Raw genomic sequence first — 57671 nt, 5'->3', positions numbered from 1 at the left:
ATTTATATGTATCTACAATTGTATTTAGGTAGTTAACTAACCCATTACTAGCTATAAAAATTTTATATTTCTTTTTCTTTAGATACACTAAAGTCTCAATTGTATTAGGGTAAAGCATGCCTTTTCCAGCCCTAATGTTTATGATTAAACTCTCCAAGAATACGGAATCCATTTCATTTCGAACTTCACTAGAGAAATCTGGTAGCAAAGTTTCCCATACTTTAGGCAAAGGAACACCCATAATTTTACGGTATTCTTTTATGGGTGTTTCGCTAAACCACATTTTTTTATTTCGTAAGTGGTCAAAAGCATCATTAAGTGAAAGCTCTAGTATCATATTGGTTTGAAATAAAGTACCGTCCATGTCAAATATTATTGCTCTTTTCATATTAAAACCTCCGTATTGTTTTACCTTAAGATAATAGTAGGGTTATCAAAAATTTGGTAATTGAACTTCGCTTTAGTTTGCGTGGCCCATTCATTACCCGTACCCCTTTCTAGAATCTCAAGTAGGAGAATTATAGTTTTGTATGAGGTGTTGAAAAAACTCTTTGACTTAGTCGTTTCTAAATGTAATCGAATGACTCGTCGTGCAATGAAACTCCCAAACGGACTTCTCATCGTGGACTCCACAACGATTACGGTTGGGAAAACACGCCTTCCTTGGGCTGTCTATCATGGGGAGCGTTCAGGCATCAAACTACATGTTAGTTATACTCCAAAAACGGACATGCCACTTCAAGTCGTTGAAACGATCGGTCGCTTACATGACGGTCCTGTCGGTGAACAACTTGTTGATTCTCGGTTTGTTATGGTAGAAGACCGTGCTTATTTTAAAATCACACGAATCGACCAATTTGTTTCTGAACACCAAGAGTTTGTCATTCGAATGAAGGAGAATATTGAGATTGTTTGCCCTCATGCTTTAAAACGATTAGAACAGCTAGAATCGCCTGTGACTCGTGACATCACGTGCCAACTTGGAACATCACAATCTCGTTCTGAGAAGCGTCATCGTGTGGTGTTTTTTAAGGATGATGATGGACATGAGATGCGAGTCGTGACCAATTTAATGAATGTGGCACCCGAAGTCATTGCCGACATGTATAAAGCACGATGGAAGATTGAAACGTTCTTCCGTTGGATCAAACAGAACTTGAATGTCCCTGTCCTGTTTGGCACAACTGAAAATGCCGTATTTAATCAACTTTTCGCCGCTCTTATTACCTATGTTTTACTCGGCTTTATACTAAAACATCAGAAAGACAAGTATTTAAAACCGTATCGTTTGTCACGTTCCAACGGCAACTGGTCGGAAACAATTTACCCATTGATTGGCAATCTGAAATGAGCACTTTTTTGAAAAACTACGTCACATTCCAAGGGATAAGTCTGTCTAATTTTGGATAATCAACACTCTTGAAGTGTCCCAAATTTTGAGACACTCTTTACGAATTAATCATATTGTTTTTTAAATAAATTTTCTTCTTAGTTTTCTTACTAAAGTAGAAGATTTTCTCGATAACCTATTTCTTTACGGTCATTTTCATCTATAACTTCTGCTATATTCTCTATAAGAGTAGAATAGTTAGGTTTCTTAGAAAAGCGGTTATAATCACCAATTACATATAACTCTTCTTTAGCCCGTGTAACAGCTACATTTATCAAGTTGGGCTTTGAACAAGACCAGTTAGCTGCACCATCACTATTTTCATCTGTGCCAGTTACTAAATAAACAATATCAGCTTCTTTTCCTTGAAATGTATGAACAGTACCTACTGAATTTTTCAGCCAATCATTTAAAATTTCTTTAGATATATTCATGTTTGTTAATCTCTCTTTTAGAATTTTTTTAATCCCGTCTTTTACTGCAGTAAAAGGAGAGATTATATACGCATTAGGTGGACCTGAAGTTTTTTTCCATAATTCAATAATATGATCTGCCACCAAATCTCCTTGCTCTTTAACAAATTGGCGGTTTATAGCCGAACCTTTACAGTCCAACCATGCGCCCTTTCCTTGTCCCTTTTTGCCTAATACCATTTTATTATCATAGGCTATTTTGTTCGAAATGGAAAACATTGGATTTAAGCACCTTCTATGAACCCATAATGGTGTTCCAACCCTTTGACCATAGCTGTTATACATTCCATACGGATTTGCAGCATCTGCCAAAGTTTGAACTGAAGTACCTATTCCAATATATTTGTCATTTAGATTGAAGTACTTCTTAATATCCCCTAAAATTGTTTTATCAATTGTTACAACAGGCTCAATTTGAATCGGGTCACCTACTACTATCACTTTTTTAGATCTCCAAATGGCTCCTGCTGATTGTTGAGGATTAGCTTGTCCTGCCTCATCTATAAACAAATAATTAATAAAGTCTTCCTCTATACCCTTATACATAGAACTAAAGCTTGCAAAGGTTGTGCTTATCAAAGGGGTAATTAAATGGATAGTTTGCCACATGTTCCTTAGATATTCTCTATGATCCTTATCATTAAGATCTAAATTTGTACGGTTAATTAATAAGCGCAAAGTAGACTTAATTGCTTCAAAATTAAAGGCCAAAATTAACTTATGGATTTTCATGGCCTTTAAAAATAATAATCCTCTATTGAAGTTTAATTCATCTGAAAGCCAAAGGGTATTTAACTGGCGAAACTCGTATGCCTGTTTCGTATTAGACCAATAGTTTTCCTTCGGTAAGATGAGCCCTTGCTTACTATAATAGTTTAACTGTTTTGTAAAAATAGATATTTTCTCTTTTAATTCCTCTACAATTTTGATATCCTCGTGTATTTTTTTACTTATTAAATGTAGTTTATTTCCTTCTTCTTTTAAACGCGTGATAATATCATTAAGTTCATTTTTTAGCTCGTTTTTATTGTCATTTTTGCAAAAGATTCTCTTAAAAAGGGATGGTTTAGGTTGGGAATTAATCTGTTGTTCTGTCAGTTGCTTTTGGCGTTCTAAATGTTTCTTCTCATTCTCTAAATTTATTTGTTCTTGCTCAAGAATAATTAACTGATCCTCTAATGATTTTAGTTGATCAGTATAGGCTTGTATACTCTTAAATTCATCATGAAATTTTTGAAGATTTTCCTTTTTTTGTTGTACATTTTTAAAGATATCTATAAAATCCTTTTTGGCATCTTCCCAATCCTTTATGTTTACTTGTTTACTGTCATGTTCCAATTGTTTAAGAAACGCATTTTCATCGTTATTACTACCATATAATTTCCAACCAAAGGTAGCTATATTATCAGATTTTCCAAGAGCTCCTGAAAAAAGTCCCCATGTATTATCATTGCTACCTAGAAGATCTTTTGCGGAAGATGGATACATTGATAATTCCTTTGCCTCTTTAGCATACAACTCTTCATATTCTTTAAACTTACTTTTAACAGATTGCCGAATAACTTCATCTAGTTTAGGAAGATCCTTTGAAATATTTTCTACTGCACCATTATTACTCGAAGCAACAACCATTGAATACTGACTTAATTTTAAATCCAATAAATAGATCGGATAATGAAAACCTTCTAAATTGATAGTTTTTGTTCTTGTAAATGCTTTGGAGGGGTTATCTAGTTGTATCATTTCTTTTGCTCTTTGAACTACAATGTTTGCAAAGATATCTTTTAATAACGTAGTTTTCCCTGTTCCTGGTGGTCCATTCACAGAACTAACTTTTTTATTCTTATTCAAAATTTGATTTACTGCTACTTGCTGCATTAATGACAATCTGTAATTTACAGGTGACGGCCATCGGCCATCTGGTAGGTTTATGGGCTGTAAAGTTTCTTCAATATATTCTCGGTTCTCATCTATATCCAAGCATTCATCTGTTGGTGTTCCTTCGATAAACCGACGGAGTGTTTCATTTTCTCCTTTTGATAAAATAAGTTCCAAGTCATTTATATAAAAGCTATTAAAATTCTTTGATAATGATTGTTGGTCTGCCTTCATAACTTCAATCTCTAGATAATTTAATGAACTTTTATCTAATTGATGAAAATACTTCTTGTAAACTTGTTGAATCAAAAGTAATGATTCCTCTGTTACTCCATTAGTAAAAACGGTTTGTGCTTGTTCTTCAAATAATTGCATTTGATTCCAAAAAGGGGTCTTTAATTCCCCATAAGGTACATTAGAGGTTTCTTTCATGATTTTCATAACATACATTAAAAAAGGAACAAACATTGAATCTTTTATATAATTCCCATTGCTATCCACCAAAAAAGAAAGACTAAATAATGTTTTATGATCCTTATTAATAATCTCATCGTCATTTTTAAAAATATCACGCATAAAACTGACAAGTTTGTGGTGCTCGAAACACGCTAAGTAATAACGGAATTGGACTTGATGTTTTTTACTATCTTTTACTTTATCGATCTTCCAAGGATTTTCATTTAGTTTTACCAACCGCGTTCGGCTTCGATTTTTATTATCTTTAAAGTAACGCTTTTCCAAAACTTCTCCCTTACCTGTAACTTCACTTGGTGCTAAAGCTTCAACTAAGTGCCAAGCTTTCAACACCGACTCTAATTTCGTTTTGTCCATCTTTTCACTCCCACAATATTACAAAATCTTAAGTTTAATGATATCATAATCAGAATTTGTAAGGTTGCTGAATGGCTATAAAAAAGAACAAGCTTTACAATAAAGCTTGCCTCAAATGTATATCAATTAGAATCCTCTAAGTTTCTTTATTATATCAATCTCTATCTTTAGTTCCTTTTTTGTATTTACCATCACTTATGGTACGGTTCTCCCCTCATAATCCGAAACGCTCGGTATACCTGCTCCACGAGAATTAACCGCATCAGCTGGTGCGGGAAGGTCATTTTTGAAAAGGAAAGCTGTTCATCCGCTCGCTTTAGCACGTCTTCACTTAAGCCTAGTGAACCTCCGATAACAAAGGTGATTTTGCTTTTTCCATAGGTGGCAAGATTATCGAGGTTGGCTGCTAGTTGCTCAGAGGTGAGCATGCGCCCTTGGATAGCGAGAGCGATAACGTGGCTGTCGGGGTGGATTTTGGTAAGAATGCGTTCTCCTTCCTTTTGTTTGACCTGCTCCATTTCGGTGTCGCTCAGTTGTTCTGGTGCTTTTTCGTCTGGCACTTCCACAACCTCGATTTTTGCATACGCACTGAGACGCTTTATGTATTCTTCGATCCCTTGTTTTAAGTATTTTTCTTTTAGTTTTCCGACCGTGACGATTGAGATATTCACAGGACTTTTCCACCTTTTCTTAAAAGTTATCCCCAACACTTATCCACATATCAACAATGTAGATAACAAATTATTTTGAAATGCGATAGTTAGCTGGCTTTTCACAGAATGAACAACTTGTGGATAACTGTTCCTTTGCTGGGATCATCTCTATGACAGGTGCGGCTTCATGTTCATCAATGATGATGTCCATTGCTAGATCAATATGCTCTTCACAGCTTACATACATTCTTATTCCCGTCCTTTCGTATTCGGCTTTTATTATAGCATAGTCCCTTATCCACTGTGGGTAATTCCTAAATAGCTTTGCTTTTGTTTCCTGTGAAAAAAGTTATGGCGCACAAGAAAACATTCTTGTTTTTCATCGTTTGAACTCCCCATTAGAGATTTTTTTAAAACGGACATGAAATTCTCTTTATTTACGAAAAAGCTCTCTTGATTTTAACGGATCCGGACTCAGGCTCCCTTATTCAGTCAATATTCCTGTCAAATATCCATATTTTCCGCAAATAGCGAATCAGTCCACTTCTACCATACAAACATATCTTTTTTCTTAAATAAAGGAACCTGTGTCCGCTTCAAAAGCGACAAGCTCTCAACTCTTGAAAGGGAAGCATAAATTGGCTTTTCATCAAGCCCTTTCTAGCGAAAATCTACCTTGCATTTATACTCAGCACTTCAAATTTTTAACGACGTTGTTAAAATCCGTTGTCTTAACGCACAAAAAAAGCAGAGGATTTCTCCTCTGCTTGGGGCTGGGACAAAAGAGTTTTTATTGATAAGAACTCCGAACGTCATGATCGTTAATGCATAGCATTCGCTTCGGAAATATACTTCCCGTTCCGCGGACGGATGGTGAGATCCAACCGTGCGCCAACTACGAGGAGGCTCACCAGCAGGAGTCTACGTATATTTTCTTCGCTAAGATTGTGCATTGTGCGCATTTTCAATCATACACGTTCGTTATGTCCCAGCCTCATCTCAATTATGAGCTTTGTTGTTCAGCTAGCTGTAAGGTAACAGTTGCTCGTTTGCCATCACGATAATAGACGACTTCGATTTCTTCACCGATGCTTTTTTCTGTATATAAGTACTTACGAAGCTCATGTCCATCCTCCATTGGTTCACCATCAATCTCAACGATAACGTCATACTCCTTAAGACCTGCTCGTTCTGCTGGAGACATTGGTGAAACACTTGTAATGACAACACCTGTCGTTACATTGTTCGGAAGCTTCAACGTCTCTTGCCAGTGGTAGCTTGGAATTTCACTTAATGAGCGGAATCCAATACCCATTTGTGGACGTTGTACTTCACCAAAGCGCTCTAAATCTTCAATTGCTGGAACCGCAATCGCTGTAGGGATCGCAAAGCCAATTCCTTCAACCGCACTTTCAGCAATTTTCATGGAATTAATACCAATGACCTGACCTTGAACATTTAGAAGGGCACCGCCGCTATTACCTGGATTAATGGCTGCATCTGTTTGAATAACTTCCGCATGCCAATCAATTTGACCATCTCCATTTAAATCCACCGGGATGCTTCGTTCGGTACCAGAGATGATTCCTTGTGTTACAGAGCTTGAAAAACGTAATCCTAATGGGTTACCAATCGCAATGGCCGGCTCTCCGACACGTAGTAAGCTTGAATCACCAAATTCAGCTACCGTGTCAACCTTCTCCCCATCAATTTCAAGAACCGCTAAATCTGTGAAAACATCGGCACCGAGAACTTCAGCCGGTACTCTTGTTCCATCGGCTAAGCTAACTTCAACTTCCGTCGCCCCTTGAATGACGTGGGCATTCGTTACCACAAAAGCCTTTCCTCCAGCCTTTTTATAGATAACGCCCGAACCTGTTCCTTCGCCACCTTGCTCAGACCAAAAGCTTGATTCTCGTAGGTTAATGACGCCAACAACCGCATCGGTTACTTTTTCAACCGCTTCTGAGACGTCAGAGTTGACCGAGTAGTTAACCGTTTGTTGAATCCCATTCTGAGGTGATGCATTGTTTAAAGATGGCTGCTGAGTCCCTATATCATAGGGGAGCCAGCCCAAGTTTGAAAGGAGCGGAGCGGAAAAAAGAACAATGAGACCGCCAAGAACAGCACCTGTAAAAGCCGATAGTCCGATTGTTCGCTTACTACCCTTTTGTTTTATTTTTTCACCAGTTTCTTCAACATGGTCATCATAATAGCCCATGACCTATTCACCATCCTTATAAAAAAAGAATGAATTACGAACTTCTATCTTTATTATATCGACACTAAAAAAGAAAGCTACCATCAGCTCTCTGTTTCGATAATTTTTTATACTTCTTATAGAATTGCCAACAATATTGACGCTTAGACATAAAAAATTTCATATCATTTTGCTACAATGATAAGAATAGTGTTGGTCAGCCGTGACAGGTGCTTGAAGCGCTGGCTCGATAACGTTTTCTGTTTTCGTATGCGACCTCTAAGCCACTGGCTCCTGAAGCTAGATACCATCGAATTTGTCCTTTTTTATCAATTGAAAAAAGACCCTTGAAAAAGGGCCTTTCCTATACGACTGCCAAAGGTGTTGGCTTATATGGATCCGTATCATAAAGCTCAAATTGTTCGCCAACGGCAAGGCCTTCCTGCTGTAAAATTTGTTCGACGGTCAGCCGCGCTAAGTCCTTCATGTTGTTATCTAGACTTAGGTGGGCGAGGTAGATCCGACTTGTTCGGTCTCCTATCACATCCGCTAGAGCAAGGGCCGCATCTTCGTTTGACACATGGCCCACATCACTTAAGATTCGCCGCTTCGTATTCCAAGGATAGCGCCCCATTCTCAGCATGTTCAAGTCATGATTTGCCTCAAAAATCAGCATGTCCGCATCCTTGATCGTTCCTTTGATGCGCTCGCTTACGTAGCCCATATCTGTCGCAAGGACAAGCTTTTTTCCCTGATGATGAAACACAAAGAACATTGGCTCTGCCGCATCATGAGATACACCAAAGGATTCCACCTCAAGGTCCGCAAATGTTTTAACCTCTCCCATTTTGAAGACAAATTTTTGGTCCGTTGAAAGGGTGCCAAGCGCTTGCTCCATGGCGTTCCAAGTCTTTTCATTTGCATAGATAGGCAGGTTATACTTTCGGGCCATAATGCCCACACCCTTAATATGGTCGCTATGCTCATGAGTCACGAGTATTCCATCCAATTGAGTGGGATCACAATTTGCTTTTTGAAAAAGCTCGTCCATTTTTTTCCCGCTCAAGCCAGCATCGACGAGCAGTCGCTGCTTCTCTGTTTCAACATAGACAGCGTTCCCCGTACTCCCGCTTGCTAAAACACTAAACCGTAAAGTCATCTCCGTTCACTCCAGTTCCACTCCGTTTACGTCAACTGCTGTATCGACCATTCGATTGCATTGACTAAGTAAATCTCGTCATCAACACCAATCCGCCACATCGGCGCAAACACTTGTACATCACCTTGAGGACTAAAAAAGCTATAATAGCCAAACTCAACGGTTGTAATCGTGTCATTCATCCCGATAATATGGTCATTCATAAGAACTTCAATTGCTTTTAAGCTCGAAAGCATTTCATGTTCTCGACCGTGCTGAGAAAATTCTAGCAATGATTGCTGATAGCCAACGATTTGCTGTTCATCATCTAACTGCAGAATTAGCTGATCATCTTCATACGTGTACGTCGTCTTTCCTTCGTAATTTTGATAGAGATGAAGCTGCTTCAGATTGCTGTCCCATTCCCCAATCCGGTACTCGCTCCCATTTTTTACGTATGTATTTAGAAACGTTTGAATCTCCATCGTTTGATTTTCTTCTGAAAGTGGATAGGGCTCATCAAGAACCGATACAAGCGTGCCATCCTCTTTAATTTCAACCTCTTGATTTCCTAAATTGGCGACCATTTCCTCGGTCCAAGGAATTGTCTTTCCAATAACATGAACCCCTGGCAAGGAAACCTCAGGTAAATCAATTGCAATCGTCACTTGATTCTCATCTAATCGCTCTTGAATGGTCGCCTCTGTGATCATGCTCACCTGATTGGCATTATCTTTTTCAATTAATTGCCACGTTAAAAAGACATTAAGAAAGAGGAAGGTAATAATAAAAATCGTTTTTGCTTTATTCCAATTCATTTGTCTCCCCCTCACCGTCAGGATCGACATCAAATGTGACCTTTTCCCACCGATTATCATAGAGAACAAACCAAAACGGCTCTGCTATCACATGACCTGGCTTTGACATCTCATAGCCGATCGTGATTTTCTCTAATCGTCGCGGATCAAAAAATTCCGATTCTTCTAGCCAGCTGATCACAGCTTCACCAGAAGGTAAGGTTTTTCTACCTACCCCCTCAATCGGTTGGTTATCAAGGTCAAACATTGGACGAACGTAGCCGGTCGTCTGATTTCCAGATCGAGTCACTTCTAACGTCATTCGATCAAAGCCTTGAAAGCTTAACACTGGATAGCCATTCAGCTTGAGACGAAACGAAGCAACATCTCGCAAGTCACTCGTATTCCAGTCATCAAGATAATAGTCATCGGTCCAGCCACCGTGATTATTAATGAATTCAAAGCTATTTTGCACAACATGCTTTCCGCTGCGTTCCTGTGTGTCGCTATAGACAGGATTGTTGTATTCCATGAAATTTCCGTTATCGTGCTGATTGATGATTCGGCTTCCATCCGTGTAGGATTCTTCTCCATTCGTTTGTCGATAGTGCTTTACCGCATGAGGGTCGCTGAAAAGAGCTTGCATAAAGTCTAAAGGCTCAAGCATTGTCGTCGTATACGATAAGGCACGAACATCGATTTCCTCTGTTGGTACGTAGAGTTTTTTTTGAAAGTGCGTTCCTGCTCGCAACATCGTCGCAGGTATAAAATCACCCATGCTATTTAAGTAATCTTCTTCAAATTCCAAAACAGACAAAGTCGTGTCTGCTTCAATGATACGGTCACCATGATCTCCATCATTATAGGAAAGAAGCTGCATTTGAACACGCTCTTCATCTTCACCGATATACAGGAAGAGACGATCAATTTTTGCGAGTGGCAGGTTAAACTCTTCTTCTTCCATCCCTAACAACGTTATAAACAGATCAGAAGGAATCGCCGTTGGATAAATAATTTCCACGCCACTCCCTACACCTTGTTTCGGAAACTGACCGGCTGCAAGACCTAGCTCAGAAAGCTCACTTTCATATAAGCGCTCCATCAGTGCATAGAACGCCTCATCATTCGGCGGCACGAGGGCGGTGCTACCCTCATGTCCGTGAACAACGATGGACTCTGGCTCAATGACTTCCTCAAGCCTCCGCTCCTCACTCATTGCTGCAACAGGGGCATACCGTTCATCACTATCAGGATCAAGCAGGGCATAGTCAGGCTGAAACGTCCAAAGCTGCCAGGTTAATACAGCGCTTAAGGCGACCAAGCCAATTAACGCGACGGTTTTGATCTGTTCAAAATTCATGACTCCTCCCCCTTGAATGTTGAGTACGGTAGAGTGAAATAGATCGTTGTCCCTTTCCCATACTCACTTTGGACCCAAATTTCCCCTCCGTGGGTGTGAACAAGCTCCTTTGCAATTGCTAAACCAAGGCCCGTGCCACCGACACTCCGCGCTCTTGCCTTATCCACACGGTAAAAGCGGTCAAAGATTTTTCCTTGGCTTTCTCTCGGAATCCCCATCCCTTCATCTGAAACACTCACGCGAACATTATGTCCTTGATGAAGCAGCGTCACCGTAATATTTCCACCTTCAGGCGAGTATTTCATTGCATTGGAGATGATATTATCAAGGACTTGCGTCAGCTTGTCTCGGTCAATTTCTACATATGTCTTGTGCTTCGTAATTTTTCGGATAAAGTGGATGTTCTTATCTTTTGCCACAATTTCAAATCGGTCGATAATCTCATGTAAATATTGAGCTAAATCAACCCAAGTAAAGGAGAGCTTGTAATCACGGCTATCAATTTTTGATAATTGCAGCAACGCATTCACAAGGCGAATCATCCGTTCTGTCTCATCCTGGGTGACCTTTAAAAAACGCGGACCAAGCTCAGGATCGGACATCACTCCGCCTTCAAGAGCCTCTAAATAGCTTTTCATTGTCGTTAAAGGTGTCCTTAATTCGTGCGATACGTTCGCTACAAACTCGCGGCGGTCTTGATCAATCTTTTCTTGCTCCGTCACATCATGAAGAACCGTAATTAACCCATTTACAGGGCCATCTTCCTCTTGAATGACAGAAAAGCTTGCTTGAAGCAAATAATCCTTATCATCATCACTAAAATCAAGAAGGACCGATTCGGAATAGTCATACAAGTCATAAATGGCATACGTTTCATCTAGCCGAAGAACATCCGGTAGCGATTGACCCATTGCTTTTTCACTCTCAATGCTAAGCAGCTCTTCTGCTCGCTTGTTCATGAGGATAATTTTCCCGTCCTGATCGGTCGCAATCACCCCATCGGTCATATGGGTTAAAACGGAACGTAGCTTTTTTTGTTCTCGATCTCGCGTCAACGTTGCTTCTTTGAGCTTCATCGTTAAATCATTAAAGGACATGGCTAGCTGACCAATTTCATCGGTGCTGTAGACATTGACCTTTCGAGAAAAGTCTCCATATCCCATACGTAACGCTTGCTTCCTCATATCTAAAATTGGAGCCGTGATCGTACGGGCAAGCAGGATCACCAACACTGCCGTAATTGCTAATGCAATAAAGGTTCCACTTGCTAGGATGTTGTTAATTTCTTGCATTTGGTCATAAATTTCTTCAATGGACGCCTCAATGTAAATCGCTCCAACGGTGACATCATCGACGGTTTTAATCGGAACGGCTAACACCCGCATCCGATTTCCGGTTTGCGGGTCTCGAAGTACCGCTTCATATGGCGTTCCAACCAAGGCTCGCTTCACACGAACTTCCGTGCTTTGCTGGCCAATAATATGACGGTTTTGAAAGCTTGATGTAGCCAAAACGACTCGGTTGCTATTTATGACTTGAACTTCTGAATTCTCAATGGAGAAAAAATCACGGAGCAAGGTGTTAATCTCCGCTGTTAATGCACTCTGATCCTCCTGAGGTGTCGCAAGCTCCTCTGCTAGATTATATGCCAACAAGTCAGCCCGATCCTCAAGCATTTCAAAATGGTTTTCCACAAGTTGGTCCTCAAGCTGTCTTGTAAAGTAGACGCTTATAATTTGCATGGCGATTAAGATCAACAAGACATAAATAATAATCAGCTTAAATTGAATCGATTTGAAAAAACCAACCTTTCGTTCCATTTACACGTTCTCCTGATCAGGGTGCCGCAAATAGTACCCTACGCCTCTCCGCGTAATAATCCATGTTGGATAGCTTGGATTGTCTTCTACCTTTTCACGGAGTCTGCGAACTGTTACATCAACCGTTCGCACATCCCCAAAATAATCATATCCCCATACCGCTTGCAGCAAATGTTCGCGGGTCATGACCTGTCCTAAATGCTTTGCGAGATAGTGAATCAATTCAAATTCACGATGAGTGAGTTCAATGGACTCGCCTCGCTTTTTGACAAGATAGGCCTCAGGATGAATCGTTAAATCACCGACAGCAATTTCCTTATAGGAAGGCTGCTCTTCACCTGTATTTTGTGTACGGCGTAGGTTTGCTTTCACACGTGCCAACAGCTCTCTTGTGCTGAATGGCTTCGTCACATAGTCATCTGCTCCTAACTCAAGCCCTAATACTTTATCAATTTCTGAATCCTTGGCTGTAAGCATAATAATCGGCATATCAAATTGTTTACGAACCTCCCGACAGACTTCCATCCCATCTTTATTCGGGAGCATAATATCAAGAAGAATTAAATCTGGCTTTTCCTTATGAACGAGCTCAATGGCCTCTGCCCCGTCATAGGCACAAACAACATCAAACCCTTCCTTTTCTAAGTTAAACTTTAAAATATCAGCAATCGGTTTTTCATCATCTACTACTAGAATCCGTTTATCCATGTAACATCCGCTCCGTTTCAACAGTGCTCTCTTCATTTTAACACAAGTATAAAAACTCTGTTGCTTGTTTCCAATAGGTTTTCATTTACATTCTCTCTTCCTTTGCCACTACAGAAACCTGTATGAACTCCTAGACAGCATGGAACGTATACTTTCTTTCCTTTTAAAAATACCTCCGGTTTCCCGGAGGTAATCTTTTAGTTTAAGTAATCCATTGGATTTTTAAGCTGTCCGTTTTGATAAACTTCAAAATGAAGGTGAATGCCTGTTGAGTTTCCAGTTGAACCCATGACACCTATCTTTTGCCCTTGTGTCACTGTTTGACCAACACGAACATCAATGGAACGTAAATGAGCATAGAGAGTTTCCATCCCATTATTATGATTAATGCGAACCATGTTTCCATACCCACCGCTAGTGCCAGCAAACGTCACCTTTCCATTATCCGCAGCAAGAATATTGTAATTGCTTGGTCTTGCAATATCAATCCCTTTGTGGAATCGTCCCCAGCGTTCTCCCTGATAGCTTGAAATGTATCCACCAACTGCTGGCCAACTAAGGCTCCCTGTTCCTCGTGATGGCATTTCCTTTGTCCCTTTTACGATAATTTTTTTCACAGGTTCTTTTACGATCTCAACGTTTGTTTTTTCACGATGGATGGTCTCACCACTCTTTTTGACAATCGTGTAATCAACAATCCGTGTACCCTTCGCTCCTTGCTGGGTAACCCTTTGTTCCCCTTTCCATAAGGAGTCATCCTCTTTGACTTCCGTTTCGTACAAAATCGCCTCTTCGACTTTCCGCAGCTCAGTGATTTTCACTTCCGTCACTGGCTCGTAAGCCATCACTGTTATCTCTTGCCCAATTTGGAGGATGCTATCCTCTTTCAATTCAGGATTTAAGCTAAGAAGGTCGTTCATCGTTAAATCATGTGCATGTGCAATCGAACCAAGAACATCCCCTTCCTTTACCTGATAGATCTGTTCCTTTCGAACACCTTTGTTTAGTGCCTCCACAGCCTTTTTTGGAGAAAGCACTGCCTGTGGCTCAATTAGCACCTCTTTAAGCTCGATTTCTTCAGTGAGTTCAATATTTTCCGTAAATCGCTCTCCCACCTCTAGTTGCGGTGTTGCCTCTTCAACTTGACGATTCAAGAATGCCTCAAATTGCTCATCACTTGTATATTGCACAATAAAGTCTTTCAAGACATCCTTTGCAGCTTCCTCACCATTTACATAAAGAATAGCATCTCCATTTACTTCAAGCGCTGTTGCTTTTGCTTTGACAGAGAGCAAAGCTTCTAGCTTCTCAAGCGTTTGTGCCTGATTTGAACTCACTCTGGTGTCAAATACCATTTCAGGGATGATTTGAATCCTTTCTTCTATTTGAAGTGAGAGATCAGGATACTCTTCCTTATATGTATCCACTAAGGCTTCGGTTAGGTTCGTAAAAGCTTTCTTTTCTTCCAAACTACCAATATGATTTCCATCTACATAGACATGATAGACGGTTTCTAATGTTGAGTCTGCTTGCACACTTCCTGCGTTTCCTGCAACAATTAAAATGGTTCCTGTCACTGCGGCAAGCATCCGCTTTCGAAAGAGGTGTGAAGGCAACTGGTGCATCACACGTTTCAGCAACCGCTTCATCCGTTTGTCCTCCTCAAGTGCTTTCCTGATCTTTTCTGTAAAAGGGACGGAGCTTCAATTCAAGTTGATAAAACAATGAAGTCCTTCCAATCACGGTGGTTTCTATCGTTCAACAATTTTTTTATAGCTAAAATACCATTTACAACCTTTCCTATTTTAGCATATGGGCCATTTAAACGGACAAAACGTCATTAATTGATAAGAGATTGTAATGTTCTTGTTACGATAATAGGGTATGAACTGGAAATGAAGTGACAAAACGTCCCTTTTCCTCGGAAAACACTAGAGCTCGACAATAGGATGAAAAAACGTTCATGGATGTTTTATCCATAAAAAAATGGACTGCTTCTTCCTTCAAGCAGTCCCAAAAAAATCTTAACAAATTAAAAAAACGTGCAAATCTGCACGATACGTTTTAAAGAGTGCCGGCCAGAGGACTTGAACCCCCAACCTACTGATTACAAGTCAGTTGCTCTACCAATTGAGCTAGACCGGCGTAGTATTGAAAGATGCAAACTCTGATTCGTTGTCTCTTCTTCTGTAAGAAGAGCTTTGGCGCTTAGGTGTCGAGACAAGTCGCAGTCCATTCAGCGATGTAACGCTTCTTACTCTACCAATAGAACCAAATCAAAAAGATCAATGGTGGCTCGGGACGGAATCGAACCGCCGACACATGGATTTTCAGTCCATTGCTCTACCAACTGAGCTACCGAGCCATAATAAAAATTATTTAAAGTATGTGATACTCACGTATTGAGATAAGCCCTGTTTCTCGGCTTTTCCTCTTACTATGTAAGTAAAATGGCGGTCCGGACGGGACTCGAACCCGCGACCTCCTGCGTGACAGGCAGGCATTCTAACCAACTGAACTACCGGACCAAAACAATGAAATAAAATGGTGACCCGTACGGGATTCGAACCCGTGTTACCGCCGTGAAAGGGCGGTGTCTTAACCGCTTGACCAACGGGCCATTCACAAACATCAATCACAAACAATGTGAAGTTCGTCTTGCTACCTCTTTACTTCCGTACTACACGGAGAATTTTAGGTGAGAGGCCTTGCTTCTTGAAAATGGTGAGCCATGAAGGACTCCGACGCGAAGCTAGTCCTGCTGCTACCTCATCGATTTACTTCCCTGCTGCACTGGGAACCGTAGGTGAGAGTCCTGAACTTCATTGTATAAATGGTGAGCCATGAAGGACTCGAACCTTCGACCCTCTGATTAAAAGTCAGATGCTCTACCAACTGAGCTAATGGCTCTAGATTAAACGAAGCGAAGCTTACAAGCCTTGTGGCGAGCAACACTCGTTCTTAACGACAAGGATTATAATAACATAGAAGTTTAGGTAGTGCAACTACCTTTTATTTTTTCTTTAAAATTATTTTCAGAGAGTATTGTCCTATTTAGGATATCGGAAATCTAAGAGGAGCGCAAGGGGGTTCCTTGCGTTCCTCCAAATAATCGATTAGGCAAACACACCACGGACAAGATTTGTTTGATTTCGATCTGGTCCTACAGAGAAAATCGTTAAAGGAATTCCCGTTAATTGGGAAATACGCTCAATGTAATGACGCGCGTTCACAGGTAACTCATCAAGTGATTTCACCCCTGTGATGTCCTCATCCCAACCTGGGAGCTCTTCATAAACAGGTTCACATTCAGCAAGAACCTTCAAGCTTGCTGGGAACTCTTCAATAATTTCACCTTTGTATTTGTAGGCTGTACAAATTTTCAAAGTTTTAATGCCCGTTAATACGTCGATGGAGTTTAGAGATAGGTCAGTGATTCCGCTTACTCGGCGAGCATGTCGTACGACAACACTATCGAACCAGCCCACACGACGAGGACGACCTGTCGTTGTACCATATTCATTTCCCACTTCACGAATTTGATCACCAATTTCATTATGAAGCTCTGTTGGGAAAGGACCATCCCCCACACGCGTCGTATATGCTTTTGACACACCGACAACATGATGGATTTTAGATGGACCGACACCTGAGCCAATCGTTACTCCACCTGCAATCGGGTTTGACGAAGTAACAAATGGATACGTACCTTGGTCAATATCAAGCATAACCCCTTGGGCTCCTTCAAAAAGGACACGACGGCCTTCATCTAATGCATCATTCAAGACAACAGATGTATCACATACGTACTTAGCAATTTGCTGGCCATACTCAAAGTATTCATCAAGAATCTCTTCTTTTGTAAAACCATCCACCTCATAATATTTTTCAAAGAGACGATTTTTCTCGCTAAGGTTACGCTCTAGCTTTTCTTCAAACACTTCTTTATCTAAAAGATCGGCAATCCGAATACCAATACGTGCAGCTTTGTCCATATAGGCTGGGCCGATGCCTTTTTTCGTTGTTCCAATTTTGTTTGCGCCTTTTCGCTCTTCCTCAACAATATCAAGCTTTAAGTGATAAGGAAGAATCACATGAGCACGGTTGCTAATACGCAAATTACCCGTATCCACATTCCGCTCGTGTAAGTAGGCTAACTCTTGGACGAGGGCCTTTGGATCAATAACCATTCCGTTTCCTATCACACAAATTTTGTCATTATAAAAAATCCCTGAAGGAATTAAATGCAGCTTATATTTTTCTCCCCCGAAAACGATCGTGTGCCCCGCGTTATTTCCACCTTGGTAACGGGCAACCACTTCCGCTTTTTCAGAAAGATAGTCTGTGATTTTTCCTTTTCCTTCGTCGCCCCATTGGGTACCAACTACAACTACTGATGACATCTCGTGCACCTCCGCCTCGGACGTTCGTCGAACCGAGTTAATTAACAAAAACCCTCAAACAGTATACCAATCATCTGCGCCAGCGTCAATAAAACACGAACAATACTAATAGTCTATTTATCTTTTGTTCGTACTATTGTTGCCGATTGTCCCCTTTATAGAATCCTTTAACCATTGTGAGAAACAAACGCTCATAAGGACATAGCAGCTCACTAAAGCCTTCTCATGATATTTTTAATAAGAAAGCGTAAGGCGTTGGAGCCAAACGTTTTTGTATTTCAGCATTAAAAACAACTTCCCTGCTAAGTTTATTTGAACATCTAACAGAGAGATCGCTTTGACATGCTGTTCTTTCTTACCTTTTAAAAAGGCTAACCTCGGCAAAGAGAGGTTAGCCAGCTGGTGGCATGTCCCGTTCGTCATGCCGGCGATCTAAATTCACAAATTTGTTATATTCTTTTACAAAAGCAAGCTCCACGGTTCCGACAGGGCCATTCCGCTGCTTGGCAATAATGATTTCAATAATGTTTTGATTTTCTGTTTCTTTGTCATAGTAATCATCACGATATAAAAATGCTACAATATCAGCGTCTTGCTCAATACTTCCTGACTCACGAATATCTGACATCATCGGACGCTTATCCTGACGAGATTCAACACCACGGGATAGCTGAGATAGGGCAATGACAGGCACCTCTAATTCACGAGCCAAGCCTTTCAGTGAGCGGGAGATTTCAGATACTTCCTGCTGACGGTTTTCACCACTGCGTCCACTTCCTTGGATGAGCTGTAAATAGTCGATTAATACCATCCCTAGACCCTGCTCTTGCTTGAGACGACGGCATTTCGCCCGAATCTCATTCACTTTAATACCAGGGGTGTCATCAATGTAAATGCCTGCCCTTGCGAGACTCCCCATTGCCATCGTCAGCTTTTGCCAATCCTCAGCATTCAAAGCCCCTGTTCGCATACGCTGGGCATCGATGTTTCCTTCCGCACACAGCATCCGTTGAACAAGCTGGCTCGCCCCCATCTCAAGACTAAAAATCGCCACATTTTCACTCGTTTTCGTCGCCACATTTTGAGCAATGTTCAATGCAAAGGCGGTTTTACCAACGGAAGGACGGGCTGCAACAATAATTAAATCATTTCGTTGGAACCCTGCCGTCATTCGGTCAAGCTCAATAAATCCAGTTGGAATACCGGTGATATCCCCTTTATTATTTTGCAGCATCTCGATCTTGTCATACGTTTCAACGAGTACATCTTTAATTGAGACAAAGGCACTCGTATTTTTTCGCTGTGACACATCAAGAATCGTCTTCTCTGCTTCATCTAAGATGGCATCCACTTCTTCTTCACTCGTGTAGCCTTCAGCGGCAATATTCGTTGCAACGCGGATCAGCCGGCGAAGCAACGATTTTTCCTCAACAATTCGGCTGTAATACTCAACATTTGCTGCTGTTGGAACAGAATTAGCCAAGTCTCCTAAATAAGAGACGCCTCCTACATCGTCAAGTGCCTTCCGATCCTGAAGCTCTGCGGTGACCGTGACAAGATCGACGGGTTCACCTTTCTCTGCTAAATCAAGCATCACTTGATAGATTCGTTGATGAGCAGCACGGTAAAAATCTTCAGGAATGAGTCGTTCTGAGGCTGTGACAAGAGCATGTTCCTCTAAAAAAATCGCACCGAGAACCGCTTGCTCCGCTTCAATATTTTGGGGTGGTGTCCGGTCTGCAAATAAATCACTCATTATGTGCCTCTCCTCTCCACTCGAGACAGTGCTCCGCATGTCTCTTAGGACAAAACGAACTCCCTACCATGCCCGGTTGAACGTGATAAGGAGTGATTTTCATGCAATGTCCTTTACTCTCCCTCGACAACGTGTACTTTGACAGTCGCCACGACATCTGGGTGAATTTTTATCGGAACGTTCGTGTAACCGAGAGAACGAATCGGATCATCAAGCAAAATTTTTCGTTTGTCTACTTTTTTACCTAGCTTGTTCAGCGCTTCAACGATTTGTTTCGTCGAAATGGCTCCGAAAAGACGTCCCCCTTCACCTGATTTTGCTTTAATTTCAACCGTCAGGCTCTCTAGCTCTTCTTTGTATTTTTTCGCATCTTCAAACGCTTCTTCTGCTTTCTTTTGTTCGCTTTTCTTTTGTGCTTCTAAATTTTTGACATTGCCTGAGGTTGCTTCCTTCGCTAAGTTATTCGGAAACAAATAATTTCTTGCATACCCATCTGGTACGTTTTTAACTTCGCCTTTTTTACCCTTCCCTTTTACATTCTCTAGAAAAATGACCTTCATCTTAATTTCCCCCTTCAAGAAACTGATCAATCACTTCTTTCAGCCGCTTTTCTGCTTCCTCAACAGAAGATCCTTCAAGCTGGGTGGCTGCATTGGTAAGATGCCCACCACCATCTAATTTTTCCATAATTAACTGAACGTTCACTTCCCCGAGGGAGCGAGCCGAAATACTTACCATGCCATCCTGCCGTCTTGAGATCACAAAGGATGCCACGACGTCTTTCATGGTTAACAAGGTGTCGGCTGCTTGGGCAATCAATACTTGGCTGATCATATCCTCATCATCCGCTTTTGCAATGGCGAGACCCTCTCGATAAATTTCTGCACTCTCAACGAGTTTAGCACGTTTGACATAATGATCAAGATCCTCTTTTAGGAGCTTTTGGACAAGGACGGTATCGGCCCCATTTGACCGTAAAAACGAAGCAGCATCAAATGTGCGTGATCCCGTCCGAATCGCAAAGCTCTTCGTGTCGACAACCATTCCTGCTAAAAGGGCTGTCGCTTCTAAGCTATCCATTTTTAATTGTTTTGGTTGGTATTCAAGCAATTCCGTGACAAGCTCAGCCGTTGATGAAGCATAAGGCTCCATATAGACAAGCACGGGGTCTTCAATAAATTCCTCCCCACGTCGATGGTGGTCAAGGACGACGATTCGCTCTACTTGCTCTAATAGCTTTGGTTCCATGACGAGGCTAGGCTTATGGGTGTCAACAATGACAAGAAGGGTTTGCTCTGTGGCAAGCTCTTCTGCCTCTGCTGGGATAATAAATTGACTCCATAAATGATCGTGCTTTTCCACTTCCTCCATCAACTTCTGAACATCATGGTTCACGTCTTGTGGGTCAAGGACAACATAGCCTTCTTTCCCATTGACTTCAGCGATTTTTAAGACACCAATTGCTGCACCGATCGCATCCATATCGGGATGTTTATGCCCCATAATCATCACTTGATCACTTTCAAGAACGAAATCACGTAAGGCATGGGAAATGACCCTTGCACGGACTCTCGTTCGTTTCTCCATGGCGTTTGACTTCCCACCATAAAAACGAACCTTCCCGTTTTTCTGCTTGATCGCCACTTGGTCACCACCCCGACCTAAGGCTAAATCCAAGCTTGATTGAGCGAGAATACCAAGCTCTCGTAAAGAAGACTCTCCTACACCAACCCCCACACTTAAGGTGATTGGAATTTTTTCCTTCCCTGTAACCTCTTTTATTTCATCTAAAATATCAAAGCGCTCTCTCTCAATTTCCTCTAATGTTTTGTGATTCATCACAGCAATAAAGCGATCAGAAGCGGTTCGTCTTAAAAAGATATCCTTTTCAAAAGCCCAACGATTTAAGGTTGAAGTGACATGACTTAAAAGCTTACTTCGAACTTGATCTTCCATCCCTTGCGTCACATCATCATAATTATCAAGGAAGATAATGGCCAAAACGGTTTGAGTCTCTTCATAGAGAGCTTTGATTTCCTCATTCTCAGTAACATCAAAGAAATAAATAAGTCGCTCATCGGGCTTGAACAATACATGAAAGTAGTAGTCATTCATAAAAATCGTATCATGCTCGAGCCCTTTTTCAAGGGCAGAAATAAGACTTGGTGAAATCTCATCCAGAGATCCGTCGATTTGGGCCTCTTTAATTTTTTCGTTTACATATGGGTTAAGCCATTGAATGGTGTACTCTTCGTTATAGAGAAGCATCCCAACTGGCAGCTTGGTAACAATTTCTTCCCCTGCTTTGTTCACCCGGTACGAGAGCGTGGAAATATACGCTTCCAAATCTTTTTCAAACGAAATGCGGGCCTGTACTGCGTAGATCGCTAATACTCCTAAGATAAAAAATCCAACAACCCCGATTTGCCATCTATAAAGCATAATCGTAATAAGAAACGACGTTGCGACGACAAACAGGGCGATGACGTGATAGCCATGCCATCGCTTCATCAAAAACTTTGGCATAATGTCAACTCCTACTTTCCTACTTTCCTCGGCTTTCTAGACGTTTACGTAAGTCAAAGCCTAAGTCAATAATCCCGAGAATTCGAACAAAAAAGAGCAATGGTGTAACAATCAAGCTCCCAATCAAAATGATAATTGGAAGGGCTTTTGAGAGTTGTTTTTGATGACAATAGAAAAAGATTACGGCAAATCCTTGAATCGTCATCACAACCTCAAGGATCGGAAATAAGTTCCAGATTGCAATATAAAGTGTGCTTCCTTCTTCCATGCCGACCATTGTTAAAATCACAACAATAAGATAATAGTAAAGAAAAGCCTTTGGAAAAGACCACGTTCGAACAGGCGGGAACGGTTGAACCTCATGCCTCAATCTCCGCAAGACCGGAACGGACACAAGCTGAGAAATGACTGCCAATACGATACCAACCATGATAATCATGACAGGGGCCATATAGACCATCAGATCAATGAGTTCATTCATTTGCTCAAGTGCTTCAGCTGGTTCTTGCCCCATACTTACAATAACCTGTTCCGCCGTTTCTACCGATTGCCGCATTGATTCCTGGGCAAAATCGAGCGGGTTCGCATCAAGAACGACGATGCTTCCTACAAAAAAGATCAGCATCCATGCGATATAGGTTAAGCTTCCCCCTAACAATACAGCAAGTGGACTCTTTTCTCGACGGTAAAGCTCTCCAATCACAATCCCTGCCGTGCCAAACATAAAGACTGGAAGCAGGGCTAGCAGCCCACCAATCATAAAGCTGACCCCAAAAGCAGCAAACCATAAAAGAATTGCCTGCTTTAAGCTGTGTCGAAGCGTATAAATAATAAATGGTAATGGTAACAGCCAGACCGTCACCATACTGATAAATGGCATGTATAGAGTTAAAAATAAAAGAATTGCAAACAGAGCAGCGATGATCGCCCCTTCTGTTAGAGCTCGTGTTCGCTTCACACTTTCACCTCTTTTTACGTTCAAGCACATGTAAAAAACAATCAGATTGATTCCACAGAACAAGCGTTTTTAGATTTTCCCATATCCTTGTCTATTTTAGCGTAATTATTAATAAAATTAAAGCTTCGCCTCCAACGTGAGCGACCCTCCCTACGAATTGTACCATCCTCTTTTTTTCAACATCTGCTGATAAAAAGGAAGAAATAGCTGGATTAACCCCTTTTGATGAAGGGCTTTCATTTTAACCAACGAATCATTTTTCATATTTTCTCCTCTAACCACCTAGCTACTCCTCCACCTTTTAAAAAAGATAAACCTTTTTCCATCATACTACACTGCACATATTGTCTCTCTTATCACTATATGTATCACTCATTGATCGTTATGTACCTTTGAATAACAAATAGGATTGTTTTATGATCCATTCAACGGGTAAGTGAGAAGGTTACGAACGTCACCAATTCGGTTCAAGCTATGAGCCAAATGAGTGCAAAGGTTGGCCCATTGGTTAAAGAAGTGAACACGGTGGCTGAAAAATCCGTAGAAAGCACACATGAAAGCTCTCAGCGTCTCAACAACAATTTGCCACAATGGAAGAAGCTGACACCTCAACTGAAACCTTATCAAGCCTTGCAGAACAGCTTCAGGACGATTCCAAGTATCTAACTCATAAGAAACAGATATAATTTCGCAAGCGCCTTGGTCAGTCGCAACAAGTACTGGAAGCCTGTCAACGTGTTTCTAGGTTGTAGGATTGAACACAACAGATTTCTTTCCATTAGAAGAAAACACTTTCTCTATTCTTAAAGAATATCCCCACCTGTTTCAACATTAAAGGGCTTTTATTCCTAGTTCAGTATAGACGGGACTATACCCTCCAACTTATTAAGTGATTATTTTAAATTATAGTATAAAAAAAGACACAGTGATAAACACTGTGTCTCATTCATATTAATTAACTTCGTTAACATACGGCAATAAAGCAATTTGACGAGCACGCTTGATTGCGATTGTTAATTGACGTTGGTATTTTGCAGATGTTCCCGTTACACGGCGAGGAAGAATTTTTCCACGCTCAGAGATGAAACGCTTAAGCAAATCTATATCTTTGTAATCGATTTTCTCGATTTTGTTAACTGTAAAGTAACAAACCTTACGACGCTTTGGACGACCACGACGAGCCATTTGACAGCACTCCTTTCTATGTCAATTTTTTATACGTTCAAATAGATTGTTCATTCAAAGAGGAAGGGTCTAGAATGGTAAATCATCATCAGATATGTCAATCGGTTTGCCGTCATTTGCAAACGGATCATCATTAAATCCACCTGATGATTGGCGATTTGGTTGACCGTAATTGTTGCCACCTGGATTTGAACCACCAAGGTAATCGTTGTTGCCTCCACCTTGGTTGCTTGAGCCACGCGGTTCAAGGAATTGAACACTTTCAGCAACGATTTCGGTTATAAAGACACGTTTGCCCTCATTATTATCATAGCTGCGTGTTTGCACACGGCCATCGACACCAGCAAGACTTCCCTTTTTCAAAAAGTTTGCTACATTTTCCGCCTGCTTGCGCCACACGACACAGTTAATGAAATCTGCCTCGCGTTCCCCTTGCTGATTGGAAAATGTACGATTTACGGCAAGCGTGAAATTGGCTACTGCCACCCCATTCGGCGTATAGCGCAATTCTGGATCGCGTGTTAATCGGCCGACAAGTACAACTCGGTTTAGCATTCGGTCCCCTCCCACATCATTTCATTATTCTTCCTCTTTTGTAATAAGAACACGAATAACGTTATCGTTAATCTTGATCAAACGATTGAATTCCGCAATCGCTTCAGGGCTAGCATTAACGTTAAGAAGAACATAGTAGCCTTCACGGTACTTGTTAATCTCATACGCTAAACGACGTTTACCCATTTCCTCAACCTTTTCAATCTCAGCACCATTGTTGGTAAGAACCCCATTGTAACGTTCAATAAGCTCTTTGTTCGCTGATTCTTCTAGGTTTGGAGCGATAATGTACATAATTTCGTACTTACGCATTCCGGTCACCTCCTTTTGGTCTAAACGGCTCCGCGATGGAGCAAGGAGCAAAATTATCATATAATAGAGTCATTTTACTCACATTTTCACATTATAACAGAATGGCTTGGCCAAAACAAGGGGCTTCCCCTCATTCGCCAAGCCATGTCAGACATCTCTTTACACATTAAAACGGAAGTGAATGACGTCTCCATCTTGGACAACGTAGTCCTTTCCTTCCAAACGTACTTTTCCTTTTTCTTTTGCTTGTGCCATTGAACCAGCCGCAACTAAATCTTCATATGAAACGACTTCTGCACGAATAAATCCACGTTCAAAATCTGAATGAATGATCCCTGCTGCTTGCGGAGCTTTCGTGCCACGGCGGTAGGTCCAAGCACGTACTTCTTGCACACCTGCTGTAAAGTAGGTTTCTAAGCCAAGAAGCTGATAAGCGGCACGAATCAATTGATCAAGACCTGATTCTTTAATACCAAGCTCTTCTAAGAACATCTGTTTTTCATCGCCGTCTAGCTCCGAGATTTCAGCCTCGATTTTTGCACAAACGACAATGACTTCACTATTTTCCTCTGCAGCAAATGCTTTGACCTTGGCAACATATTCATTGTTCTCTGGAGCAAGTAATTCCTCTTCGCTTACATTCGCAACATAGAGAACAGGCTTACTTGTAAGCAAATGAAGCTGCTTAACGATTTTTTCTTGGTCATCACTAAATTCAACACTACGAGCAGGCTTTTCATTTTCAAATGCCTCTTTAAGCTTTTCTAACACAGTCAGCTCAGCAAGGGCATCCTTATCCTTCGCTTTCGCTAGCTTTGCAACCCGTGTTAACCGCTTTTCAACCGATTCGAGGTCAGCAAGGATCAATTCTAAATTAATCACTTCAATGTCGCGAATCGGGTTCACGCTCCCTGAGACATGGGTAATATTTTCATCTGCAAAACAACGAACCACATGGGAAATTGCATCAACTTGTCGAATATGGGATAAAAATTGATTACCCAGCCCTTCCCCTTTGCTTGCACCTTCTACAATTCCTGCAATATCCGTAAATTCAAACGCAGTCGGCACCGTTTTTTTCGGTTCTACGAGCTCGGTTAATGTTTGTAAGCGGTGGTCAGGCACCTCTACAATTCCTACGTTGGGATCGATCGTACAAAACGGGTAGTTAGCTGATTCAGCACCCGCTTGTGTAATTGCATTAAATAATGTTGACTTTCCTACATTGGGCAATCCGACAATACCTGTTGTTAACGCCATTTAAGGCTCACTTCCTTTATCCTTTATCTCATCATTCGTTCTTTGCTTCTTCTGTTTGCATCCCTTCCAATTATAGAGACACTACCTGAAAAAAACAAGGCAATGGTGCGGATTGACTCCTTCACAGCCATTGCCTTGCTCTTTATTTTTCTTCTGTATGTTCAAGTACTTTTTTCAGCTTCCTTTCAAACTCCCTGCGAGGGATCATTACGCTATGTTGACAGCCAGTACATTTGATGCGAATGTCCATCCCCATGCGAATAATTTTCCAGCGATTCGTGCCGCATGGGTGAGGTTTTTTCATTTCAACGATATCATTCAACACAAATTCCTTTTCCATCGTCACTCATGCCCCCTCTTAATCCTGATGCAAATCTAGTTAGTACATATTATACATGATTTTCTGAGGAAAAGAAAAAGCCTTGGTTGGCGCTATTTCACAAGTCTGTGATTCATGATTGGATAGAGCAAAATCGCGGAAAATACGTATAAATTAAGAATGCCATACAATGGGTAAAGGACAGCAATAAGTGTCGAAAAACCAAACAATGTTAAGGGGGCCATGCTTCCTAGCAAAAAAAGAGCAATGACCCAAGGCGGCCAATTGACATAAATACGTACCCTTGATAGCAAACCAAATACCCCAGCAGCTGCAGTCGTATAAATGGCAAGCCACAGCAGGACGGTCATCACCAGCACCATAAAATACGGATAATGCTTCAAAATGGCAAACAACGGAATTTCATACAGCATTAACTCCCCCGCTACTTGAAGAAGTGACTCGTTATATAAAAAGGAAACTCCACCTAATACGACGCCGCTGCCAATGCTTGCAATCCAGATCTCCCCTTTATGGTGAATGTGATTTCCGACCGCTCCAAGCACAGCGATGAGGGGCAATATATTAAGAGCGGTAAAGGTTAAAGCAGATGGCCAATTTGATTGCTCGTTCAAATGAAATTCGATCGGAAATCCTTTTAATGATTGAAAGGAAAGAAGGACCCCTAGCAAGCATGCGATTAATATGGGCGTCAGGATGGCATTGACAGAGGTCATCCCATTTGTCCCCCAAACAAAGAGAAGCACAACAAGACTGATCAACATAGCGACACCATACCAGTAAGGGATATGGATCACTTCAAGCGTTGCTCCCCCTCCTGCAATCATAACCACCGTCGTTGTGAAAAGATAAAGAAAAATCATTAAGTCATAGACACTGGTCAACCGCTTTCCTATTAACGATTGAAGAACAGGGAGGTAGTGCGTTGATTTATGATTATAGCTAATGAACATAATGACCGTACAACAAATGATAAACATAATGGCAAAAAGGAAGATAGCTAGTCCGCTTTCAGCCCCAAAAAATTCCCATAATTCTCGCCCTGACGCATATCCTGCTCCGATCATTGTTCCAGTAATGAGAAACATCCATTTGAATCCATTTAGCCACATTTGCCCCGTCTTCCCTTCTTAATAAACTATTTACAAGCCACACCTAGCCTTGCGTCGCTTCTTTTTTCATAACCAAAAGCGCTTCCCTTCATTTCAGATGTATAGAAAGGAAAAAATATCCGTATACTGTTACTACTATGGCAAAGGAGCTTATGATATGAATGGAAACAATCGTCTGTTCTCTAAGAAGCGCCCCCCTTTTCGAATTCATATGGACGAACCTGACGTACAGAGCCTATTAGCTGAAGAACTCGTTCAATATTTTCATTCATATGAGCATCGAGAGCTTGTGGTGATTTGTATTGGTACCGACCGCTCGACCGGTGATGCGCTCGGTCCACTTGTAGGTTCAAAATTAGAAGAAGCATCATTAGGACGTTTTCATGTATACGGTACACTTTCAAATCCGATCCATGCCGTAAATTTAGAAGAGCGCTTCTCAGCGATTTTACAAACATATCGACGTCCTTATGTTCTTGCAATCGATGCATGCCTTGGGCGCTTGAATAGTGTTGGAAAGGTTGTCCTTGCTGATGGTCCCGTTCAACCAGGGGCTGCTGTTAATAAAAAGCTTCCTCCTGTTGGTGATATCCACATGACGGGAATTGTTAACATTGCTGGCATGATGGAATATTTTATGTTGCAAAACACACGGCTTCATACGGTGATGCAATTAGCAGAGATCATTGCTGGTTCCATTCAAAAGGTCGACCAGCAACTACCAAACGACAAGCCCGTCCACCCATTGCTACACACTCTAAAGCCACAACTTCTGTTCCGAGCAAAAAAAGAAACTCATCCATGAGAGACTCCTCCCAATTAATGAGTTTCTTTTTTAAAAGATAAAAGGTAAGCTGTCCAGTTCCAGGAAAGGTTGCTCAGCGTTACTTGACGGACTCGTGTCCATCCAAGTGGAAAGAAAGAGCCGCTCATACAGATTTTTATTATAAAATAAACGCAAGAATGGGCATCCAGTAATAGGAAACCGTCACAAAAATAGCGACAATGACGATACTTGGTAATAGATTAGCTACCCGAATGGTTATCACCCCTAGTAGGTTTAAACCGATCGCCACAATCATAATGCCCCCTGTTGCTGTTATTTCGGTAATAAAAAATGCCATTAACTCTTCAGGAATAAAACGATCAATTTGCATGGCAAACAAGGCGATACCACCTTGATACAACATAACCGGGATAGCCGAAAAAATAACACCAATTCCTAATGTGGACGTGAAAATAATCGCTGAAAAACCATCAAGCATCGCCTTTGTATAAAGAATGGAATGATCGCCTCTTAATCCGCTATCAAGGGCTCCCAAGATCGCCATCGCTCCTACGACATAGATTAATGTCGTCGTCACAAAAGCATTTGCCACTGTTCCCTTTTCCTCTGAGCCTAATTTCTTTTCAAGCCATTGACCAACAGCGTTTAATCGCGCTTCTAAACCGAGTCTTTCACCAATCAATCCACCGATGACAAGACTCCCAATGACAATAAGAAATTGCTCACTTTTTAGTCCCATTCCAATTCCTAGCATTAACACAGCAAGGGCAATCGCTTGCATGACTGTTACCTTTACTCGCTTTGGAATGTTGCGTACAAGTAAACCAATAAGAGCAGCAAAAATGATCGCAAGCCCATTAACAATCGTTCCAAGTAAAACCATCTTCTATGCGCCTCGTTTCTAGTAAAAAGCCTGTTCAATTTCTCCAAGGGCGGTCAAAAGCGTGTCCACTTCTTCAGCCGTATTGTAGGGACCAAAGCTGACACGAACTAGTCCTGTCTCTGAGGTTTGTAGCGTATCATGAGCAAGCGGAGCACAATGAAGTCCAGCACGTACAGCAATTTGATAATGCTCATCCAAGATCGTTGCAACTTCATGGCTATCAAGTCCCTCCATTTGAAAGGAGACAACTCCCACTCGCTTCACCTCTAAAGAAGGTCCATATTCTTTTATGGAAGCCATTCCTTGAAGCCCTTGAAGAAACTGCTTTGTCAATTGCCACTCATGTTCATAAATATCATCAATGCCACGCTCAACAATATATTTTATCCCCGCATTGAGCCCGGCGATTCCAGGCGTATTTAATGTACCGCTTTCGTAGCGATCAGGCCATTGTGAAGGCTGGTCAATCAATTCAGAATAACTGCCAGTCCCCCCGTAGACAAGCGGTTTTAATTGAAAATCCTCCGCAACGATTAAAGCCCCAGTTCCCTGTGGACCTAATAACCCTTTATGACCAGCAAATGCTAGCATAGAAATGTTTGCATGGTCCATTTCGATCCGAAGCTTTCCAGCTGTTTGCGAAGCATCTAAAAGAAAAGGAACCTTTTTTGTTTTTGCAATCTTTCCTATCCGTTCAATATCAACAAACGCACCTGTAACATTTGAGCCATGAGAAACAACGAGAAGCCGTGTATTTCTCTTGAAAGCTTTTTCAATGGCTTCTACCTCAATTAAACCTGTTGAATTTGGTTCGACATAGCTGATCTCGATCCCTTGACGCTGACGTAGCTGCTCTAAAGGCCGTCTTACTGAATTATGTTCAAAAGATGTGCTTACCACATGGTCACCTTCCTGGAACGGAAATCCGAGCAAGGCTTGGTTTAATGCCATCGTTGCATTTTGATAAAACCACACATGCCTTTTACTTGGAGCATGAAAAAACGCCTTCAGCAGCTCCCGTGTTGATTCAATCATTTGGCTTGCTCTCGTTGCTAAAGCATGTCCCCCACGACCTGGATTGGCAGCATATTCATTAACAGCCTCAGCCATAGCATTTGCCACAGATGCTGGTTTTGGAAACGAAGAAGCTGCTTGATCAAAATAAATCACCTTCATTTCCTCCTTCCACTCTTTTATTCCTTTTGTTCCCTACACTTGAAAATGAAGCCACCATATCGGATGACTTCATTTAAGATGAAGGCTTATTATTTTCATTTTCTACAGCAAGAAGCTGTAAAATTCGTTCTAAATCTTCTTCTGAGAAAAAATCAATCTCAATTCTTCCTTTTTTCTTCCCTGTTTTAATCGAAACCGATGTTCCAAGCTTCGTTCGTAGAAAATCTTGTCTCTCTTGAAAAAACGGAGAAAGCTTTTTCTTTGTTGGTTTTGTTTCACGTGAAACACGTTCATTTGCTGTTTGGACAAGCTTTTCCACTTCTCTAACACTTAGTTTTTCTCGCAACACTTTTTCTAATAGGGGTGAAAACTTTTGTTTATCTTTTAGACCGAGCAACGCCCGTCCGTGACCCATGGAGAGTTTTCCGTCAGATATAAATTGCTGCACATTGCTTGGAAGCTGGAGCAAGCGAATATGATTGGCAATATGGGGGCGACTTTTTCCTAAGCGATAAGCTAGCTGCTCTTGAGTTATGTTCAAATGCGTCATTAACTTCTCATATGCCAGTGCTTCTTCAATCGGGTTTAGATCTTCTCGTTGTAAATTTTCAATTAAAGCAAGCTCCATCATCTTTTCTTCGTTAAGCTCACGAACGACAACAGGTACTTTTTTCAAACCCGCTTCCTTCGCTGCCCGGTAACGTCGTTCTCCCACGACAATCTCGTACCCTTTAATACTTTTCCGAACGACGATGGGCTGAAGAATACCATGCTGCTTAATCGAGTCAGTCAACTCAGCAATAGCTTTTTCAGAAAAGGTTTTACGAGGCTGATACGGGTTCGGTCGAAGCTCACTTACCTTCACCTCTACGACATTTTCATTTTTATCATCAATCGAGTCAGGAAATAAAGCATTCAGTCCTTTGCCTAAGCCTCTAGCCACCGGCAACCACTTCCTTTGCTAAATCTAAATAGACTTCTGCCCCTCGTGACTTCGGGTCATAAATGATGATGGGCTCTCCGTGACTTGGGGCTTCGCCAAGTCGAACATTCCGTGGAATAATCGTTTTGAATACTTTTTCTCGGAAATATTTTTTCACTTCTTCAATCACTTGAATACCGAGATTCGTTCTTGCATCAAGCATTGTTAAGAGAACACCTTCAATCTCCAAATCAGTATTTAAATGTTTTTGCACAAGCCTTACCGTATTCAGTAGCTGGCTAAGACCTTCTAATGCGTAATACTCACATTGAACAGGAATAAGCACAGAGTCTGAAGCCGTAAGGGCATTTATCGTTAATAGACCAAGGGAAGGTGGACAATCAATTAAAATATAGTCGTAATTTGCTTCGATTTTTTCAAGCGCTCGCTTTAAGCGGACTTCCCGTGAAATGGTCGGTACCAGCTCAATTTCCGCCCCTGATAATTGAATCGTTGAAGGTAGAACATCTAGCTGTTCGACCTTTGTTGTCTGAATGACATCTTTTGCTTCCATGTCATCTACAAGCAAATCATAGATGCAATGATTGATGTCTCCTTTTTCAATCCCGACTCCACTTGTTGCATTTCCTTGTGGATCAATATCGACCAGTAATACTTTTTTTCCGATTAACGCCAAGCATGAACTAAGGTTCACAGCTGTTGTTGTCTTGCCGACGCCACCTTTCTGGTTCGCAATTGCAATCACTCTTGCCACGCTTCCACCAACTTTCCGTTCCAACATTCACAATTCGTTCTCTATTTTAACACAATTTTTGTACAAAGATTTTAGAAACTTATCGCCACACGATAAAAAATAATCTATCGTACTCGATAGATTATTTTTTCGGAATTCGAATTGTAAATTGATAAAAATCATCATTCTCTTCTTCGTCAGTATCAATATTTAGGCCGCTCTTCAATACCATATCAACCGATTGACGGATTGTGTTCATCGCAATCCTCATATCTTTTGAGTACGCTTTCCTTGTCGGCTTTTTCTTCGGCTGAGGTACTCCTTCAAGGAGTTGCTTCACCCGCTCTTCCGTTTGTTTTACATTCAGCCCTTTTTCAATGATTTCATCAAACATTTTCACTTGTAGCGATTCGTCCTTGATCGCCAGCAATGCTCTGGCATGTCGCTCTGAAATCTTCCGCTCTAAAATACCTTCTTGTACTTTTTCTGATAAATGAAGCAATCGTAATTTATTGGCAATTGTTGACTGTCCTTTTCCAAGACGTTGCGCCAAACTTTCTTGCGTTAATCCGTGAAGCTCGATCAATTTCGCGTAAGCAACCGCTTCCTCAATGGCTGTGAGTCCTTCCCGTTGCAGGTTTTCAATTAATGCCACCGATGCTGTTTGTGAATCATTGAATTCTTTAATAATCGCTGGGATATGCTCCCACCCCAATTTTGTGACAGCACGAAAACGGCGCTCCCCAGCGATGATTTCATACTTTCCATCTCGTTCACGAACGACAATTGGCTGAATAATTCCATGGGTACGAATCGTTTGCGCTAGCTCTTCAATTCGTTCGTCGTCAAAAATTGTCCGAGGCTGAAAACGATTTGGAACAATTTCCTTCATCGGCAGCTGCTTTACCTCATCATTTTTTGTTGTCTCTACGATCTCCTCTTGCTTATCTCCGAAGCCAAATAGGCGTGAAAACGGCTGCTTCATCGCCTGACACCACCTTTTGATAACTACCGTCTCTATACATTCACATTCGACATAATCAGTCCAGTTCCTTCTTTTCTACCTATGTCTTTTATATCCTCCATACCTATGTTCGTCAAGTGAAACTTACTAGGACATTCGTATTCCTTCCTTAACTTAAATGATTCTCATCTGCAAAAAGCTTCCTATTGTACACAAAAAAAAACGCAAGCGCCTTGTATATCGCGACACTAATACTAAAAAGCTGCCAATGACTCGCCGGTTTCAGGAAACCATTTACAGGAAAAAGCAATCTCGAACGGCTAGGCGCTTGAGCTTAACATCATCAAATGTATACTTTTTTTCCTTCTAAAAAAGGTAATGTTTCACGTGAAACATTACCTATAAAGGTTGTTTATTTGGAGTCCCTGGTTTTCTTGGGTATTTTTTGGGCGTCCCTTTTTCCTTTTTCATGATGAGAATATGCCGTTCGCTTTCCTCAATCGGCAGCTGAAAAGCATGAACGTCTTCAACTTGGGCACCTAACACTTGAAGTGCATGCTTAGCATCCGCAAGCTCTTCTTTCGCACCTGCCCCTTTCATCGCAACAAACGTCCCCCCTACTTTGACAAGTGGTAAGCAAAGCTCACTTAACACCGACATCCGGGCAACTGCACGAGCAATGACAAGATCGTACTGTTGACGATGTTCTTTTTTTTGACCAAAGGTTTCTGCACGATCATGGTAAAAGGCCACGCCTTTCAAGCCTAACGTATCAGCAAGATGCTGAAGAAACCCAATTCGTTTGTTCAGGGAATCAACGATGTTCACTTGAAGCTCAGGGAAAAGTATTTTTATTGGAATACTTGGAAACCCTGCCCCTGCCCCAACATCAATAAGATTCTTTATCGTTGAAAAATCATAAAAAAAACAGGCTGACACTGAATCATAAAAGTGTTTCAAGTATACGCCATCTTCATCGGTGATGGCAGTTAAATTCATTTTTTCGTTCCATTCAACAAGCAGCTGGAAATAGAGACGAAATTGCTCCAATTGTTGAGGAGAAAGGGAAAATCCCTTCTCACCCACCAACTGCTCAAACTGTGCTTTGCTCATCATTTCCCTCCATTAAACGGTTTTCCGGCCAACCTTCGCTAATCTGCCTTGTTCAATGTAGACGAGCAAAATCGAAATATCAGCAGGGTTGACGCCTGATACACGAGATGCTTGCCCGACTGACAATGGACGAACCTCACTAAGCTTTTGCTTTGCTTCTGTTGCCAAACCGTTAATGGCAAAGTAATCAAGGTCATGTGGAATTTTTTTGTCATTCATCTTTTGTGCCCGTTCGACCTGCTGCAGCTGTTTTTCGATATAGCCTTCATACTTCACTTGAATTTCAACTTGTTCTGCTACATCTTCATCAATTTTACTTTCTGCAGCCGGAATCACTTTTGCTACATCCCAATAGGTTAATTCAGGACGCTTTAACAAGAGCGATGCGCGGACTGCCTCTTGCAATGGAGCCGACTGCACATCGGCGAGTAATTGCTGGAGTTCATCAGACGGCTTGACAATGATCTTTTCAAGACGCTTTTTTTCTGCTGCGATTTTCGCTTTTTTCTCAACAAAACGGTCATACCGTTCTTGAGGGATTAAGCCAATCTCATATCCTTTTTCAGTTAGGCGCAAATCAGCGTTGTCATGACGGAGCAACAAACGATATTCGGCACGTGAGGTTAACAAACGATACGGCTCATTTGTCCCTTTTGTCACAAGGTCATCAATTAATACACCAATGTATGCTTCTGAACGATCAAGGATAACGCCCTCTTTTCCTTGTGCTTTACGTGCAGCGTTAATACCTGCCATAATCCCTTGACCTGCAGCCTCTTCATATCCTGATGTTCCATTGATTTGTCCAGCGGTAAAGAGGCCTTCTATCTTTTTCGTTTCAAGGGTTGGCCATAGCTGCGTTGGCACGATTGCGTCATATTCAATCGCATAGCCTGGACGCATCATCCGCACCTCTTCAAGGCCAGGAATTGACTTTAACACATCTAGCTGTACATCTTCAGGTAAGCTCGTTGACAAGCCTTGAACATATACTTCTGATGTATTTCGGCCTTCAGGCTCAAGGAAAATTTGATGCCGCGGCTTATCGTTAAAACGAACAATCTTGTCTTCAATCGATGGACAGTAGCGTGGGCCTGTCCCTTCAATCATGCCTGAGTACATCGGCGAGCGACCGAGATTGTTGTTAATAATTTGATGCGTTGACTCCGCCGTATAGGTTAACCAGCACGGAAGCTGATCGGTAATGTACTTTGTTGTTTCATAGGAGAAAGCACGTGGAACCTCATCCCCAGGCTGGATTTCTGTTTTCGAATAATCAATCGTCTCTCCGTTCACACGAGGAGGCGTTCCTGTTTTAAAACGCACCATCTCAAATCCAAGCTCTTGCAGGTGGTAGGAAAGGTTAATGGAAGGCTGCATATTGTTCGGCCCACTTTCATAAGCAAGCTCGCCAATAATAATTTTTCCACGTAAATACGTTCCTGTCGTAATAACGACAGCCTTAGCACGATACTCGGCCCCTGTATTCGTTATGACCCCTTTACAGACGCCATCTTCAATGATGAGACGTTCAACCATCCCTTGACGAAGTAGGAGATTTTCCTCTTCTTCAATCGTTTTTTTCATTTCATGTTGATACATAAACTTATCCGCTTGAGCACGAAGAGCACGTACAGCTGGGCCCTTCCCTGTATTCAGCATTCGCATTTGAATATGTGTTTTGTCAATGTTCCGTGCCATTTCTCCACCGAGGGCATCAATTTCCCGAACAACAATACCTTTTGCTGGACCACCAACAGATGGGTTACATGGCATGTACGCAACAGCATCTAAATTTAACGTAAGCATTAATGTGCTTGCTCCCATTCGAGCTGCTGCAAGCCCAGCTTCAACCCCTGCATGGCCAGCCCCAACAACTATGACGTCAAATTCGCCACCTTGATAGGCCATTTTTAAACCTCCATTCATCATTCGAATTACTTACCTAAACAAAACTGTGAAAACAATTGGTCAATCAAGCTTTCATGAACACTATCACCAATAATTTCGCCAAGCAGTTCCCATGTTCTAGTAACATCGATTTGCACCATATCGATCGGAACACCCATGTCAATGGCAGCAAGTGCATCTTCAATCGCCGTTTTTGCTTGCTCAAGCAACGCGATATGACGGGAATTTGAAACGTAGGTAACATCCCCACCTTCAAGGGACCCTTCAAAGAAAAGACCCGCAATCGCTTCCTCCAACTCATCCACGCCTTCATCATGGAGAAGGGAGGTTGTTATAATCGGGCGCCCTGCAGCTAGTTCTTTGACACGCTCAAGATTAATTTTTCGTTCAAGATCCGTTTTATTAACAATGATAATCGTATCCATTCCTTTAATTGCTTCAAATAACGCTTCATCTTCTTTTGAGAGCGGTTCCCCATGATTTAGCACGAGAAGAATAAGCTCTGCATCCTGTAACACTTGACGAGAGCGTTCAACCCCAATTCGTTCCACAATATCCTCTGTCTCACGAATCCCGGCTGTATCTAAAAGGCGAAGCGGTACACCCCGCACATTGACATATTCCTCAATCACATCACGGGTTGTCCCTGGAATATCTGTAACGATCGCTTTGTTTTCATGGACAAGACTATTTAATAAGGAAGATTTCCCAACATTCGGCCTGCCGATAATCACCGTGGATAATCCTTCACGTAAAATTTTCCCTTGAGCAGCCGTTGCGAGAAGCTGTTCAATTTCTTTTTTCACAAAGGTACCCCGCTCCTTTAACAAACCGTGGGTCATCGTCTCTGCATCATATTCTGGATAATCGATGTTCACTTCCACATGAGCAACCGTCTCAAGCAATGCCTGCCTAAGCTTTTGAATTTTATTTGATAATCGTCCTTCTACTTGTTTTAAGGCGACATTCATGGCACGGTCAGTTTTGGCCCGAATTAAATCAATCACCCCTTCGGCTTGGGATAAATCAATTCGACCATTTAAAAAGGCTCGTTTCGTGAACTCACCTGGCTCCGCAAGCCGCGCCCCATGATTTAAGACAACTTGTAGCACTCGGTTGACAGAAACGAGTCCACCGTGACAATTAATTTCCACTACATCTTCCCGGGTAAATGTCCGTGGTGCCCGCAACACAGAAACCATCACTTCATCCACCACATCGTCTGTTTTCGGGTTGACAACATGACCGTAGACGATTGTATGGCTCGGCACATCTGTGAGAGGTCTCTTTCCTTTGTATATCCGATTAGCAATTGTAATGGCTTCATCACCACTTAAGCGGACAATCCCTATGGCCCCTTCACCAAGAGCTGTTGAAATGGCGGCAATTGTATCAAATTCCATCGTTTTCACCTCTCTTCCTATTAAGTGTGAACCAATTTATAAAAAAGCATAACATTTCCATTCTAAAAACAAGGTAAATCCACACCAAAAAGCATATTTCCCTAAATAAATAGAATAGCATAGCCTAAAAAGAAAATCCATGACTCGGCACTAAAAGATTGTGTCAACCATTTGTGTGAGAAGTATTTTCTAGCCTACTACTTGTAAGCGGATTCGCATTTTTAGAATTCTCCTTCCTTTTTTCGTATTTTGGCAAGTCTTTCTCAAAAAAAAAAAAAACAAAAACAAAAACACCACTCAAGCTAGGAATGAGTGGTGTTTTGCTATATCTTGATCTATTTAGGTTCTGCGACTGCCCCAACAAAAGCAGATTGATAAATTTGTCGAATATCGTCTTCTAATAAAGGCAATGGACTTCTAGCTAAAATTCTCTTTTGCTTTACTCCATCTTGCGTTAAGCTCTCTAAAGCTGATGCTGGTATATCAAATCCAGCTAAAGTAGACGGAATACCAACATCCTTCACTAGTCTCTCTAGTTCCTCCACACATTTATAAGAGGCTTCTTCTTCAGATAAGTAGGTTGAATTTCCACCTAGGGCATTCAAAATATCTGCCATTCTCTTTGCACAGCTCTTACGAATATAGCCCATTACATATGGCAATAGAACCGCGTTCGACTCCCCATGAGAGATATGAAATTGTCCACCTAGCGGATATGCTAATGCATGAACACCAGCTACTCCAGCATTAAAGAAAGCAAGTCCAGCTAGATAACTACCATTACTCATATCAATACGAGCTTGCTTGTCACTTCCGTCTTCTACTGCCTTTCGAAGTGAACGTCCAATTAAACGAATTGCTTGCAGCGCTAAGCCATCTGTCGTTGGACTAGCATTTACTGAGATATATGCTTCTACAGCATGAGTCAATGCATCAATTCCCGTTGCAGCCGTAACTTTTGCAGGAACAGAAACCGTTAACTCTGGATCGACAATCGCAACATCAGCGAGTAAATAATCATGTGTAACCACATCTTTTGTTGTCTCTAATGACAGAACAGAAATATTCGTCACCTCTGAACCCGTTCCAGATGTAGTAGGAATGAGAATTTTTGGTAATCCTTTCTTTTCTACATTTTTCGTACCTGTTAAGTTTAAGTAGTCAACAGCAGGTCCCTCATGCACAGCCAAAACAGCTGCTAGCTTTGCTAAATCAAGCGCGCTTCCACCACCAACACCAATTACCATGTCAAACTGACCATTACGGGTAAAGGAGACAAGCTTCTCCCCCGTTTCCAAAGGAGGTTCAGGAACGACATCTGTATATAAAGTAACAGAATAACCTTCTGTTTCAAGCGGATCGGTGACGCGATCCGTCAGTCCAATTTGGGCTAACATCGGATCTGTAACGACAAGAATTTTCTTTGGATCATATTTTTCAACTTCAGGTAACAATTCCTTTAAAGAGCCCCATCCTGTATAGCTTAACGGAGCGAAAACTAACTTTGACACACTCATAGATTTCCCCCCTAACCTTACTCGTAATATCCTTCTGTTGATTTACGGAATGTTTTAAACTGCTCAGCATCATGACCAAACCAGACTTGAGAGTTCGTTTGATTGGCTAATCTACGTATTTTTTCAACAGCATTGGAGTAGCCAAGAGAATCATAGATGATACCAGGTGGCTTGATAGGTGGTCCGAAGCTTTCAGCAGTATAAATCGCATCCGAAGCAAGAATAATTCCACCTGTTTCTGGCATATTAATGTGCAGACCTAGCATCCCCCAAGCATGGCCACTTCCGAAATTAAGGACTTTAATGCCTTCTGCTAATTCAAGATTATCTTCACTCCGCTTCACTGTTTGCCATTGGAGATTATTTTTAATCCATGCATCAATGTCAGCCCAAATGTATGCGCCTTCTTTTTGATTGCGGGCATATGATTGAAGTGCACCGTTTAATTCATCCTCATGGACAATAATTGTCGCATTTGTAAACATCTCTAAGCATCCAGCGTGGTCAAGGTGAAGATGAGATGCTACAACATATTTGATATCTTCTGGTCTTACATTTAACTCTTCTAAACGATTATGAAGATAACACTCCTCTGGCATATCGACAGGAAACATTTGCTGAGTTGCTTTGCCCCAACGTCCTTCTGGTCCCATAGAGTTAGGATTACAAGCTGTATCAAACAGGATTTTACCTGCAGGATGATCAATCAAAACCGTATAGACAGGAAATTTAACGAATTCAGTTTGTGCATTCGGATTATCGATTGTCGCAGGATTATGCATGGCAATCATCCAGTTTTTATCCATGCTTAGTCGGCCATTATCCATGACATAAAGTTTCGGGTTAGGTTTAATAATATTTGTCATATTATTGTTCCTCCTAAAATGCTGTTTTTATCGTAACGAATTTCAATTCCGTCATTTCTTCAACTGCATATTTAATCCCTTCACGTCCATAACCGCTATCTTTGACTCCGCCATAAGGCATGTGATCGAGTCTAAATGTTGGAATATCATTAATGATGACGCCACCTGATTCAAGCTTTTTCGCTGCATTTAGGGCATTAATGATATTTTGAGTGTAAATTGCAACATTTAGCCCATATACCGAATCGTTAACCATATCAATTGCTTCGTCTAACTCTTTATATGAAACGATCGACACGACTGGTGCAAATGTTTCTTGGCAAGAAACGGCCATATTATTTGTCACATTCAGTAATACAGTAGGCGAAAAGACGGAGCCATCACGTGTGCCACCTAAGCCAATCGTAGCACCCTGTTCCACTGCTTCCTCGACCCATGCCTCAATTCGCTCCGTTTCTTTCGGATTAATCATTGCGCTAATATCAGTTGTTTCCTCTAGCGGATCACCGACTTTTAGTTGTTTTGCCTGTTCAATAAAACGCTTACTAAATTCCTCATAAACAGATTCATGAACATAAATTCTTTGTAAGGAAATACATACCTGACCAGCAAAAGCAAAGGCTCCTTCTACGCATCTTGGAATAATTTTTTCCAAAGGAACGTCTGGCTCAACAATTAAGCCTGAGTTCGAACCAAGCTCTAACGTCACTTTTCGCAAGCCAGCTTTTTCTTTAATGATCTTGCCTACTCCGGCACTACCTGTGAACGTTACTTTTTTAACTCTTTCATCTGTGATAAGAGCATCACTGAGCTCTCTTCCACTTCCTGTGATGACTTGAAGTGCGCCATCTGGCAGCCCTGCCTGCTGAAAGATTTCAGCGATTAGATAGGCACTTAAAGGAGTTTGTTCAGCTGGCTTTAAGACAACTGTGTTTCCAGCAGCAAAGGCTGGTCCCAATTTATGAGCGACTAGATTAAACGGAAAATTAAACGGGCTAATAGCCACGACAACACCTAATGGTTCTCTCCATGTAAATCCTAGTCGGTTTTCCCCACCAGGAGCAGCATCCATTGGAATCGTCTCCCCGTATATCCGCTTCGCCTCTTCTGCAGCAAATTGGTAAGTAGCAATCGTACGATCAATTTCTCCTCTTGCTGTGCGAATTGGCTTACCAGCCTCAAGTGCCACAACGCGAGCTAACTCCTCCCTTCTTTCTTGAAGGATTGAGACAACCTTAAGTAAAATGTCTGAGCGTTTGTAGGCAGGCATTTCTTTCATTGTTTTATAGGCTTGTTGTGCGCCTTCAATGGCTTTTTTGACATCAGCCTCATCTGCCATACTAATATTAGCGATTACATCTCCGCTATAAGGAGAGTGAAGCGCATAGGTTCTTTGTTTTGTTTCCCATTTACCATTAATAAATAAACTTTTTGTGTTCATTTCAAACCTCCTTTCACTTTTATACTTGCAAGAACTGTGCCAACTTTGAAAGCGTTATTTTATAAAGGATTTTTATTTGTATGATTCTTATTGTGGTGATAAAATTCACCATAAGAATCATGATTAGTGATATAACAGAATTTTAGTTTGGTGAAAATAATCACCAAACGGTGATTATTTTCACCGCATTTGATAGGAGGTAGAATTTCTCATGAAATCAGTAACAATGAACACAAAGATTTTAGAAAGCGTTTTCTCTTCCATGTCAAATGGAGTGATAGTTGTGGACCATCATAAAAAAGTTTTACTAATGAATACCTCCGCCCAGACATTATTAAAACAAGGTCAGCAAGAATACATTGGCAAAGATATCCGTGAGTTTGTCCCTAATTCACAAATTGCTCATGTTCTTGCTAGTGGTGAAAGTACAATTGGCATGAAAATGACGATTGCAGGGTTACAGTGCATGGTGAACCGAACCCCTTTATATCAGGATGGTAAGTCGATTGGAACGGTTAGTGTTATTCAAGATATTTCTCAAATGGAACATTATCGTTCGCTATTTTTGCAGATGGAGAAAATTATCGAGTTTTCTACAGACGGCATTTATGTTGTTGATAAAGAAGGAATCACCCTAACTGTCAATTCAGCCTACGAGGAATTGTCAGGGTTTAAAAGAGAAGAACTGATTGGTCATCACATGAGTGATTTAATGAAGCAAGGATATGTTGATCAATCCGTCTCTCTCCTTGTCTTACGAGATAAAAAGCGAATTTCCATTCTTCAACGAATTGGCAGGCAAAAGGATGTCATCGTAACAGGAAATCCCGTTTTCGATGAAGAGGGTGACATTCAAATGGTTGTTACAAATGTTAGAGATATCACTCAATTAAATGAGCTAACGAATGAGTTAAAAAAGGCAAAAAGCTTTTCTCAAATGAGCCAAAATCGCTATACATTCTCTACGGATGGTTCCGATGAAAAAGTAATTTTCCAAAGTGTTCAAATGAAGGAAATCATTGATAAAGTTAAACAAATTGCCTCGTTCCCAACGAGCGTTTTATTATCTGGCCCTTCAGGAGCAGGAAAAGAGGTTATAGCCAATTTAGTTCATCAATTAAGCGACCGAAAAGATATGCCGTTTATAAAAGTAAACTGCGGAGCTATTCCAGAACAGCTATTAGAGTCAGAGCTTTTCGGCTATGAAAAGGGTGCATTTACTGGTGCGAGACAGGAAGGAAAAGTCGGCTTGCTTGAGCTAGCAGATAAAGGTACAGTCCTGCTTGATGAAGTAGGTGAACTGCCACTGTCCTTACAGGTTAAATTACTTCGTGTTCTTCAAGAAAAACAAATTCAAAGACTAGGCGGCAGCAAAGTAAAGCAATTAGATATAAGAATTATTTCAGCAACAAATAAAAATTTGAAGGAATTAGTCGAAAAAGGAGAATTTCGTGAAGATCTTTATTACCGACTACAAGTGATTGAATTATCGATTCCTCCATTAAGTCAGCGCCCAGAAGATATCGAGGTCTTACTTGATCACTTTTTCGCTTATTTTTGTAAATTGTTTAATATCGAAAAGCATGTCTCACCCGAAACAAAACATATTTTACAAAGCTATCATTGGCCAGGAAATGTGAGAGAATTACGGAACTTAGTCGAGAGCATGATTGTGTCAGTCCCTTCGCTTAAAATTGAGCCTGTTGACCTGCCGCCACATTTTAATATTCATAGTTACACAGAGGCAGCTCAAACATTAAAACAACGAGTAGAACAGTTTGAAAAAAGGGTCATTTTCGATGCCCTCCAGAAAAAAACGTCGATTAGAAAAGCTGCTGAACATTTAGGAGTTGATCATTCGACCCTTGTGAAAAAAATTAAAAAATGGAATATGACAAGGCTGGGACATAACTAGCCAAAAATAATAAAAAAGGGTTCCAATCATAAAAATAAAATGGTTGGAACCCTTTTTCTGTTGATTTATTCGATTATCCGATGCTTGATCGGCGCTCATAGTGGGGCAATCTTATCAAGGAATGAGCGCAACGAACGTGTATGATTGAAAATGCGAACAATGCACAACCTTAGCGGAGTATATTTCCGAAGCGATTGCTATGCAGCAACGATCATGACGTTCAGATTTCTTATCAATAAAAACTCTTTTGTCACAGCCTCCCTAACTCATTTCGGCGCAATGACAACATGTCGTCCGTTGCCTTGACCTTCTGAATAGGTTTGTACTCCATCTGTATGCTGCAAGGTTGCATGAATAATTTTGCGTTCATGTGCGTTCATCGGTTCTAAAGGCACTTTTTTCTTTATCGAACGTGCTTTTTCTCCAAGTCGCACTGCCAATTGCTCAAGCGTCTCTTTTCGTCTTTGACGATAATTTTCCGCATCGAGTTGAATCCGGACAAACGAGGTTGCGTCACGATTAGCCACGAGATTGACCAAATACTGTAGAGAGTCAAGGGTTTGCCCTCTCTTACCAATTAAACTGCCGATCCCTTCCTTACCGAATAATTCAAAGATCATCATACCTTGTTCTTCTCGTTTTTCTATCTTTGCTTCTAATCCCATATTTGCAACTAATTTCTCTAAAAATGCAAAAGCTTTATCAACGGGTTCAGGCTTTACGATGACTTCAATTACAGCTGGTTTTCCCCCGAGTAACCCAAGAAAGCCCTTTTGTGGTTCTTCTAACACCGTATACGTGATGCGGTCTCTCGTTGTTTCAAGCTCAGCTACTGCTTTTTCAACAGCTTCTTCAATCGTTTTACCTGACACTCTCCGTTTGATCACTTTTTCTTTCCTCCCGTCTTTGCGTCAGCTACTTTTTTGTTACCAACGTTCGGTCCGGTAATAAAATACGTTTGTATAATCATGAAAATATTTCCAATTACCCAATATAATGCAAGGGCAGCCGGGAAGAACATGGAAAAAATTACGATCATGACCGGCATCACATAAAGCAAGACCTTCATTTGAGGATTGTCGGTCACCATCATCATTTTTTGTTGAATGAATGTCGTAATCCCTGCAATAATTGGCAAAATGATTGGATCTGGTGCGTCAAGAGCAAACCAAAGGAATGAATCTCCTTGAATTTCTCTTGTCCGCATAATAGCATGGTAAAATGCCAATAGGATTGGCATTTGAATGAAGAGCGGTAAACACCCTGCTAATGGATTTACGCCATTGTCACTATAAAGCTTCATCATTTCTTGCTGAAGCTTTTGCTGCGTTCTCTGGTCCTTTGCACTGTATTTCTCACGTAATTTTTGCATCTCAGGCATTAGTGCCTGCATCGCTTTCGTACTCTTTGTTTGCTTAATCATGAGCGGTAAAATTAACAAACGAATCAAAAGCGTGACGACAATAATTGAAAGCCCGAAGCTCCCATTAAACATGTCCGCAAAATAAATCATTAGCCATGATAATGGATACACAAAATAAGAATCCCAAATCCCCTCGCTTTGCGCATTAATCGGGTCGTTCACATTAAAACAGCCTGTCATCACTACAAGTAGACCGATTAACATCGAAGCAAGACCTAACTTCTTGATCACCAAGCGTTCCTCCTTGTTTTCATTCCAATCTTTCTCTCTAACTTGTTTAGCTATCTTAATTTTTAAAAATTGCAAAAAATCTTCAATTTATAACAAAAGAGAGCTTCGGGACAACATTAAACATGTCCGTTCTTCTCCCTCTTCTTCTTCAAGCGTAACCAGCCTTACTGTCTTCCCCGCTTTAGGATTCGCGCTTTTTTACAAACGTGAAGTAAACTACGTTTCACCTGCTCATAATCCAGATCAGCTGCTGGTTTCCGGGCAATGATCACGTAATCTCTACCCTTTAGCAATGCTTCTTTCTCTTCTTGAAAAACAGTACGGATGAGACGCTTGATCCGATTTCGAGTCACAGCATTTCCAAGCTTTTTACTCACTGAGAGACCAATCCGAAAATGCTCTTGTCCCTCTTTTTCAAGTACGTATAAAACAAATTGGCGGTTGGCAACGGAAACTCCTTCATTAAATACACGAGAAAATTCGTCATTTTTTTTAATTCGCCATTCTTTCTTCATTTCCGTTTCCACCCCAGACCGCTACTCCCTTTGAATTGCTGTTTTCCTCACCGCAGAAAAAGACCACTGACAACCAGTGGCCTATGCAGATAATACTTTTCTTCCTTTACGACGACGACGAGCCAATACTTTACGGCCATTCTTCGTGCTCATACGTGCACGGAAACCATGAACCTTCTTACGCTTACGATTATTCGGTTGGAATGTTGGTTTACCCATCTATAAAACACCTCCCTGAGGATATACTCTTCTAAAAGACATTCTTGTAAATTATAAGGAACGTAAGGGTCTGTTGTCAAGCTTGTCTTTTTTGCATCCTTCACAGAAGCTTTTCCTCTTCCTTCTACAAACAACATACGCTTCTAGCTTCTTTTACACGAATCGTTCATGTGGATAACTACTTTTCGACACTTTCCTACTTTTCCCCATAGATATCGACAAGTTGCACACATAATCTTGTGTTGTGGATAATGATTTGACACAGGATATAGTATTCTGTGGATAAATCACTCTAATCCTTGCACGAGAACGTTTTATTTGCTAAGATATATTTGTTTTCACTCGTGAACAAGTGATTTATCATAATGCGTTATCCACATCCTGTGGGTAATATTGTGGACAGCTGTTTATTCTTTTGTATTTTCTTGTCCACAACTTGTGACCATGTCAACTTACGACACTTTTCTACTATATTATATCTTTCTCCACATTATTTGTGTACGTTTATATTTATTCATCTCTTTATTCTAGGTGTACAAAGGTTGTACATCCTAGTTTTTTCTCATTGGCGAGCGTATTTAGCTCTTTTCACGGGAACGTACTAATTGAGTTTTTGGAGAACAGGAGGGAGCGACTGTTGGAGAATATCCACGATTTATGGGAGCGTGCGTTAAAAGCCATGGAAAAAAAGGTTAGTAAACCTAGCTTCGAAACATGGTTAAAGGCAACCAAAGCAAATGATATTGAAAAGGACACGATTATCATTACAGCTCCGAATGAATTCGCTAGGGATTGGCTTGAGAAACATTATGATGAGTTAATCTCAGAAACGATCGACGATTTAACAGGGGTTCGTCTGACCCCTCGTTTTGTTATTCCTGCAAATCAGCTAGAGGACCCTTTTCCTCTGGAACACGAATTAAAAAAAACACCAAAGCAGCAGCCTGTAGCAAATGGTGAAATACCCAAAAGCATGCTTAATGATAAATATACCTTCGACACCTTTGTCATCGGTTCAGGAAACCGTTTTGCCCATGCCGCTTCCTTAGCAGTAGCAGAGGCACCGGCTAAGGCGTATAACCCCCTGTTTATTTATGGCGGCGTCGGTTTAGGTAAAACCCATCTCATGCATGCGATTGGACATTATGTCATGGAGCATAATCCTAATGCAAAGGTTGTCTATCTTTCATCAGAGAAATTTACAAATGAATTTATCAACGCCATCCGTGATAACAAAGCCGTTCATTTTCGGAATAAGTATCGGAATGTTGATGTACTCCTGATTGACGATATTCAATTTTTAGCTGGAAAAGAACAAACACAAGAAGAATTTTTCCATACCTTTAATGCGTTGCATGAAGACAATAAACAAATCGTCATTTCTAGTGATCGTCCACCGAAGGAGATCCCCACGCTAGAAGATCGCTTACGTTCACGGTTCGAGTGGGGTTTAATTACGGATATTACGCCACCAGATTTGGAAACTCGAATTGCGATTTTACGAAAAAAAGCCAAGGCTGAGAACCTTGATATACCAAATGAAGTCATGCTTTATATCGCCAATCAAATCGACACAAATATCCGTGAGCTTGAAGGGGCACTTATTCGAGTTGTAGCCTACTCATCTTTAATTAACCAGGACATGAATGCTGATCTCGCCGCCGAAGCTTTAAAAGACATTATTCCGAATGCAAAGCCAAAAGTGTTAACGATCGCGGATATTCAAAAAATGGTCGGTAGCTACTTTCAAGTGAAATTAGAGGATTTTAAAGCAAAGAAACGGACAAAATCGGTCGCCTTCCCTCGCCAAATTGCCATGTATCTGTCACGAGAATTAACCGATGCATCTTTACCGAAAATCGGCAGTGAATTCGGTGGACGAGATCATACAACGGTCATTCATGCCCATGAGAAAATCTCAAAATTACTTTCAACCGATCAGGATTTACAGCAAAAAGTTCAAGAAATTATTGACCATCTTCGCTCATAGCTGTGAGTAATTGTGAATAATTAAAGTGAGCCTATACACACTCTATCCACATGTGTATAGGCTATCACTTTCTCGCCATCTTTAGTTTTCCACATACCCACAAGCCTTATTACTATTACTGCTACTTTTTATTAAAAAATAAATAAGTATAGCATTTTAAAATTATCTAGCTAAAGATGACTTGCGCTTTTCGTAGAAATAAATGTATAGAAAAAGGAGCCTATTCGTATGCATTTTGTGATTCATCGAGATCAATTTGTTCATAGCGTTAATCATGTTGCAAAAGCAGTTTCTTCACGGACAACGATTCCAATCTTAACTGGAATTAAAATTGTTGCCACTGAAGAAGGTGTGACTCTTACTGGTAGTGATTCAGATGTTTCTATTGAAACATTTATTCCGGTTGAAGAAGATGACAAACAATATGTTGATGTCAAAGAGACGGGAAGTATTGTTTTACAAGCAAGGTTTTTTTCGGAGATCGTTAAAAAGTTACCGGAGCAAGAAATCGAGGTGATTGTTCAAGGTGCGTTTGCAGCAACTCTACGTTCAGGTTCATCCGTTTTTAATTTAAATGGTCTTGACCCTGATGAGTATCCACGTCTTCCGCAGCTTGAGGAAGATCGCATTTTCCGTATTCCACAAGACATGTTTAAAAATATTATTCGCCAGACCGTATTTGCTGTGTCAACTCAGGAAACACGTCCAATCTTGACAGGTGTTAATGTTGACATTGACGGCAATGAATTGATCTGTACTGCTACAGATAGCCATCGCTTGGCGTTGCGCAAAGCTGCGGTTGAGCGCAACGATGAGAATCTGCAATTTTCCAATGTTGTTATTCCTGGAAAAAGCTTAAATGAGCTAAGTAAAATTTTAGAAGATACAGACGAACTCATGGATGTTGTCGTAACTGAAAACCAGATTCTTTTTAAACTGAAAAATTTATTGTTTTTTTCACGGTTGCTTGATGGAAAGTACCCTGATACAAAAAATATGATTCCGACTGAATCGAAAACATCCTTCAATATGAAAACAAAACTATTTTTACAAACATTGGAACGGGCATTATTGCTTTCAAGAGAAGGCAAAAATAATGTGATTAACTTAAAAACCCTTGAAGATGGCTTGATCGAGATTACTTCGATTACGCCGGAAATTGGAAAAGTTACGGAGAACATTCAAAGCTTAGGAATGGAAGGAGAGGAATTACGAATTTCCTTTAACGGGAAAAATATTATTGATGCCTTAAAAGTTATTGATAGTGAAGAAATTCGCATTATGTTCACCGGTGCCATGAGTCCATTTGTCATTTGTCCGACGGATCATGACAATTCCATGCATTTATTCTCACCTGTTCGAACCTATTGATTTGTTAAAAAGGTTATGCTTGCTATTCACAAACGACTTTATTGGTTTATGTCAAAAGTACCGTTTCATAACGGTGCTTTTTCTATAAATAAAAGGATGAGCTCGTGTACAGGCGAAAGAGGGTGAAAAAGACTCTCGCTTTATTCCATTTGGAGAAGCAATTACTCATGAACGTTTGTCTATTTTGTGAAAAAGATTCTTTTGTCCTAGAGCGCCTCCTTATGCTTAGAAAAGGTGTGGGAACGTTGATGTTAAAAGGATTTCGTTGATATTAGATCGTTTCAACGAATCGTCATAAAAAACGTAACGATTTGAAGGGTATTGGCGAGCGAGCAATAGTCTAGTACAATAAGAAGTAGATAAAAATGGACGATAAGAGCGAGGGAGGCAGCACTTCATTCTGGAATGCTGTCTTATCTTTGCTCGTATACAGTAACCTGCATAAGCGACTCGCTCCTCCTACATGAATGAACACGAGTTCGTAGGTTCACGTTATACAGCTTAAATCAAGGGGAAAGAGCTTCCATAACAAGAACTGAAGCTCCGTCCCTTTTCACAGAAAAGACAATGGTGAAGGAAGTGAGGTCGCAAATGTCACAGCAGTTACCCATAAAGACAGAATACATTACCTTAGGTCAACTACTGAAAGAAGTGGGAGCCATTGATACGGGCGGAATGGCGAAGTGGTATTTAGCGGAACATGAAGTCTTCGTCAACGATGAGCTTGAGCAAAGAAGAGGAAAAAAGCTATACCCAGGAGATCGGGTGAGACTTGGAGATGGTGAAGGCATCCATGTTGTTTCACAAACGTAAGGGGGACTCCCTTTGTATATAAAAACGTTAACCTTGCGTCACTATCGGAACTATGAACAGCTTGAAGTCGCCTTTCAACAAAATGTAAATGTGATTCTTGGTGAGAATGCACAAGGGAAAACAAATGCCATTGAGGCGATTTATCTATTAGCAATGGCCAAATCTCATCGTACCCCAAGGGATAAAGAATTAATTCGTTGGGATGAAGCATTTGCGAAAATTGAAGGCTCCTTTGAAAAACGAAACGGGCCCCTATCGCTTGATGTTGTCATTTCAACGAAAGGAAAAAAAGTAAAAGTGAACGGTCTTGAACAACGGAGGCTAAGTGATTATATCGGTGCTGTTAATGTGGTAATGTTTGGACCAGAGGATTTGAATTTGGTGAAGGGGAGTCCGCAAATACGGCGTCGGTTTCTTGATATGGAGCTTGGGCAAATGAGTCCGATTTATCTCCATAAGCTTGCGACCTATCAAAAAATTCTCCAGCAACGGAACTCTCTTTTGAAAAATCTCCAAGGACAGCGTCAAACCGGTCCTAACACAATGCTTGATGTGTTAACGGAACAGCTTATTGGGACGGCAATTGAGGTAACGAAAAAACGATTCGAATTCCTGCAGCTGCTTCAAGGCTGGGCAGAAGAGATTCATCGCGAAATTAGTCGTGGCAAAGAAGCGTTGACGGTTACATATTTACCGTCGGTAGACGTATCAGAAGGCGCGAACTTGTCGAAAATAGAAGAAGCATTCTATCAGGAATATGAGGCAAAGAAAGAACGGGAAGTGCAAAGAGGAACGACTCTGTTTGGCCCCCATCGAGATGACCTTGCTTTTTCAGTCAATGAGAAGGACGTACAGACGTATGGATCTCAAGGGCAGCAACGAACAACGGCATTATCGCTAAAATTAGCGGAAATTGAATTGATGAAAGAAACCGTTGGAGAATACCCGATTCTTTTATTAGATGATGTGCTGTCAGAACTTGATGATTATCGGCAATCTCATTTACTCCATGCGATTCAACATAAAGTGCAAACGTTTGTGACGACGACAAGCGTTGATGGGATCGACCATCAAACCTTACGGGAGGCAGCAACCTATACCGTAGAGCAAGGGACGCTAAGGAGAAAGGAATAGGTGAAGAGTCATGTTCATTCATTTAGGTGGAGATACAGTGATTCGCTCTAAGGATGTTATTGCGATTTTAAATAGTGATATGAAGGATTCTTCTGGTATCACGAAGCATTTTTTGGAACAGCATGAAAAGGGTCGTCAAATTATCAACATTTCTTCGGATTTGATGAAGTCCATTGTGGTAACGCAAACGAAAATATACTATTCCCCGATTTCCTCGGTTACTTTGAAACGTCGAGCCCAAGCAGTTTCCGAGCTTGAAAACTTCGGTGAAGGAGACGGCTAGCCTGTCTTAGCATCATGGCTGGTAAGAACGAAAAAGATGAAATACTTGCATGCATCATGCATGCTTAACTGGAAGCGAAGGTGAAGAAAGTGACTAGTGAACAACATTCTTATGATGAAAGTCAGATTCAAGTCTTAGAAGGATTAGAGGCGGTTCGGAAACGACCGGGTATGTATATTGGTTCAACAAGCAGCAGAGGTCTTCACCATCTCGTATGGGAAATTGTCGATAATAGTATCGATGAAGCGATGGCAGGCTATTGTGATACGATTGAAGTCCTCATTGAAGAAGATAATAGTATTACGGTTATTGATAATGGGCGCGGTATTCCAGTTGGAATCCATGAAAAGATGGGTCGTCCAGCTGTTGAAGTCATCATGACTGTGCTGCATGCAGGGGGTAAGTTTGGTGGCGGAGGATATAAAGTATCAGGCGGACTGCACGGTGTAGGGGCATCTGTTGTAAATGCACTATCGACAATGCTTGAGGTGGAAGTTCATCGTGACGGTCAGATTTATTATCAGCAATATCAGCGCGGCGTGCCTGCTGCAGACCTCTCAGTTATTGGAACAACAGACATTACAGGGACAAAAATCCATTTTAAACCAGATGAAGAAATTTTTAAGGAAACGACGGTTTTTGATTACGAGATATTAGCCACTCGCTTGCGAGAATTAGCCTTTTTGAACAAAGGACTTCGAATTTTGATCACTGACAAGCGTGAAGATGGAAAAAGTGCTGAATTTTTCTATGAGGGTGGTATTGCTTCCTTTGTTGAGCATTTAAACCGTACCCGTGAAACGCTTCATGAGACGCCGATCCATATTGAGGGTGAGAAGCAAGAGATTACAGTTGAAATTGCTGTTCAATATAATGATGGGTATACAAGCAATATTTATTCATTTGCTAATAATATTAACACCCATGAAGGTGGAACCCACGAATCTGGCTTTAAGACAGGTTTGACACGTGTGATTAACGACTATGCACGTAAACATAACATTCTTAAAGAAAATGACCCGAATTTAACTGGAGAAGACGTACGGGAAGGATTAACAGCCATTATCTCGGTGAAGATCCCGGATCCTCAGTTTGAAGGGCAAACAAAAACAAAGCTTGGAAACAGCGAAGCGCGGACGATTACCGACTCGTTATTTTCAGAGCATTTTTCTCGCTTTTTAAATGAGCACCCACAAGTAGCACGAAAGATTATCGACAAAGGGTTAATGGCATCAAGAGCACGGGAAGCTGCGAAGAAAGCCCGTGAATTAACACGCCGAAAAAGTGCGCTTGAAGTGAGTTCATTGCCAGGGAAGCTTGCAGATTGCTCGTCTCGTGATGCAAGCATTAGTGAGATTTATATTGTTGAAGGTGACTCTGCTGGTGGTTCGGCCAAGCAGGGGCGAGATCGTCACTTCCAGGCAATCCTTCCATTGCGAGGAAAAATCATCAATGTCGAAAAAGCAAGACTCGATAAAATTCTTGCAAACAATGAAATACGAGCAATCATTACGGCTTTAGGAACGGGCATTGGCGATGATTTTGATATTGAAAAAGCACGTTATCATAAAATCATTATTATGACGGATGCAGATGTCGATGGCGCCCATATTCGAACGTTAATCTTGACGTTCTTCTACCGTTACATGCGTCCATTGCTTGATCATGGCTATGTCTATATTGCCCAGCCGCCGCTATATAAAGTTCAACAAGGGCGTGAAATTCATTACGCCTATGGAGATAGTGAACTAGAAGCAATTTTACGTGAACTTCCAGAAAAACCGAAGCCGGGAATTCAGCGATACAAGGGTCTAGGGGAAATGAATCCGTCACAGCTTTGGGAGACGACAATGGACCCTGAAAATCGCACGGTTCTTCAAGTCACTCTTGAGGATGCAATGAAAGCAGATGAAATCTTTGAAATTCTAATGGGTGACCGAGTGGAGCCTCGTCGCGATTTTATTCAAGAGAACGCCCAGTACGTGAAAAATCTCGACATTTAGGCTGATAGATGGAGGTTTAAAAAATGGCAGATAATGAACAATCAAGAGTCAAAGAGATTAACATTAGTCAGGAAATGAAAACATCGTTCATGGATTATGCCATGAGCGTCATTGTGAGTCGTGCCCTGCCTGATGTTCGTGATGGACTTAAACCCGTGCATCGTCGAATTTTGTTTGCAATGAACGAACTTGGAATGACTTCGGATAAAGCATATAAGAAGTCCGCCCGTATCGTTGGTGAAGTCATTGGGAAGTACCATCCCCACGGAGATTCGGCTGTCTATGAAACGATGGTCCGAATGGCGCAGGACTTTAGCTATCGGTACATGCTAATTGATGGTCACGGTAACTTCGGATCCATTGACGGTGATGCAGCTGCTGCGATGCGTTATACGGAAGCGAAAATGTCGAAAATTTCGATGGAGCTTGTTCGTGATATTAACAAGGACACAATCGATTATCAAGATAACTACGATGGTTCAGAACGGGAACCAATTGTTTTGCCGTCACGGTTTCCGAATCTTCTCGTGAATGGTGCTTCGGGGATTGCCGTTGGGATGGCAACAAACATCCCCCCTCACCAGCTTGGAGAAGTGATTGATGGAGTCCTTGCACTAAGCGAAAATCCTGAAATTAGTATTCCAGAGTTAATGGAATTTATACCGGGACCTGATTTTCCGACAGGAGCTGAAATTCTTGGACGCTCTGGCATTCGCAAAGCGTACCAAACAGGACGAGGCTCCATTGTGTTGCGGGCAAAAACGGAAATTGAAGAACAGAACGGTAAGCAAAAGATCATTGTCAATGAACTTCCTTACCAGGTGAACAAAGCAAAGCTGATTGAAAAAATTGCAGAGCTTGTTCGCGATAAGAAGATCGACGGGATCACTGATCTCCGTGATGAATCGGATCGAAATGGGATGCGGATTGTGATTGAAGTTCGCCGTGATGCGAATGCAAACGTTCTGCTTAACAATCTTTTTAAACAGACAGCATTGCAGACAAGCTTCGGGATTAATTTACTTGCCTTAGTAGGCGGACAACCGAAAGTCTTGAATTTAAAAGAATGTTTGGAGCATTACTTAGATCATCAGGTGGAAGTGATTCGACGCCGTACGGCTTTTGAGCTTCGTAAAGCGGAAGCGCGGGCTCATATTCTTGAAGGGCTGCGCATCGCCCTTGACCACCTTGATGAAGTCATTAATTTAATACGAAATTCTGAAACAACGGATATTGCTAGAAATGGATTGATCGAGCGTTTTTCCTTAAGCTACGAGCAAGCGCAAGCGATTCTAGATATGCGTTTGCAACGGTTAACAGGCTTAGAACGTGATAAAATTGAAGGAGAATACCAAGAGTTAATTGCTCGTATTGCTGAGCTAAAGGCGATTTTAGCAGATCAGGAAAAAGTACTTGAAATCATTCGTGAAGAGCTACTTGAAATCAAAGAGAAGTATAATGACGAACGTCGCACGGTACTTTCTGCAAGTGAAGATCAATTTGAGGACGAAGATTTGATTCCTCGTCAAAATGTTGTCATTACGATTACGCATAATGGGTATATTAAGCGTCTTCCAATTTCTACCTACCGCAGCCAAAAACGTGGAGGAAAAGGAATTCAAGGAATGGGTACCAATGATAACGACTTTGTTCAGCATCTCTTTACGACCAATTCCCACCATACGATTCTCTTTTTCACCAACAAAGGAAAAGTGTATCGCTTAAAAGGATACGAAATTCCGGAGCTTGGTCGAACGGCAAAAGGGATTCCAATTATTAACCTTTTACAAATTGAGCAGGACGAATACATTAGTACAGTTATTCCGATTGAAGAATTTACGGAGAACCACTACCTCTTCTTTATGACGAAGCTAGGAGTGGTAAAACGTACACAGCTTTCATCCTTTGCTAACATTCGTCGTGGTGGCCTGTTTGCGATTAATCTTCGAGAAGACGATGAGCTGCATGGTGTTCGTTTGACGGATGGGAACAAAGAAATCATAGTGGGTACGAAACGAGGAATGGCCATTCGCTTCCATGAAACTGATGTCCGCCTAATGGGTCGAACGGCAACAGGCGTTAAAGGGATTACATTAGCCGACGAAGATTGCGTTGTTGGAATGGATATTGTAGAAGAGAACCACTATGTTTTGAGTGTGACTGAAAAAGGATTTGGAAAACGTACACCAATTGACGAGTACCGGATTCAAACACGCGGCGGTAAAGGAATCAAGACAAGTAATATTACCGAGAAGAACGGTAAGCTTGTCGCACTTAAAGTCGTTTCTGAAGAGCATGATTTAATGATTATTACAGCAAGTGGAGTCATTATACGCTTAAATGTAGACGGCATTTCCGTTACGGGTCGTAATACTCAAGGGGTTACCTTGATTCGTGTTGATGAAGGGGAAGAGGTTGCAACGGTTGCTCGTGTCGATATTGAAGATGAAGACGTAGAAGAAATGGAAGCGCCAGACGAAGAGACCGGTCAAGAGGAAACAAAAGATCAGCAAGATGAAGAGTAAGACATTGCAACAAAAAGACTGACTCCTAGAGTCTTGACTTCTTAAAAAACACTAGAAAATGCATGGACAAAATCGTCATGTTTTCTAGTGTCACTAAGAGGTCAGACCGGAGTCAGTTTTTTTTTTTTACACGTTAAGAAAGAAAGTATAGATTTTTTAACACATACGTTTATCAAGGTAGCTACAAATTTGAAGGCCTTGGCGAAAAGCGAAGCTTTATTTATGGAAAAAAAGGCGAAGCTTAAAGGAGGGAGGAGAGTTCCGTTCATAGAAGACTATATTCAAAGGGGCAGAGCTCTAGTACAAATGAGCGAACAAAGCAGCGGTGATTTGATTCCAAAAAGACTAGGAAGACACTTTGCTCGTCTCTTTTTAATCAAGGAAACCAGTTGTATAATAGAAGATGAATAGGAATTTGGAGAAGGAGAATGTCCAATGAAGGTCAAGCCGAGCCAATTAGAAGAAGGATGCATTTTAGCAAGTGATGTGTTTGCAGAGACAGATTATCCGTTATTTAAAGAAAAAACAGTGCTCAGTTTCGAAGATATTAATATGTTGGACATATTTCTTATTAACGCTGTGGAAGTAGAAGCAGTGTTAGCAAATGGCGAAAGGTTTGCCCCTGAAGAGGTGTTTGTGGAAGAAGTTCAAACAGAGCAACGGATTGTGAAAGAAAAGACATCTTCGTTTCTTGACTATTATTTAGAAGCAGTCAAACAATACAAGAATTTGTTCCAGTCTTGGCAAGCAGGAAATCGTGTCGATATGTTTAGTATTCGCGCGTGTTTATTGCCGTTATTTGAACGTGTGAGCGAACAAAAGAATGAACTGATCCAAATTCATCATTACAGCATGAAGGATGAGTACTTGTACCATCATGCAGTGGCTGTCGGACTTCTAACTGCTTTTTTAGGAAGTAAATTAGGCTATTCAAAAGGTGAGTGGATGCAAATGGGCTTTGCTGGTGCCCTTGCTGATGCTGGTATGGCAAAAATTTCTCCTCGGATCCTTTCTAAAAAAGGACCGCTATCACAATCGGAGTATGAAGAACTAAAAAAACATCCGATTCATAGCTACAAAATGTTAAAAGGTATGACCGGAATAACTGATTCTCTTTTATTAGGTGTGCTACAGCATCATGAAAGAGAAGATGGTAGTGGTTATCCTCTTGGAACAGACTCAAAAAAAATTCATGGCTTTAGCCGGATTATTGCTGTTGCCGATGTCTATCATGCAATGACATCAGAACGGCTCTACCGTTCAAAAAAATCACCTTACCGTGTGCTTGAGGCGATTTCAAAAGAACGCTTTGGAAAGTTTGACCCCACAGTTGTTCAGACCCTTGTATCAAATTTGGCCAATGTTTCTATTGGGACGCGGGTGCGTCTAACGGATGGGACAGAAGGTGAGATTGTTTTTATTGACCCATCGGAACCGACACGGCCAATGATTAAGAAAGGGAGCGGAGAAATTATTCAATTGATCAATCAATCTAATCTTCACATTGAAGAAATCATTTGATTGATAATGATAGGATGTTTTTCTTGAAAAAAATAAGAGAGTATAAAACCACAAAGCTGTCTAGCTCCAGGCACCAGCGGCTCACGGTCGCCTTAGCTCCTCCAGCCAAAACAAAAAACGTTTCCGAATAGACGTTTCCAGCGCGATTCTTACTTGCTCTCTATATAAAACGAGTGGACGTTAAAAACGAATTTTTTTATAAAAAAAGTATTGCGTTGATTATTAGCCTGTGTTATATTTTTTCTTGTCGCTGATGAACGATAAAAATGATTTTAAAAAAGTTGTTGACGGAACGATAGGTTATATGATAGATTAATCTAGTCGCCAAAAACGACA

General features: G+C 41.1%; 50 protein-coding genes and 5 tRNA genes (1 of these 55 running past the window's edge). 13 read left to right on the top strand and 42 right to left on the bottom strand.

From position 1 onward, the window contains the following. Positions 1-388, bottom strand: the 5' portion of a protein-coding gene (locus tag BLT_RS0100280) for an HAD hydrolase-like protein (protein WP_017725835.1). Its footprint begins 260 nt before the window's first position; the window shows 388 of its 648 coding nt (coding positions 1-388); the start codon lies at positions 386-388; its stop codon lies beyond the left edge, outside the window. Between the two features lie 147 nt (positions 389-535). On the opposite strand from BLT_RS0100280, the gene BLT_RS21105 reads away from it, so the two are divergent. Next, positions 536-1351, top strand: a complete 816-nt coding sequence (locus BLT_RS21105) for an IS4 family transposase (protein WP_236611056.1) — start codon at positions 536-538, stop codon at positions 1349-1351. Positions 1352-1500: 149 nt separating this feature from the next. Here BLT_RS21105 and BLT_RS0100270 read toward each other — a convergent pair whose 3' ends face one another. The 20 genes from BLT_RS0100270 to BLT_RS0100175 form a co-directional block, all read right to left on the bottom strand. Continuing rightward, positions 1501-4572 (bottom strand): DEAD/DEAH box helicase, encoded by a 3072-nt coding sequence (locus BLT_RS0100270; protein WP_017725834.1) that lies wholly within the window; start codon positions 4570-4572, stop codon positions 1501-1503. 191 nt (positions 4573-4763) lie between these two features. Beyond that, positions 4764-5243, bottom strand: a complete 480-nt coding sequence (gene rlmH, locus BLT_RS0100265; RefSeq protein WP_017725833.1) for a 23S rRNA (pseudouridine(1915)-N(3))-methyltransferase RlmH — start codon at positions 5241-5243, stop codon at positions 4764-4766. Between the two features lie 70 nt (positions 5244-5313). Beyond that, a complete protein-coding gene (locus BLT_RS22830) occupies positions 5314-5472 on the bottom strand; it encodes a CxxH/CxxC protein (RefSeq protein WP_017725832.1) in 159 nt (52 codons plus the stop codon). 756 nt (positions 5473-6228) lie between these two features. Next, complete coding sequence (locus tag BLT_RS0100255) at positions 6229-7446, bottom strand: S1C family serine protease (RefSeq protein ID WP_017725831.1); 1218 nt, start codon at positions 7444-7446, stop codon at positions 6229-6231. Positions 7447-7789: 343 nt separating this feature from the next. Then, positions 7790-8584 carry an MBL fold metallo-hydrolase gene (locus BLT_RS0100250; protein ID WP_017725830.1) on the bottom strand — a complete coding sequence of 265 codons (795 nt, stop codon included), beginning with the start codon at positions 8582-8584 and terminating at the stop codon, positions 7790-7792. Positions 8585-8610: 26 nt separating this feature from the next. Beyond that, entirely contained in the window at positions 8611-9381 is a 771-nt protein-coding gene (locus BLT_RS0100245; RefSeq protein ID WP_017725829.1) for a two-component system regulatory protein YycI, read from the bottom strand. Beyond that, positions 9368-10720 carry a YycH family regulatory protein gene (locus tag BLT_RS0100240; RefSeq protein ID WP_017725828.1) on the bottom strand — a complete coding sequence of 451 codons (1353 nt, stop codon included), beginning with the start codon at positions 10718-10720 and terminating at the stop codon, positions 9368-9370. The genes BLT_RS0100245 and BLT_RS0100240 overlap by 14 nt, the downstream gene beginning before the upstream one ends. After that, positions 10717-12540, bottom strand: a complete 1824-nt coding sequence (walK, locus tag BLT_RS0100235; RefSeq protein ID WP_017725827.1) for a cell wall metabolism sensor histidine kinase WalK — start codon at positions 12538-12540, stop codon at positions 10717-10719. The genes BLT_RS0100240 and walK overlap by 4 nt, the downstream gene beginning before the upstream one ends. After that, positions 12541-13248, bottom strand: a complete 708-nt coding sequence (gene yycF / locus BLT_RS0100230) for a response regulator YycF (RefSeq protein WP_017725826.1) — start codon at positions 13246-13248, stop codon at positions 12541-12543. A gap of 197 nt (positions 13249-13445) precedes the next feature. Further along, entirely contained in the window at positions 13446-14897 is a 1452-nt protein-coding gene (locus BLT_RS0100225) for a M23 family metallopeptidase (protein ID WP_017725825.1), read from the bottom strand. A 423-nt stretch (positions 14898-15320) separates the two neighbouring features. Next, positions 15321-15393, bottom strand: a tRNA-Thr gene (locus BLT_RS0100220). A gap of 144 nt (positions 15394-15537) precedes the next feature. Beyond that, positions 15538-15613, bottom strand: a tRNA-Phe gene (locus BLT_RS0100215). An 86-nt stretch (positions 15614-15699) separates the two neighbouring features. Then, positions 15700-15776: transfer RNA gene (locus BLT_RS0100210), tRNA-Asp, on the bottom strand. Positions 15777-15793: 17 nt separating this feature from the next. Then, positions 15794-15868 (bottom strand) — tRNA-Glu (locus tag BLT_RS0100205). Positions 15869-16082: 214 nt separating this feature from the next. Next, positions 16083-16158 (bottom strand) — tRNA-Lys (locus BLT_RS0100200). Positions 16159-16364: 206 nt separating this feature from the next. Beyond that, positions 16365-17651, bottom strand: a complete 1287-nt coding sequence (locus BLT_RS0100195; RefSeq protein ID WP_017725824.1) for an adenylosuccinate synthase — start codon at positions 17649-17651, stop codon at positions 16365-16367. 391 nt (positions 17652-18042) lie between these two features. Then, positions 18043-19407 carry a replicative DNA helicase gene (gene dnaB / locus BLT_RS0100190; RefSeq protein ID WP_017725823.1) on the bottom strand — a complete coding sequence of 455 codons (1365 nt, stop codon included), beginning with the start codon at positions 19405-19407 and terminating at the stop codon, positions 18043-18045. A gap of 113 nt (positions 19408-19520) precedes the next feature. Continuing rightward, positions 19521-19967 carry a 50S ribosomal protein L9 gene (gene rplI, locus BLT_RS0100185; RefSeq protein ID WP_017725822.1) on the bottom strand — a complete coding sequence of 149 codons (447 nt, stop codon included), beginning with the start codon at positions 19965-19967 and terminating at the stop codon, positions 19521-19523. Between the two features lies 1 nt (position 19968). After that, positions 19969-21933, bottom strand: a complete 1965-nt coding sequence (locus BLT_RS0100180; protein ID WP_017725821.1) for a DHH family phosphoesterase — start codon at positions 21931-21933, stop codon at positions 19969-19971. Positions 21934-21952: 19 nt separating this feature from the next. Further along, a complete protein-coding gene (locus BLT_RS0100175; RefSeq protein ID WP_017725820.1) occupies positions 21953-22891 on the bottom strand; it encodes a YybS family protein in 939 nt (312 codons plus the stop codon). 504 nt (positions 22892-23395) lie between these two features. Here BLT_RS0100175 and BLT_RS23905 point away from each other — a divergent pair. Further along, on the top strand, positions 23396-23557 hold the full coding sequence (locus BLT_RS23905; protein ID WP_161603231.1) for a hypothetical protein: 162 nt from the start codon (positions 23396-23398) through the stop codon (positions 23555-23557). A gap of 285 nt (positions 23558-23842) precedes the next feature. On the opposite strand, the gene rpsR is transcribed toward BLT_RS23905, so the two are convergent. The 6 genes from rpsR to BLT_RS0100140 all read right to left on the bottom strand — a co-directional run bounded on the left by rpsR (position 23843) and on the right by BLT_RS0100140 (position 27655). Then, on the bottom strand, positions 23843-24076 hold the full coding sequence (gene rpsR, locus BLT_RS0100165; protein ID WP_017725818.1) for a 30S ribosomal protein S18: 234 nt from the start codon (positions 24074-24076) through the stop codon (positions 23843-23845). A 69-nt stretch (positions 24077-24145) separates the two neighbouring features. Beyond that, positions 24146-24631, bottom strand: coding sequence for a single-stranded DNA-binding protein (gene ssb / locus BLT_RS0100160; RefSeq protein ID WP_017725817.1), 486 nt, complete (start codon positions 24629-24631; stop codon positions 24146-24148). 24 nt (positions 24632-24655) lie between these two features. Continuing rightward, complete coding sequence (gene rpsF, locus BLT_RS0100155) at positions 24656-24943, bottom strand: 30S ribosomal protein S6 (protein ID WP_017725816.1); 288 nt, start codon at positions 24941-24943, stop codon at positions 24656-24658. 159 nt (positions 24944-25102) lie between these two features. Next, the gene (ychF, locus tag BLT_RS0100150; protein WP_017725815.1) at positions 25103-26203 is read right to left on the bottom strand and encodes a redox-regulated ATPase YchF; all 1101 of its coding nucleotides are present in this window, start codon (positions 26201-26203) and stop codon (positions 25103-25105) included. A 142-nt stretch (positions 26204-26345) separates the two neighbouring features. Continuing rightward, complete coding sequence (locus tag BLT_RS0100145; RefSeq protein WP_017725814.1) at positions 26346-26543, bottom strand: DUF951 domain-containing protein; 198 nt, start codon at positions 26541-26543, stop codon at positions 26346-26348. 92 nt (positions 26544-26635) lie between these two features. Next, positions 26636-27655 (bottom strand): YkvI family membrane protein, encoded by a 1020-nt coding sequence (locus BLT_RS0100140; RefSeq protein ID WP_017725813.1) that lies wholly within the window; start codon positions 27653-27655, stop codon positions 26636-26638. Between the two features lie 157 nt (positions 27656-27812). On the opposite strand from BLT_RS0100140, the gene yyaC reads away from it, so the two are divergent. Beyond that, positions 27813-28460 (top strand): spore protease YyaC, encoded by a 648-nt coding sequence (gene yyaC, locus BLT_RS0100135; RefSeq protein ID WP_017725812.1) that lies wholly within the window; start codon positions 27813-27815, stop codon positions 28458-28460. Between the two features lie 139 nt (positions 28461-28599). Here yyaC and BLT_RS0100130 read toward each other — a convergent pair whose 3' ends face one another. The 11 genes from BLT_RS0100130 to BLT_RS0100080 form a co-directional block, all read right to left on the bottom strand. Then, positions 28600-29325 carry a DUF554 domain-containing protein gene (locus BLT_RS0100130; RefSeq protein WP_017725811.1) on the bottom strand — a complete coding sequence of 242 codons (726 nt, stop codon included), beginning with the start codon at positions 29323-29325 and terminating at the stop codon, positions 28600-28602. An 18-nt stretch (positions 29326-29343) separates the two neighbouring features. Then, positions 29344-30495 (bottom strand): aminotransferase class V-fold PLP-dependent enzyme, encoded by a 1152-nt coding sequence (locus tag BLT_RS0100125; RefSeq protein WP_017725810.1) that lies wholly within the window; start codon positions 30493-30495, stop codon positions 29344-29346. Between the two features lie 79 nt (positions 30496-30574). Beyond that, positions 30575-31444, bottom strand: coding sequence for a ParB/RepB/Spo0J family partition protein (locus tag BLT_RS0100120; protein WP_017725809.1), 870 nt, complete (start codon positions 31442-31444; stop codon positions 30575-30577). Next, complete coding sequence (locus BLT_RS0100115; RefSeq protein WP_035425234.1) at positions 31437-32198, bottom strand: ParA family protein; 762 nt, start codon at positions 32196-32198, stop codon at positions 31437-31439. Before BLT_RS0100115 ends, BLT_RS0100120 begins: the two co-directional genes overlap by 8 nt. Positions 32199-32319: 121 nt before the next feature. After that, complete coding sequence (gene noc, locus BLT_RS0100110) at positions 32320-33162, bottom strand: nucleoid occlusion protein (RefSeq protein WP_017725807.1); 843 nt, start codon at positions 33160-33162, stop codon at positions 32320-32322. Positions 33163-33540: 378 nt separating this feature from the next. Then, positions 33541-34254 (bottom strand): 16S rRNA (guanine(527)-N(7))-methyltransferase RsmG, encoded by a 714-nt coding sequence (rsmG, locus tag BLT_RS0100105; protein ID WP_017725806.1) that lies wholly within the window; start codon positions 34252-34254, stop codon positions 33541-33543. A 12-nt stretch (positions 34255-34266) separates the two neighbouring features. Continuing rightward, positions 34267-36165, bottom strand: coding sequence for a tRNA uridine-5-carboxymethylaminomethyl(34) synthesis enzyme MnmG (mnmG, locus tag BLT_RS0100100; protein ID WP_017725805.1), 1899 nt, complete (start codon positions 36163-36165; stop codon positions 34267-34269). A 26-nt stretch (positions 36166-36191) separates the two neighbouring features. Further along, positions 36192-37568 (bottom strand): tRNA uridine-5-carboxymethylaminomethyl(34) synthesis GTPase MnmE, encoded by a 1377-nt coding sequence (mnmE, locus tag BLT_RS0100095; protein ID WP_017725804.1) that lies wholly within the window; start codon positions 37566-37568, stop codon positions 36192-36194. 335 nt (positions 37569-37903) lie between these two features. After that, positions 37904-39085: an iron-containing alcohol dehydrogenase gene (locus BLT_RS0100090; protein ID WP_017725803.1), complete on the bottom strand. Its 1182-nt coding sequence runs from the start codon at positions 39083-39085 to the stop codon at positions 37904-37906. A 17-nt stretch (positions 39086-39102) separates the two neighbouring features. After that, the gene (gene ahlS / locus BLT_RS0100085) at positions 39103-39951 is read right to left on the bottom strand and encodes an AhlS family quorum-quenching N-acyl homoserine lactonase (protein ID WP_017725802.1); all 849 of its coding nucleotides are present in this window, start codon (positions 39949-39951) and stop codon (positions 39103-39105) included. 13 nt (positions 39952-39964) lie between these two features. Continuing rightward, entirely contained in the window at positions 39965-41392 is a 1428-nt protein-coding gene (locus BLT_RS0100080; protein ID WP_017725801.1) for an aldehyde dehydrogenase family protein, read from the bottom strand. Positions 41393-41603: 211 nt separating this feature from the next. Between BLT_RS0100080 and BLT_RS0100075 the strand changes: the two genes are divergently transcribed. Next, positions 41604-43307, top strand: coding sequence for a sigma-54-dependent Fis family transcriptional regulator (locus BLT_RS0100075; RefSeq protein ID WP_017725800.1), 1704 nt, complete (start codon positions 41604-41606; stop codon positions 43305-43307). Between the two features lie 266 nt (positions 43308-43573). On the opposite strand, the gene jag is transcribed toward BLT_RS0100075, so the two are convergent. The 4 genes from jag to rpmH form a co-directional block, all read right to left on the bottom strand. Continuing rightward, on the bottom strand, positions 43574-44194 hold the full coding sequence (gene jag / locus BLT_RS0100070) for an RNA-binding cell elongation regulator Jag/EloR (RefSeq protein ID WP_017725799.1): 621 nt from the start codon (positions 44192-44194) through the stop codon (positions 43574-43576). Then, entirely contained in the window at positions 44191-44934 is a 744-nt protein-coding gene (gene spoIIIJ / locus BLT_RS0100065) for a YidC family membrane integrase SpoIIIJ (RefSeq protein WP_394295486.1), read from the bottom strand. Before spoIIIJ ends, jag begins: the two co-directional genes overlap by 4 nt. Positions 44935-45125: 191 nt before the next feature. After that, the gene (gene rnpA / locus BLT_RS0100060; protein ID WP_017725797.1) at positions 45126-45476 is read right to left on the bottom strand and encodes a ribonuclease P protein component; all 351 of its coding nucleotides are present in this window, start codon (positions 45474-45476) and stop codon (positions 45126-45128) included. An 81-nt stretch (positions 45477-45557) separates the two neighbouring features. Then, positions 45558-45695, bottom strand: coding sequence for a 50S ribosomal protein L34 (gene rpmH / locus BLT_RS0100055; RefSeq protein WP_003323480.1), 138 nt, complete (start codon positions 45693-45695; stop codon positions 45558-45560). Between the two features lie 637 nt (positions 45696-46332). Here rpmH and dnaA point away from each other — a divergent pair. From dnaA to BLT_RS0100005, 9 genes are all read left to right on the top strand, one after another. Continuing rightward, on the top strand, positions 46333-47685 hold the full coding sequence (gene dnaA / locus BLT_RS0100050; RefSeq protein ID WP_017725796.1) for a chromosomal replication initiator protein DnaA: 1353 nt from the start codon (positions 46333-46335) through the stop codon (positions 47683-47685). Positions 47686-47913: 228 nt separating this feature from the next. Beyond that, on the top strand, positions 47914-49056 hold the full coding sequence (dnaN, locus tag BLT_RS0100045; protein ID WP_017725795.1) for a DNA polymerase III subunit beta: 1143 nt from the start codon (positions 47914-47916) through the stop codon (positions 49054-49056). Between the two features lie 591 nt (positions 49057-49647). Further along, a complete protein-coding gene (yaaA, locus tag BLT_RS0100035) occupies positions 49648-49869 on the top strand; it encodes a S4 domain-containing protein YaaA (protein ID WP_017725793.1) in 222 nt (73 codons plus the stop codon). Positions 49870-49881: 12 nt separating this feature from the next. Beyond that, positions 49882-51003 carry a DNA replication/repair protein RecF gene (recF, locus tag BLT_RS0100030; RefSeq protein WP_017725792.1) on the top strand — a complete coding sequence of 374 codons (1122 nt, stop codon included), beginning with the start codon at positions 49882-49884 and terminating at the stop codon, positions 51001-51003. Positions 51004-51013: 10 nt separating this feature from the next. Next, a complete protein-coding gene (gene remB / locus BLT_RS0100025; protein ID WP_017725791.1) occupies positions 51014-51286 on the top strand; it encodes an extracellular matrix regulator RemB in 273 nt (90 codons plus the stop codon). 89 nt (positions 51287-51375) lie between these two features. Continuing rightward, a complete protein-coding gene (gene gyrB, locus BLT_RS0100020) occupies positions 51376-53289 on the top strand; it encodes a DNA topoisomerase (ATP-hydrolyzing) subunit B (protein WP_017725790.1) in 1914 nt (637 codons plus the stop codon). Between the two features lie 23 nt (positions 53290-53312). Beyond that, complete coding sequence (gene gyrA / locus BLT_RS0100015; protein ID WP_017725789.1) at positions 53313-55814, top strand: DNA gyrase subunit A; 2502 nt, start codon at positions 53313-53315, stop codon at positions 55812-55814. A gap of 189 nt (positions 55815-56003) precedes the next feature. Further along, positions 56004-56225: a hypothetical protein gene (locus tag BLT_RS0100010; protein WP_017725788.1), complete on the top strand. Its 222-nt coding sequence runs from the start codon at positions 56004-56006 to the stop codon at positions 56223-56225. Positions 56226-56249: 24 nt separating this feature from the next. Next, positions 56250-57335: an HD-GYP domain-containing protein gene (locus BLT_RS0100005; RefSeq protein ID WP_017725787.1), complete on the top strand. Its 1086-nt coding sequence runs from the start codon at positions 56250-56252 to the stop codon at positions 57333-57335. Positions 57336-57671: the final 336 nt, after the last annotated feature.

The organism is Halalkalibacterium ligniniphilum (assembly GCF_000334155.1).
Taxonomy (GTDB): Bacteria; Bacillota; Bacilli; order Bacillales; family Bacillaceae_D; genus Halalkalibacterium; species Halalkalibacterium ligniniphilum.
Note: the sequence above shows the minus strand (reverse complement) of the source record. Positions and strands in the feature narration are given on the sequence as shown.

What these genes read in the sequence shown, in the direction of transcription:
- mnmG (WP_017725805.1), bottom strand. Translation starts at nt 36,165, where the DNA reads ATGGCCTATCAAGGTGGCGAATTTGACGTCATAGTTGTTGGGGCTGGC.
- ahlS (WP_017725802.1), bottom strand. Translation starts at nt 39,951, where the DNA reads ATGACAAATATTATTAAACCTAACCCGAAACTTTATGTCATGGATAAT.
- rpsF (WP_017725816.1), bottom strand. Translation starts at nt 24,943, where the DNA reads ATGCGTAAGTACGAAATTATGTACATTATCGCTCCAAACCTAGAAGAA.
- rplI (WP_017725822.1), bottom strand. Translation starts at nt 19,967, where the DNA reads ATGAAGGTCATTTTTCTAGAGAATGTAAAAGGGAAGGGTAAAAAAGGC.
- dnaN (WP_017725795.1), top strand. Translation starts at nt 47,914, where the DNA reads ATGCATTTTGTGATTCATCGAGATCAATTTGTTCATAGCGTTAATCAT.
- mnmE (WP_017725804.1), bottom strand. Translation starts at nt 37,568, where the DNA reads ATGGAATTTGATACAATTGCCGCCATTTCAACAGCTCTTGGTGAAGGG.
- noc (WP_017725807.1), bottom strand. Translation starts at nt 33,162, where the DNA reads ATGAAGCAGCCGTTTTCACGCCTATTTGGCTTCGGAGATAAGCAAGAG.
- BLT_RS0100130 (WP_017725811.1), bottom strand. Translation starts at nt 29,325, where the DNA reads ATGGTTTTACTTGGAACGATTGTTAATGGGCTTGCGATCATTTTTGCT.
- BLT_RS0100080 (WP_017725801.1), bottom strand. Translation starts at nt 41,392, where the DNA reads ATGAACACAAAAAGTTTATTTATTAATGGTAAATGGGAAACAAAACAA.
- BLT_RS0100250 (WP_017725830.1), bottom strand. Translation starts at nt 8,584, where the DNA reads ATGACTTTACGGTTTAGTGTTTTAGCAAGCGGGAGTACGGGGAACGCT.
- remB (WP_017725791.1), top strand. Translation starts at nt 51,014, where the DNA reads ATGTTCATTCATTTAGGTGGAGATACAGTGATTCGCTCTAAGGATGTT.
- BLT_RS0100090 (WP_017725803.1), bottom strand. Translation starts at nt 39,085, where the DNA reads ATGAGTGTGTCAAAGTTAGTTTTCGCTCCGTTAAGCTATACAGGATGG.
- BLT_RS0100180 (WP_017725821.1), bottom strand. Translation starts at nt 21,933, where the DNA reads ATGCCAAAGTTTTTGATGAAGCGATGGCATGGCTATCACGTCATCGCC.
- BLT_RS0100140 (WP_017725813.1), bottom strand. Translation starts at nt 27,655, where the DNA reads ATGTGGCTAAATGGATTCAAATGGATGTTTCTCATTACTGGAACAATG.
- yyaC (WP_017725812.1), top strand. Translation starts at nt 27,813, where the DNA reads ATGAATGGAAACAATCGTCTGTTCTCTAAGAAGCGCCCCCCTTTTCGA.
- BLT_RS0100195 (WP_017725824.1), bottom strand. Translation starts at nt 17,651, where the DNA reads ATGTCATCAGTAGTTGTAGTTGGTACCCAATGGGGCGACGAAGGAAAA.
- BLT_RS0100225 (WP_017725825.1), bottom strand. Translation starts at nt 14,897, where the DNA reads ATGAAGCGGTTGCTGAAACGTGTGATGCACCAGTTGCCTTCACACCTC.
- rnpA (WP_017725797.1), bottom strand. Translation starts at nt 45,476, where the DNA reads ATGAAGAAAGAATGGCGAATTAAAAAAAATGACGAATTTTCTCGTGTA.
- rsmG (WP_017725806.1), bottom strand. Translation starts at nt 34,254, where the DNA reads ATGAGCAAAGCACAGTTTGAGCAGTTGGTGGGTGAGAAGGGATTTTCC.
- rpmH (WP_003323480.1), bottom strand. Translation starts at nt 45,695, where the DNA reads ATGGGTAAACCAACATTCCAACCGAATAATCGTAAGCGTAAGAAGGTT.
- BLT_RS0100075 (WP_017725800.1), top strand. Translation starts at nt 41,604, where the DNA reads ATGAAATCAGTAACAATGAACACAAAGATTTTAGAAAGCGTTTTCTCT.
- rpsR (WP_017725818.1), bottom strand. Translation starts at nt 24,076, where the DNA reads ATGGCTCGTCGTGGTCGTCCAAAGCGTCGTAAGGTTTGTTACTTTACA.
- BLT_RS0100240 (WP_017725828.1), bottom strand. Translation starts at nt 10,720, where the DNA reads ATGAATTTTGAACAGATCAAAACCGTCGCGTTAATTGGCTTGGTCGCC.
- dnaB (WP_017725823.1), bottom strand. Translation starts at nt 19,407, where the DNA reads ATGAGTGATTTATTTGCAGACCGGACACCACCCCAAAATATTGAAGCG.
- ychF (WP_017725815.1), bottom strand. Translation starts at nt 26,203, where the DNA reads ATGGCGTTAACAACAGGTATTGTCGGATTGCCCAATGTAGGAAAGTCA.
- BLT_RS0100005 (WP_017725787.1), top strand. Translation starts at nt 56,250, where the DNA reads ATGAAGGTCAAGCCGAGCCAATTAGAAGAAGGATGCATTTTAGCAAGT.
- BLT_RS0100270 (WP_017725834.1), bottom strand. Translation starts at nt 4,572, where the DNA reads ATGGACAAAACGAAATTAGAGTCGGTGTTGAAAGCTTGGCACTTAGTT.
- BLT_RS0100145 (WP_017725814.1), bottom strand. Translation starts at nt 26,543, where the DNA reads ATGGAAAAGGAATTTGTGTTGAATGATATCGTTGAAATGAAAAAACCT.
- spoIIIJ (WP_394295486.1), bottom strand. Translation starts at nt 44,934, where the DNA reads ATGTTAATCGGTCTACTTGTAGTGATGACAGGCTGTTTTAATGTGAAC.
- gyrA (WP_017725789.1), top strand. Translation starts at nt 53,313, where the DNA reads ATGGCAGATAATGAACAATCAAGAGTCAAAGAGATTAACATTAGTCAG.
- walK (WP_017725827.1), bottom strand. Translation starts at nt 12,540, where the DNA reads ATGGAACGAAAGGTTGGTTTTTTCAAATCGATTCAATTTAAGCTGATT.
- yaaA (WP_017725793.1), top strand. Translation starts at nt 49,648, where the DNA reads ATGTCACAGCAGTTACCCATAAAGACAGAATACATTACCTTAGGTCAA.
- yycF (WP_017725826.1), bottom strand. Translation starts at nt 13,248, where the DNA reads ATGGATAAACGGATTCTAGTAGTAGATGATGAAAAACCGATTGCTGAT.
- ssb (WP_017725817.1), bottom strand. Translation starts at nt 24,631, where the DNA reads ATGCTAAACCGAGTTGTACTTGTCGGCCGATTAACACGCGATCCAGAA.
- BLT_RS22830 (WP_017725832.1), bottom strand. Translation starts at nt 5,472, where the DNA reads ATGTATGTAAGCTGTGAAGAGCATATTGATCTAGCAATGGACATCATC.
- BLT_RS0100255 (WP_017725831.1), bottom strand. Translation starts at nt 7,446, where the DNA reads ATGGGCTATTATGATGACCATGTTGAAGAAACTGGTGAAAAAATAAAA.
- BLT_RS0100245 (WP_017725829.1), bottom strand. Translation starts at nt 9,381, where the DNA reads ATGAATTGGAATAAAGCAAAAACGATTTTTATTATTACCTTCCTCTTT.